Origin of the sequence: Holdemania filiformis DSM 12042, assembly GCF_000157995.1 — a bacterium.
GTDB classification, from domain to species: Bacteria; Bacillota_I; Bacilli_A; order Erysipelotrichales; family Erysipelotrichaceae; genus Holdemania; species Holdemania filiformis.
This window is the reverse complement of record NZ_GG657556.1, coordinates 133,776-175,789: the sequence shown is the minus strand read 5'-3', so window position 1 is coordinate 175,789 and position 42,014 is coordinate 133,776. Positions and strand designations below refer to the sequence as shown.

Here is a 42,014-nt window from a genome sequence, read left to right as displayed (position 1 = left end):
ATATCATTGGGCGTATAACCCTATTCATTCCTTCGCAATCCGCTTTCCTAATAGAAATAAAAAACAGCTGCCCGTCGTTCCACAATAGGAACGACCAGACAGCTGTTTTGTTAGGCTTTAATGTTAATCGTGTTGCCGTCAGGTCCCGGCGTTGTCGTCAAATATTCAACGATCTTTGTCCGAGCATCCGGTTTGCTTGGCTTACAAGCCGAAGCTGTAGCGACCTCGCCAGCCACCATGGCTTCCGCCATGCCGGAGCATCCGGCAAAACCGCAGCTTCCGCAGTTATAACCTGGAAGCATTGCCGTTACTTTCTCAACGCGTTCGTCGACTTCTACTTTGAACACGTTGGAGGCAATCCCCAGAATCAAACCGAGAACGGCGCCGACCACAAACATCATGATAATTGCTGTAATCATTCTTTATTCTCTCCTTTTGATTGTTTCAGTACGGGGTTATGAGCGCAGGAAGTAATCTTGCAGCCCTCACACTCCGCCGTCAGATCCTCGCATCCCTCAGGTACCGGTGTTTTACTATTCAGATAGTAGAACAAGCCGAACAAAGCTCCCAGTCCCAATAAGACCAAGATTGCGATGACCATGGATTAAACCAGTCCGGCAAAACCGCTGAACGCCAGCGCCATCAGCGCCGCGACGATCAGAGCGATCGGATTGCCCTTGAAAGAAACCGGGGTATCCGCCGCATCCAGACGTTCCCGGATCGTGGAGAAGATGTAGAGAACTAACGTGAAGCCGATTGGGATACCCAGGGAATACACCAGCATTTCAGGGAAGGTAAAGCCCTGCTTGATGTTATCCAGCGCAACGCCCAGAACGGCGCAGTTCGTTGTGATCAGCGGCAGATAGATCCCCAACGACTTATATAAAGCCGGAGAGAACTTCTTGATGAACATTTCAACAAACTGAACAAAAGAAGCGATGATCAGAATGAATGACAACAGATCCATATATTCCAGGGAATTCGGTTCCAAAACCAGCTTATACAGACCATAGGTCAGGATCGAAGCGCCGAAGATAACAAATGTAACCGCCGCGCCCATGCCGATCGCTGAACTTTTATTCTTAGAAACGCCTAAGAATGGGCAGACACCCAGAAACTGCGACAGAATGACGTTGTTGATCAATACTGCCGAAATAAACAAAGTAAATAAGTTAGCCATTGTTATTTAGCCTCCTTTTTCGCAGCCTTCGCCGCCTGTGCGTTTTTATACGCTGTCAATGCCGCCGCTAAGACCGCAAAGGTCAGGAATGCGCCGGTCGGCGAACCGAACATCGAAATCGTGAAGCTTTCCGGAATCAGACGAACTTCAAAAATCAACTGGTTCGTAAACGGGTTGGTAAAATTGATCAGACCCGTTGCGATAACCTGACGGATCAAAGACATAACAACCAACGCGCAGGTATAGCCTAAGCCCATGCCTAAGCCGTCCAATGCGGAATCCAGCACGCCGTTCTTGCTCGCAAAGGCTTCCGCCCGGCCTAAGATAATGCAGTTAACAACGATCAGCGGCAGGAACAGTCCTAATGCTGCGTCAATCGAAGACGCATACGCTTTGATCAACAGTTCAATACTCTTAACCAACGCCGCAATAACGACGATGTAGACCGGAATCCGGATCTCATCCGGAATGATCTTGCGCATCATCGAAATAATCACGTTGGATAAAATCAAGACGATAATAACGGAAACGCCCATGCCGATGGCATTGTTGAGCGATGTGGTGATGGCCAGCGTGGAGCAGCATCCCAGATACAGCCCGAATACTGGATTTTCGCGGATGAAGCCCGCTGTAAAATTCTCTTTACGATTCATTGTTCATCCACCTCATTTCTGGCTGGCCGCGAACGCTGCGCGGACCGCTTCAATCGCGGAATTGCTCGTGAAGGTGGCGCCTGACTTGACGTCGACCTTGGCAATTTCATCGTCAGACTTCAAACCGGCAAATCCCGCCAGATATTCGTCATTGACCGCGTCGCCAATTCCGGTTGTATCGTTAAAGCTTGTCATTTTAACGCTGACGACTTCCTGCTTGTCGGTATCGATAACGATTTCATATTCGTTATCGCCCTGGAAGCCTTTCGTCGTCGCGGTATAAGTCTTTAACGCGCCGTCTTCCGACTTCAAAACTGCGGTTTCATTGCTGTCATCGCCAGCGACCGGCTGATCCGCCGCATCCTGACCTGCTTCCGCAAAGACTGCGTTCCAGGCGGCTTTGACCGCGTCGATGGCCGAATTACTCGTATAGGTTGCGCCCGACTTCACGTCAACGCCATTCAACGCGTCTTCGCTGTTCAGTCCGGCAAAACCAGCCAGGTATTCGTCGTTGACGGCATCGCCGACGCCCGGCGTGTCGTTGAACGTCGTCATCGCAACGCTGACGATTTCCTGCTTTTCGGAATCAATAACTACGGTATAGGTGTTATTGCCCTGGAAGCCCTTGGCTTCAACGGTAACCGTAACCTGGCTGCCGTCAGCCTTCTGATCCAGAACTGTCGCTGTGGAGGCCGGTGTTTCCGGTTCCTTGGATGCTTCCGGCGTGGTCGGCGTGCTTGGCGCCGGCGCCGCGTTGCCGGTTAACGAAGCATAGACAGCCTTAGCGGCGTCTAAGCCTTTGACAACCGCCGTGGAGGAAATCGTCGCGCCGGACAGCGTGTCGACCTTATCGCCGGTAGTCTTGCCAATGACGGTATTTCTGAAATCGTCTTCCGCGACGCGGCTGCCGATACCGGAAGTTTCCGCAATCGCAATCACATCGTAGCCGACGATCTTGGAATCGTTGTCGATGCCCAGTACAAATTTAATCGTGTCTTTAAAGCCGGATGTTTCGACCTGGAACATATAGCCCTGGCCTTCCGCCTGATAAACACCGGTGACTAACCCGGAGTCATCCGTGTAATCCGTTATTTCCGCATAGGTTGTGCCCGGGAATACTTTTTCCAGGCTGCCCATCACTTCAGCCAAAGCATTGGCATTGATTTTCGCCGCGGTGACTTCGTTGACCGCCGCCAGCAGACCGCCGGCCAATGCGCTGACAATGGCTAAGAAACAGGCCAGATACAAAGTTTTTTTCATTTCTGACCCTCCTTAATTACCGGCGTTCAATGCCTGGATAATGGCATCTTTCGCCGATTTGCTGGTATAGCTCGCGCCGGAAACATTATCCACCGCGTTGACGTCGTCTTCGCTCTTCGCGCCGACAAACTGGCTCAGGTAATCGTCGTTGACGCCATCGCCGATACCCGGGGTATCGTTGAACTCCGTCATCTTGACGCTGACAACCTCGCCCTTGGCTGTATCAATGACAACCTCAAACTGATTGTCCCCCTGGAATCCATGCTGCGTGACGTTGTACGTTGTTTCCGTCCCGTTGGTCGCGCCCGCTTCCGCTGAACCTGCGGCAACCGGTTTGATCGTGCTGCCGACTAACAGCGTGATCGCCAAGCCGGCAACGAACAGGATCGCCAGGTTGCGGATGTTCTTGGATTTCATTTTGATCTGCTGGCCGTCAGTCAGACTTTCGATCAGCGGTGTCAGCATATTCATGATCAGGATCGAGTACATAACGCCTTCCGGCAGATTGGAACGCAGCCGCAGAACGATTGTGATCACCGCGCAGCCGACCGCAAACATAATCCGGCCCGCAGCGCTGGTCGGGTTGGTGACCGGATCGGTCATCATGAAGACCGCGCCGAACATAGCGCCGCCGGTTAACAGATGGAACAGAGCATAGCTGATCGGCGCACCGTGCATCAGGCCGACGCCGGCTGCCAGGACAAACAACGTGATCAGATACGTTGCCGGAACGCGCCAGTCAATGACCTTGCGGATCGCCAGGATCACGCCGACAACCAGGATCACCAGTGCGCTTGTTTCACCGATAGCGCCCGGATACAGGCCGACAAACATATTTCCTAAACCGCCAAACGGTTTCAGGAAGCTGCTCATGCCTTCTGCGGAATTGATAATCCAGTTCTGCGCCGCCATCGAAGACGTCGGCGTTGCGCCGGTCACAATATCGGCCGCCGCCGCGCCCGCAAAGGACGCAAAGATCGTCGCACGGCCCACAGCCGCCGGGTTGAAGATATTCTGTCCGAAGCCGCCGAAAACCAGCTTGCCGAAGAAGATCGCGATCACTGTCGCGACCGCTAAGGCATAGTATTCAATCGACAGCGGGCACATCATCGTCAGGATGATCGCCGTCACCCACGGATAAGAATTCTTTAAGCTGTTCAGGATGTCCTTCTTCGTAAAGACACACCACAGGATCTCCGTGCCACAGGCGCTGACAATCGCCGTGATCATCAACAGAATCGCCCGCAAGCCGTAAGACGCTGAAAAATTAGTGAAATAATAATACAGTGAAAATGCAAATACCGCCAACAGCCCCAAGGTCAGCTCGCCCATGATCCGGCCGGTGCTCTGACCATCACGATAGTTCGGGGACGGTTTAAAATTAAATTTCATACAAACTCCCCTCCTTATTTCTTAGCGCGCAGAGCCATGTAGCGCTTCGCTCTCCGGACGCCTTCAGTGACGTCGATTTTCGACGGGCACACAAAGCTGCACATGCCGCATTCGATGCAGTCCATGATGCTCAGCTTTTCCAGCATCGCAACGTTCTTGGACTTTTCCGCCTGGTTGATCCGGACCGGCTGCAATCCCGCCGGGCAGTGATCCGAGCAGCGTCCGCAGCGCAGACAGGCCACCTGATTGACCGGTTTGTTCTTCAGTACGGTTAACGCGTTGCTGTAAGGCGTGATGACAAACTGATCGGTTGTGATCGTTTTGCCCATCATCGGACCGCCCGCGATCAACAGCACGTCTTCCCCGCTGTAACCGCCGCAGGCCGCGATCACGTCCGCCGCCTTGACGCCGACCGGCACCAGGACGTTGGCTGGCGTATTGATGCCGTCGCCGCTGACCGTCACGTATTTATGCGTGATCGGCATTCCCTTGCTTAAGGCCTGGCCGAAAGCAATCGCCGTCGTCGCGTTGTTGACGATAACGCCGACTTCGCCCGGCAGCTTTTCATAACGTTTCTTGGTGATTTCATAGACCAGTGTGCGTTCCCAGCCCATCGGATAAACGTCCGGAACTTCCTTGACGTTGATGTTGCTGTAATCCTTGAACGCTTCGACAACCGTCGGGATAAAGTCCTTCTTCGTCGTCTTGATCGCGATCGCCGCTTCCTTGGCGCCCGACATTTTCAGCATCGCCGCCACGCCGGTGACCAGATCCTGCATGTTCAGGCTGGTATTCTTGTAATCCGCCGTAATGTACGGTTCGCATTCGACCGCATTGATGATCAACAGATCGATGCCCTTGCAGCCTCTGTACTTGACATAGCTTGGAAAACCCGCGCCGCCGCAGCCGACGATGCCGGCATTCATCATGAAGGAAACCAGTTCCTCCTGCGTTGCCGTTTGATAGTTCAATGTTCCGAATGGCTGTTCTGTTTCGTTTTTGCCATCGTTTTCAATGACAAGATGATCGACCGGGCGCAAGCCAGCATGCATCATTTTCTGGATGCCTTTGACTGTGCCGGATACAGATGAAAAGTAAGGAACTGTAAAATGATCATTCCGCTTGGCGATCATCGTTCCGACTTTTACTCTGTCACCTTCCTTAACCAACACTTCAACTGCCGTTGAATTACCGTTAATTAAAGGAATGTATACAAGGCTGCCCGCTTCAACCTTGACAAGCTCGGTATGACTTGTAAGCTCTTTGTGACCGTCCAGATGCTTGCGCATCGGTCCCGTTAATAGTGACATTCCGTCCACCTCTTCCTTTCCTCTAATACCGAAAGCCTCTGGCAAACACAAAAAATCGACGGTGTATCGATTTTTTCATTATCCGCCTTTCGCTTCGGAGCTATTATAGCATTATCACATTTAATTTTAAATGTTTTTTCCACATCTATTTAGGTAAAATTCAAGTTTTTTCACCGCAGATCGTTTTTGAAAATGTTTCCTTTGGGTAGTATCACCGGGCGATTTATGCTAGAATCTTCACGGGTGATTCAAATGAATAAAAAATGGATATCGCTGGCGCTGGCCGGCTTCCTGCTGGGCGGCTGTCAAAATAAGCCGAAGGAGCCGGAACTGACGCGCTATTCCAACATGGCGCTGGATGCCGGATTCGATACGGTGATGACCTTAACCGGATATACGGAAACGGAAGACAGGTTCAATCAGTATTTCGCTGAAATGAAACAGCTGTTTCTGCACTACAACGCGTTATTCGACGTCTATAACGATTACGCAGGATTAAACAACATCAAAACGATCAACGACAACGCCGGCATCGCGCCGGTCAGCGTCGATCCGGAAATCATCGAGCTGCTGAGCACCGCGAAGGAATTTTATGATTTATCGGACGGCGAATTCGACGTCACGATGGGCGCCGTGCTCAAAATCTGGCACACTTACCGTGAGGAAGGCATCGCGTTAAACAACGAAGGCCAGCTGGGCAAAGTGCCGCCGCTTGAGGAATTGACGGACGCGAAAGCCTGCACCGGCTGGGATAAGGTCGAAATTGACGAGAACGCCGGGACGGTCTATCTGAACCAGAGCTGTGCTTCCCTGGATGTCGGGGGAATCGCCAAGGGCTTTGCGGCCGGCAAGGTTCAGCAGCACCTAACCGAAGCCGGTCTGGTTCACGGTACCGTCGACGCCGGCGGCAACATCTGCACGATCAACGATAAACCCGGCGGTCAGCAGTGGCGCGTCGGCATCCGCAATCCGTCCGGCAACGGCTCGCTGGCGGTCGTTGCGCTGCCGGGATCCGCGGCGTTTGTTTCCAGCGGCGATTACGAACGGTTCTACGGCGCTGAGGACGGCAAGCTCTATCATCACATCATCGACCCGCAGACTCTGTTTCCGGCGACCTATTACCATCAGGTCACAATTGTCACGGAAAATTCCGGCTACGCCGACGCGCTGTCAACAGCGCTGTTCACGATGAGCTACGAAGACGGCCTGGCTTTGATCGAGCGGTTCCGCCAGACCTATCCCGATCAACCGATCGAAGTCATGTGGGTCATGGATCCCGATCAGGTTCCCGCCGGCGCCGACAGCGTCATGTCGGGTGAATATGCCGTGGTCATGACGGATTCGATGAAAGATTATCTCGCGCAATAAACGTTTTTATCCTTACGATAGGATCCGGTCTTCCTGAGGAAGCCGGATTTTTTATTTTCTTCCGCGCTGGAATTTTAGTCATTCCCGAAGCTTTGTCTGTTTTTTTCCCGGCTCTTTTTGTGTAAACTAAAGCTCTGGAAATTCTGAATGAAGGAAAGAGGGAACACCATGAAAATGAAGAAACCGAAGCCAACGGTTTCCCCGCTGGCCTACAAGCTGATTCTCAGCGCGGGAATCACCCTGCTTCTCATCAGCATTCATTATTCTTATTTTTCACCAGCCGGTTATGGCGACTGGATGCTGGGCGCGCTGGCGGCGCTGGTCAACAGTTTGATCTGGGGATTGCGGGCGCCCTGGGACAAGCTTGCCGGGGGCCTCTGCGCCTTGTTGTATTTTCTCTACATTGCCGGCCAGAGCTTATACTACCGCTTATTCGGCCAGTATATCTTTTTATCGACCGCTGTCGGCCTGCGCAGCGAAGCTACGCAAAACCTGGGCGCCGGGTTCAGCGCCGTACTGCCTCAGGACTGGCGGTTTCTGATCGCGCTGATCGTGATCTTTCTGCTTTTAACGCAGCTGCGGCCAAAGCAAAACACAGCCCGGCGGAACAAGCCTGTCCGCGGCGTTTTGGTCTGCCTGAGCTTGTGTCTGGTCTGCAGCTTCATTTTTTACGGCAAGCTCCGCGGCGCGGAAGCTGATCAATTCTACTACACCTATTCCGATCAATATTTATATGATCATGTCAGCTCCCCCCGCCAATTTGTTGAGCTGTTCGGCCCGGAAGCATTCTTCCTGCGGGATCTGAAGCTCAACCAACTCGAGCCGCTGCGCTTCCGTTCGCAAAAGCGTCAGGCACAGGAAGAAATTGCGGCTTATCTCCATTCCGCTCCGGCCCAGCCCAACGCGCAGACGGGCTTGTTCAAAGGCAAAAATCTGATTTTCTTTGAAGCGGAGTCGCTGACCCAGGCGGTCATCGATCCGGTGTTGACGCCGACGCTGTTTCGACTCCAGCAGGAAGGCTATGATTTTACGAATTACACCGCGCCGCTGTTGCAAGGCTCAACCAGCGACGCCGACTTCATGCTGAACCTCAGTCTGATGCCCAACAATGAAGGCGTGATCGCGATGCAGCAGTATGCGCGCAACACCTATCCGGTATCCCTGGCAAAAGGTTTTGCCGGTCAGGGTTATTCCGCCGTCGCCGCGCATAACGGAACGAAAGAGTTCTACAACCGTGATCAATTCTATGCCCAGATCGGTTATGAAGATTTCTGGGATCTGGGCGTTTTGGGGCCGGAATACGGAACCTCCGACGCGGTATGCATGGAGATTATTGAGTGGATGATCGACGATTCGCAGCCGTTCTTCCTTTACAATATCACTTACAGCGGCCATCAGGGCTATGAACAATCTGATTTGACAGATCATAATGAAGCAACTGCCCGGGAATACGCTGCCAGCTACGCGAAGGTGAACCAGCGCTATCCGCAGCTGGACGAACAAGTCAAGGTTTATCTCGCCAAGAGTATGAGTCTGGATCTGGCTGTCGCTTCTGTGATCGATCATTTCCAACAGAAAGGCACGCTGGATCAGCTCGTCATCGCCATCGCCGGCGATCACCGGGCTAAAGGCTTTTCCCAAGCGGTCATCGAGGAAACCTCGGAGCAGCTGGCAAGCCACAGCTCGCTGGAAGATGTGCCGTTCTTCCTCTGGTCGCCTTCCATCGAAGGTCAGACGATTGAGAAACCCGGCACCGATATCGATGTCCTGCCGACGTTGTTCAATCTGTTTGCGATCGACGTGGCTCCGGAATGGATCATGGGGCACGATCTCCTGGATCCCCGCTATCCGGGATACGCCGACGACGACCATCAGATCCTGACTGACAATTACCGCTATGACAAACAAACTCGGGAATTCAGCGAGCTGAACGTCCCGCTCGAACAGGCAATGGAAGAAAACGAACATTGGCTGCGGATTCACGAAATCGCCAACCTGATTTTAAAGTATGATTATTTTGCGGAATAACGTGTTTCAAAGGGGCATGATCCTGAACTTTTAAACTGATCGCTAACAAAACAACAATCGTTGCATAAAAAGGGCCTATCCCTGCTCAATTCGGATGTCGGTGCGTGCCGACGCTTTTTCTGAATACAAAAAAAGTGAACCGAGATTCACTTTTTTTATTTTTCTAAACAGAAGCCCTGTTCCAAACACCCTTGAAAATTAAGGACGCCCTTACCTCGTCTAGTTTTTACCCAGCAGGCGGAACATGTTTTTCTTATACACCTCAACACCCGGCTGATTGAACGGATTGACGTTCAGAAGATAAACACTGACGGCGCAGGCCTTAAAGAAGAAGTAGCACATATAACCAAAGGTTTCTTCCTTCATGTCCGGCATCGTGATAATCAGATTCGGCACATTGCCGGTGACTTCATGCGCTTCCAGCGTTCCCTGGCAAGCCATCTTGTTGACCCAGTCCAGGCTCTTGCCGGCCAGATAGTTCATGTTATCAAGATTTTCCCCGTCGCTTGGGAAGGTACCGTCCAGCGTCGGAATTTCCACTAGCAGCAGCGTTTCATAAAGCATTTTCTTGCCTTCCTGGATAAACTGGCCTAACGAATGCAGGTCGGTTGAGAACGTCGCGCTGCATGGCAGGATGCCCTTGCCTTCCTTGCCTTCCGATTCGCCGAACAGCTGTTTCCACCACTCGGCGATCATCGCCATCTGCGGTTCATAAGTCACTAACATTTCCGCATCTTTGCCCTGGTTTTCCAAAATCCGGCGGGCAACAGCGTACTGATACGCCGGATTGACGTGCAGATCCGGATTCTTCAAGTCTTCATACGCCTGGGCAAAGCCCTTCATGACCGCGTCGATATCAATCCCCGCCAGCGCCATCGGCAGTAAGCCGACCGCCGTCAGAACAGAATACCGGCCACCGATATCGTCAGGAATGACAAACGTTTCGTAGCCTTCCTTATCCGCCAGTTCTTTCAGAGTGCCGCGCGCCTTGTCGGTCGTCGCCAAAATTCGCTTCTGACATTCTTCCTTGGAATATTTCTTTTCCATCAACTGTTTCAGCATTCTGAACGCCATCGCCGTTTCCGTCGTCGTCCCGGATTTGGAAATGACGTTGAGCACGATTTCCTTATCCTGAATATACGCTTCCACCTGCTTGAAATACGTGCTGGAGAACGTATTGCCGATAAAGATGACTTCCGGTTTTGTCTGACAATACAGGCCGCGCATCATTTCGATCGCCGCCCGCGCGCCTAAATAGGAACCGCCGATGCCGCAGACCAGCAGCACGTCGCACTGACCTTCCAGCCGTTTGGCTGCCGCCTTGATTCTTTCAAATTCTTCATGGTCATAGCTGTTCGGCCATTCAACCCAGCCGACAAAATCGTTGCCCGCGCCGCTCTTTTCATGCAGCTGTGTGTGCGCCAGTGTTACCGCTTGTTGATAATCGAAAATGTTTTCCTGCAGATGCGCATGCGAAGTGTCAAATTTGATCATACCGTTTCTCCTTTATTTGCTTCCTCGATCCAGCGGTCCAGGTTTTCAGCCAGCGACCGGAATCCAATTTTCATGACTGGCAGACGACTGGCCTTCCCCCGTCCGCGTTCCTTGCGGAATGCCGTCGGATGCAGCGCTTTTAAGGACAGCCGTGCCTGATGCGTAGCCTTGTCAAAATCAATAATTTTAACCTTCACGCGGTCATGGACATGGACGAAATGATTGACGTCCTTAACGAATCCTTCCGAGATTTCCGAAATGTGAATCAGTCCTGACGTTTCCTCATCCAGACTGACAAATGCGCCGTAAGGCTGAATCCCGGTGATCGTTCCTTCCACTATTTGTCCGATTTGATACTGCATAGACGCCTCCAATCTTTTTTTATTATATCACCTCCTTGGGTTTTTGTGATATACTAATTCTCGAGGTGAGCACCATGCTTCAACAGATGTATCCGTTCTGGGCTGCGATCGTAGCCAATTTAACAGCGCAGCTGCTTAAGCCCGTTATCCGCTACATACGAACCCGGGATTGGGATTGGCATCTCGCTCTGGAAAGCGGCGGTTTCCCCAGCTCGCATACCTCGACGGTGGCGGCGCTGACACTGGCCGTCGGAATCACGGATAACTTCTCTTCGACGTTATTCGCGGTCACGCTGATGTTTTCGCTGATCGTCGCTTACGATGCGGCCAACGTCCGTTACTACGCCGGACAGAACATCCGCATCACGCAGCAGCTGATCAAAGATATTCAGATTCTGACGCAGACCCGCTTAGACGATCCGATTTATCTGACTAAGGTCAAGGAAGTGCTGGGCCACAAATGGATTGAAGTCTTCGGCGGGATTATCCTCGGCTTAATCATCGCCGGGCTGATGTATTTTATAAGATAAGGTGATAAATTATGGAAACCATGGAAACCCAAGTTAAAAACGTAATTGAAAAAATCCGCCCGTATATTCAGCGCGACGGCGGCGACGTGGAATTCGTCAGCCTGGAAGACGGCATTGTCACCGTCAAAATGCTGGGCGCCTGTTCCGAATGTCTGTCGTTAGACGCGACGCTGAAGGATGGGATCGAAGCCATTCTTCTTGATGAAGTTCCCGGCGTTACGGAAGTCCGCATGGCGCCTTCCGAACCGCTGTTCTTCTAATTGCAGAAAACAGGCAAAAAACCGCAGCCGCGGTTTTTTTATTGGCTTCTCCCTTTTAACGTATCCCTGACGTTTAACGAATCAGGCAAGCTGGCCGACCATCAGCTGCGGAATTTGACCCTGCACAATCTGCATGACCAGCGGAATCTTGACTTCGATCTGTTGGGGATCGAGCAGAAACGGACTGATTACCAACATCTCCACGCTGATTTTCAAGTCAATTTCCAACAGTGTACTGTTGATGCCATACGCCGTGGACACTGCGTCAATCTGACCGACCAGGCTGTTGACAGCGCGCATTCGGATGTCGATGGAAGGCCCGAGATTCGCTAACAGCACCGACCCGGTCAGCATCCCGACCGGCAGGGAATAAATGATCCCTTTGTCATAATAAACAAGGTGGGTATGCGGATCCGTTTCCCCTTCCGCCGCCGCATTCAGCGACTCCTGGGCGGCGTCCAGCGAGCGGCTCATCAGCTCGTTCATCTGTTGCGTATCATAAATGATATCGGTAATATTGCCCTGCGCATCCCGTTCAATCCGAATCAGATCTCCGGTTTCCAGCTGCAGGGAATCGACCGCCCGCTTGATCACCGCCGAAGCGGCGTTGCGGACCTCGCTGGCCGCGACTTTTTCAACGTGCGGCTTCAGCAGCGCGTTGATCTGACTGAGCGTCCGGTTGCCCAGCCATCCCAGCACTGCAATAATGACAAGGAGTACCAGCCAGCGCCGGTTCCTATCCCGTTTCCGTTTTTTCATGCATCACCTTCAGCAGCGCTTCCTTCCCGCTCATTCCTATATATATTCCCAAGCGGGCGGCGGTTGACGTCATCGCCGTAATTTTTCCGTTTAACAAGCCGTCTTTTCCCGGTTTCAGCACCTGAAACGCCGCAATCTGCTTCGTTTCCAGGACGCCCAGATCCCAGCTTTCATCAACTAACGCCGCTTTCGTACTGACGATCATCCGGCAGGTCCAGCGCGGCAGAAATAACGTGATGTCGATAAACCGGAACGTTTCGATTTCCAATGTTTTTAACTCGATCATAGCCCAGCCTCCTCCCCTATCAGTATAGAGAAAGATTCCGATTTGGTGCGTCCTTTCCTACCGTATGCGAATGAAAAAACCGCTCTTCCACCTTGACAATTCCCGGTGGAATTTCAATAATGAACGTAAGGAAACGGGGGATATGAATGGAGATTTCTGAACTTCTGCCGCTGCTTCACACGATTGAGCAGCTAAAAAACACGACGCGCCATTCCTGGACTTCAGCCGGCCGGCATGAAAGCGTAGCCGAACACAGCTGGCGGCTGGCGCTGATGACGTATTTTGTCCGCGATGAGTTTCCCCAGGCAAACGGCGAGCGCCTGCTTTTGCTGAGTCTGACGCATGATCTGGGGGAAATCTTTACCGGCGATATCCCGGCGTTCGTCAAAACCGACACGGACCGGGATCAGGAACAGCTCCGTTTGGAAACCTGGCTGATTTCGCTGCCGGAATCAATCCGGTATCCGCTGCGTTCTTTGTTTGACGAAATGGAAAAACAAGAAACGCTGGAAGCGCGGATCGTCAAGGCGTTAGACCGGATCGAAGCGTTGCTTCAACATAATGAAGCGGATCTGTCGACCTGGCTGTCACTGGAATATGAGCTGAATTTAACCTATGGGCAAAAAGAGGCTGCCTGTTCCTCCTATTTACTGCGGCTGCGTGAAGCGGTACGTCAGGAAACGCTGGAAAAAATCAAAGCCGGAACCAGATCCCAGCCGAATTTAAAAGAGTGAACCTGTTACCGGAGGATTCCGATTTCAAGTTCACTTTTTTCGTGCCTGCGCTCTGATTCCCGCTGGAAAATCTTTTTCAGAGGCAAAGCGATTTAATAGTTCTTGATTTCCTGTTCAAAGTAGGCTTGCGGATGGAAGCAAACCGGGCATACTTTCGGCGCCTGCTGAGCCGTCACGGTATATCCGCAGTTGCGGCATTTCCAGACAATCTGTTCGGCTTTTTCGAAGACTGTTTTGTTTTCTACATTGGCCAATAACGCAAGATAGCGTTCCTCATGTCCTTTTTCGATCTTCGCAACCTCGCTCATCAGCCGGGCAATTTCGGTAAAGCCTTCCTGTTTCGCGGTTTCGGCAAATTCTTTGTACATTTCTGTCCATTCGTAGTTTTCACCGTTAGCCGCGTCTTTCAAATTGACCTGCGTATCCTGAACCTTACCGCCATGTAAAAATTTATACCAAAGTTTGGCATGCGCGTTTTCATTCGCCGAGGTTTCCTCAAAAATCCCCGCGATCTGACCGTAGCCATCCTTGCGCGCCTGATCGGCGTAATACGCGTATTTTACCCGCGCCTGACTTTCTCCGGCAAACGCCGTCCATAAATTCTGTTCCGTTTTTGATCCTTTTAATTCCATGTTACCATTTCTCCTTTCCGGTATGGATTGCAATTTCCGCACGAATCATCTGCCGCAGCAGCACCGCTTGTCTTAACGCCAGCTCAAACGTCTGAATACAGCCGGGATCCAGCTGATCGGCAATGCCTTTTTCCGCTAAACGCACCTGGTGTTCGGCAGCGGCCGCTAATTCTGTAAGCAAGCTGTTGGTCAGATGGCTGCGGGTAACCTTCTCCGTTTCCTCACGGCTCAGCGTGCGGAAGCGCGAAGCGTCCGCCTGACATTTCGGGCAGCGGTCCTGAATCAGCTCTGAATCCAGAATCAAGCCGCAGACCTCACATTTTTTCAGCATAAGCTTCCTCCTTATCCTTTTTCTAAAGTACAGTATGCCCGCGCTCGGTACGATCAATCAAAGCATCGTTCTAAAATTCGCATTTTTTACGAACACCCGCGTTTTTTTCTTCATTTTTCTTCATATTTTTCGATTCTTATCGACTTTCTTCAGTTTTTTTCTTCATTTTCCTGATTTTTTTAACATTTTTATTGACTCCAATCGAATTTGGAATAAAATTAAACCATGTTTTCAGGAGGATGAGTTATGAAAATCACAGATCCGTTTGACGAATTTGGCTGCTTATTGTTTGATGAAACACTGATGCAGGAGCGGCTTCCCTATCCGATCTATAAGCGCTGGAAAGAAACCGTCGCCAAAGAGGATTCACTCGACCGCAACACAGCCGATGCCATCGCGCACGCGATGAAGCGCTGGGCACAGGAAAACGGTGCGACGCACTTCACGCATTGGTTCCAGCCGATGACCGGTTCCACCGCGGAAAAGCATGATTCCTTTATCGAACCGGATGAAAATGGTCAGCCGTTAGTGCGGTTTTCCGGCAAATCGCTGATCAAGGGCGAACCCGACGCCTCCAGTTTTCCCAGCGGCGGCCTGCGCGCAACTTTTGAAGCCCGCGGCTATACCTATTGGGACTGCACCTCGCCAGCCTTCATTCGTGACAACGTGCTGTGCATTCCGACCATCTTCGTTTCCTACAACGGCGAGTCGCTCGATAAAAAAGCGCCGCTTCTGAAATCCATTGAAGCGATCAGCGCCGCGGCGACTCGGATTGTCAACATCTTCGGGGATAAAGATGTAAAACGCGTCATTCCGATGGTCGGTCTGGAACAAGAATACTTTCTGGTGGATAAGCGTTATTTTGAGCAGCGCCAGGATCTGGTTCTGACCGGACGGACATTGTTCGGCGCGATGCCGGCTAAAGGGCAGGAGCTGGAAGATCATTACTTCGGAAGCATTCCTTCCCGCGTCGCGGCGTTCATGAAAGAAGTCAATCAAGAATTGTGGAAATTAGGGATTTACGCCAAAACCGAACACAATGAGGCTGCGCCGTGCCAATTTGAAATCGCCCCGATTTTCAACAGCGTCAACATCGCTGTCGATCAGAACCAGCTGATCATGGACGTGCTGCGCAAGACTGCGGATAAGCACGGCTTTGCCTGCCTGCTTCATGAAAAACCTTTTGCGGGCATTAACGGTTCAGGCAAGCATAACAACTGGTCGTTAGTTACCGATGATCATCAGAATTTATTTGAACCGGGCGACAAACCGGCCGAAAACATCCGTTTTCTGGTGTTTGTCTGCGCGTTTATCCAAGCTGTCGACCAACACGCTGAGCTGCTTCGGATGTCCTCCTCCGGCGCTGGCAACGATCACCGTCTGGGCGCAAATGAAGCCCCGCCGGCAATCATTTCGATCTACCTGGGCAGTTACATCGAAAAAGTTCTAAACTCCTTAAAAGGCGCCGTTCAGACCGTCGAGGATCAACAGGACAGTCCGTTTACACCGATCAGCGGTCTTTCCTATATTCCCAAGGATAATACCGACCGCAACCGGACTTCGCCGCTGGCTTTTACCGGCAATAAATTCGAGTTTCGGATGCTTGGTTCATCCCTGTCGGCTTCCTTTGCCAACGTCGTGCTCAACACGATCACCGCGGACGTGCTCAATGAAATCGCCGAGCAGCTCTCCGATTTGAAATACAAGCAGGATATCCGGGCCCGCGCGTTGGAAATCTGTACGCAGATATTAAAGGATCATGAGCGGATTCTGTTCTCCGGCGACGGTTATTCTCAAGAATGGGTCGCGGAAGCCAAGCGCCGGGGACTGCCGAATATTCCGTCGTTTATCGAATCCGTCAGCGCCCTGACCTCGCCGAAAACGATCGAGCTGTTCACCCGGAATCACGTCTATACGGAAAAAGAACTGATCGCCCGCAGCGAAATTATGAACGAACAGTATGTCAAAGTTTCGGAAATCGAAGCCAAGGTTCTGATCGACATGACACGCACGGAAATTCTTCCGTTAGTAGCCCGGGAAATCCAGCCGTTGGCAACGACGATGCAAGCCCTGGATCAGCCATCTTCCTACTTCCAGAAACAGCTGTCGCACTTAAATGAACTGATGGATCGGATGGACAAAAGCGCCGATCGGCTGGAAGGCAAGCTGAAAGAAATTGACAGCGTCGCTGATTATCATGAGCGCGGCATCCGTTTCTATTATGAGGCGGCTCCGCTGATGCAGCAGCTGCGCAGTGCGATTGACGAGCATGAAACGATCTTTGATAAAAAGCATTACACATTGCCAACCTATGAGCAAATGTTGTTTCACAGCAACTAATCCCCAGGGATCCGCACCGGATCCCTTTTCTTTATGCCGCATCCTCTTTATGCAAACCCAAAAGTCCGATCCTTTTCCTCGATAAGACAGCTCGATCGGCCAGCGATTTGAACATAACATAAAAAAACGAGCAGATCGCCCGTTTATAACATATCGTCAGACCGGATATTCTTTTCTTTCAGCCGTCCGCTGACAAATCCGCGGACGACAACATAGAGAACCGCAAACACCGGCACGCCCAGAAACATCCCCAGGATGCCGAACATTCCGCCCCCGACAATGATCGAGAACATAACCCATAAGCTTGGCAAGCCCAGCTGATCACCCAGGATCATCGGGCCGAGGATGTTGCCGTCAAACTGCTGCAGCAGTAAAACGAAAACCGCGAAGATCAGCGAATAAATCGGATCGACGATAAACAGGATAAAGATGCCCGGCACCGCGCCGATAAACGGGCCGAAAACTGGAATCATATTCGTCAACCCGACGATGAAACTGATCAGCACCGCAAACGGCAGCCGCATGATCAGCATCCCGATGAAGCAGATCACGCCGATGATCAGCGAATCGATCATTTTGCCAATGATGAAGCTGTTAAACATCCGCGAGGTCAGCCGGCTCAGCTGAATCAGCGCTTCCACCTTAGGTTTCGGCAGCAGCGCGTAAGCGAGTTTTTTAAACTGTTCTGTAAACCGTTCTTTTTCCAGCAGGATGTAAACGGCGATGATCACGGCAATGAAGAAATTGAACGTCTGCCGGACAAAACTCCACGAATAATTCAGGATCTTCGGCACATAATCTTTCGCCATCCCCAGCATGGATTCCAGCAGCGCTTCACTGGAACTGAATACCATTTCCAGCCAGCCGGTCTTAAAGCCCAGGCCTTCGGTTATTTCATTTAATAACGTATTGGCTTTCCCCAGATAATCACTGAGCTGCGTTGACAGCGTCATGACGCTTTCCAAGAGCTGCGGAATTAAAATCGCCATAAAGCTGATTAAAACGACGAACAGGAAGACAATCGCCGCGGCTACGCCCACCTTGCGTTTCGCTGACGGCTTCATTTTTGACTTCGCCAGCCACTTCTTTTCGACCCGGGCCGTGACCGGCGCTAACAAAAAGGCCAGTGAAAAGCCCAGGATAAACGGAAGCAGAATCCCGATGATGTTGCCCAGGAACAGCTTAAGCTGCGGAAAATTCGTGATCAGAAAATAAAAGCATAAAAGTAAAATACCCGAACAAGTCAGGCTCAGGATATTCTCTTTGGTTTGTTCTTTGAATTTAAATTTCATGGTGTGCTCTCCCTTACTGTTATTTTAACATACTCGACCCTTTTCTATATTTAAAATTCTATTAAATTAATGCAGTTTATGATAGAATAAAACTGTAACTTAAGGAGGAAATCATTCATGAGAGGTATTTTATTAATTAGCCATGGTCAGTATGCAGAAGCTTTCAAAGGTTCTCTGAAAATGATCGCGGGCGAAGTTACAAATCTGTATTCCTGCTGCCTGCTGCCAACAGACGGCCCAGAGCAGTTCAAGGAAAAGCTGAACGCGCTGAAGCCGGAGCTGGACAAGTATGATGAAGTTCTGGTCTTTGCGGATCTGTTCGGCGGTTCCCCATGCAACACAACGTTTGTTGAATTCGCGACGAATCCGAAATTCCATTTCATCGCCGGCATGAACTTCCCGATGGTTCTGACAGCGATCCTGTCGGAAGGCGAAGCGGTTGACAGCCTGATCGCCCAGGGACGCGAAGGCATCGTAGACGTCAAAGCGTTCATGGCCAGCATGAGCTCGGACGAAGACTAATCTATCTTTTATCCGAAAACAAAGAAGGCGGAACTTTTCCGCCTTTTCTTATGTTTCAGCTTTCTGTCATCCTCCTGAAATGAGCGTCAGGAAGCAGTCATTTCCTCATGATAGAGCTGTTGCGCGAGGTTGTGATAATGGTCGTGAATTCGTTCCAGGTCCGTCAGCACTTCACTGAATACAACACACAGCGAACCGTCGATCTGTTGGCTGCGCAGCCTTTTGATCTGATCCTGACGGCTTTTTTCACAACACTGATCCATCTGTTCCTCCAGCTGATCGATATGCTGCAGGGTCGCCGATTGATGATATTCCTCAATCGCCGGCAGCAGCGACGCCGTCTGATCTAAAATTGTCCGCAAATCAGCCAGCTCCTGATGCGCTTCCGGGGTAATTTTCTGTTTCTCTTTCAGAATCTGAGAAGCATGTTCTGATAAATTCAAGACATGATCCCCCATCCGTTCCAAGTCGTTATTGATTTTAAACAAAATGTTTAACCGCCGGGAATCCTCAACGTTCATCCGGGCCGTCGCGACATAAGGAATCGCGTCGATGATCTTACGATGCATGGCGTCGATCTCGCTTTCCTGTTCCAGAATCTTTTCTTTATCCCACTCCAGCGTCGTCAGACCGCGGAAGGCTTCATCCAGACTGGACTGCACTAAGTTGTACATCCGGTTCAGCAGCTCGCTGATCTCGTGTAATGAGATCGTTACATTACCCAAGCGCTGTTCCGGAATCCGCGTAATTTCAATTGCCGGCACCGAGGCTTCTTTTTCCTGCGGCAAAAGCTTCATCGACAGCGCAGCCAATCCATTCCCCAGCGGAAGCAGAACCAGGGTAGTGACAACATTAAACAGCGTGTGAAAGTTTGCGATCTGCGCTGCTGGATTCGCCGGCGTAAACTGGGCTATCCATGCGGTCAGCGGCAGCGCCAGCACCGCAACGGAGAACAATAACGCCCCGCCGATATTGAATAACAGATGAACTAAGGCAACCCGCTTCGCGTTCCGGCTGGAGCTTAACGATGAGAGCACCGCCGTGATGCACGTTCCGATGTTCATTCCGAACAGAATGAAGACGGAGTGCTGCAGCGTAATTAAACCGTTATTGGCCAAGGTTTGTAAAATCCCGATCGACGCGCTGGAGCTTTGAATAATCGCAGTAAAGACCGCTCCGGTCAGCACCGCAATGATCGGGTTATTGAACGCGGTAATTAACGACAGGAATGTCGGATCGTTCCGCAGCGGCGCCATGGCGTCGCTCATCATTCCCATCCCGATAAATAAGATACCCAATCCTCCGACAATCATCCCGACCGCATTGGTCTTTTCTTTTTTCAGGAAAACGACCATGACGACGCCGACTAAGGCAATGGCCGGGGCAGCCGCTCCGATGTCCAAAGCGATCAGCTGACCGGTGATCGTTGTACCGATATTCGCCCCCATAATCACGCCTACCGCCTGCGGAAGCGTCATTAACCCCGCGTTGACAAAACCAACGGTCATCACCGTCGTCGCACTGGAGCTTTGAATCAAAGCCGTGATTAACGCCCCGACAATGACGCCCATCAGCCGGTTGGAAGTTAACCGTTCTAAAATTGACTGCAGCCGATCCCCGGCGCACAGCTCCAATCCATCGCTCATCATCTTCATTCCATAAAGAAATAACGCTAAACCGCCCATTAACGCGATAATAAAACTGAGTTCCATCATTGTTCAATAACCCTTTCCTCATCTAAGCAAGCCTATTATAATGGAAAAAAAGAAGTCCTGCTCAACAGAATTGTTAAGATTCCGTTAACAGGACTTCTTCATTATTTTTATGGGGAACTGATTAAATTCTTCTGTAGCTGTCAAAAATAAAAGTGATGCCCGAAGACACCACTTTTGAGAGTTTTGATATTAAGCCAGAACTCCGAAGAAAGCCAGAACGATAGCGAATACAACAACAACCAGGATCAGCTTGTTGGAGTTCATCCACTTTTTGCCCAGCATCCAGTAGCACAGAGCTGCGAATAATGCAGGGAACAGTGCAGGCATGATGCTGTCAGCATATTTCTGCAGGTTGAATTCGTTAAACATTTCTTCGCCCGTTTCAGGGTCAATGCCTAAGCTCATTTTCAGAGTAGCCAGAGGGAACTTAACATTCAGCGCGATCATGCCGCCGACAACCGTCAGACCTAAGACAGAAGCAGCTTCTGTCAGAGCATTCATTGTGCCAGACAGGGAAGTAACCAGCTTAACGCCTTGTTCATAGCCCATGTCAAACATTTTCATACGTGCGAACAGAACGACAACCATCCAAACTTCCCAAATCATGATACCTAATGCGTTGCCTTCCAGAGCCATCGTTGCAGCGATAGATCCGAAAACCGCACCAGCGATCATGCCGAAGATTGTATCGCCGATACCAGCGAATGGTCCCATCAACGCTGTCTTAATAGAAGCGGCGACATCCAGACCAGAACCAGTTTCAGCTGTCTGTTCTTCGATAGCGATATTCATACCAACAATGATATCACCCATTGCAGGCTGTGTGTTGAAGAATACAGAATGTGTTCTCAACGCCTTCTGCTTCAGCTCAGGACGATCGCCATACAGCTTGTCGATAACCGGCAGCATGGTGGTCAGGTAGCCTAAGCCCTGCATACGTTCATAGTTCCAACCGATCTGAGAGTTCCAGATCCAGCGCAGATTCAGACTTCTTAATTCTTTCTTAGTGAACTTCTTACTATTCGTCATAATCGTCGTCGCCTCCCTGTGCAGTGCCAGCAGCTAACTTAGCAGTAGCATTCTGGTAAGTAACTAACGCTGCGGCTGTACCGATTAAGGCGATACCCAGAATCGGCATATTGATATAAGCGGCTAATACGAAGCCTAAGATAATGAACTGCGGCTTCTTCAGAACTGGCAGGTAACGCATCAAGATTGCGAAACCAACAACTGGCAGCAATCCACCAGCGAACTTGAAGCCGTTCATGATGAATGTCGGAATGATCTTGATCAGAGTGTCAACGACGCCCTGGCCAGCAACCAGCAGTAACAGAACCGGCAATCCACGGGACAGGCCCCAAGGAATGATGCCTAATGTGTTCATCAGCGCGATACCCTTAGTGTTGTCTTCTTCAACATACTTGTCAGCGATGTGCTGGAATGCAGTGTTGGAGAAACGAGCCAGGATGTCCAACTGTGTGAATAATGCAGCTAATGCGATACCGATTGAAGAAGCCATTGCAATCGGGTCAGCGCCGGATGCAGCGCCTAACGCTGTAGCGATCATACCAGAAGAAGTGATATTCGGAATCGAAGCACCTCCGTATGTGCCAGCGCCTAACTGAGTCATCTGTAACGTACCACCAACGATCAGGCCATATTTCATATCGCCTACAACAACGCCGGTGAATAAGCATGCAAGAATACAGTTGTTGAAACCGATGTTCCAAGACAAACTATCGACGATGCTCCAAAATGCCCATGCTGTGATCAGCAGGATTTGGATAATACTCAACCCTCCAGACATAAATAGTCCTCCCTTTCTAACCTTTTGTGTCTTTGGTTTTTTCCGGTTGCCCGGATCCTCGAAAACCATTTCAGCCGGGCTGGGATCCGCGTGGCTTCTTACGCGATATCGCAGACTGGATGTAACCGTTTTCTCGATGATTAAATGATACACTAGAAAAGGAGATTTGTAAACCCTCAACACATATTTTTCACATAATTCAAAGAAATTTTCACAAAATTTGAAGGTTCAATTTCCGTATTAAGCGACCGTTAAAAATCACGCAAACGCCCTGTATACAAGCTTTATTAACAATTAAGACTGCTTATTTTACGAACGGTTTAACCCGCTTTTTTTATTCGCAAACTTTCACATTTTCCCCTGTTGTTTCATAAAATGATTTGTTTTCCAAAGAAAGTTAAGCATTCTCTTAGTCTATTCCGCAGCACTTCGTCATAGAACTGGGTAGGAATAAAAACAAGAATTATGTTTTTCCGAACCCTGCCCACTTTCCGAGAATGCCCATCATTTCCATGGAGTTAATCGTGCAATTCATTTGTTTTCATTCCAACGCATTTGAGTTTGCTTCGTTCTTTTCATTTCCTCAACCAAGGCATCGGTCATTTCCAGTTTATTCTTCATCATCTTCCTTCTTTTCAGGATGTACCTGAACAATGAATCCCATCACTGATTAAAACTCTTTAACGGGATTCAAAGCTGAAGAGTTTTTATTTATCCCTTCTTTTGAGAAACACTTTCCTAATATAAAAAAAAACAGGATTACTCCTGTTTAAGAAATCTGTTTAGCCAGCTCCGTCAGATCGTTGGCCAGCGCTTCAATTTTCTCCCGTTCGATCTCATCGTCATGGTTGGTCGCGGTATTCTCGACGATCAGCGAACCGTTCAGATTTTTGCCGCGGCAGACGATCATCCCCTTTTCATAGAAGGACAACGAGGTATACTTCACGTGATCCTCATCGACCAGGCTGGTATGCAGCTTGGCCTCCGGATCCTTCGCCTTGACGATCGCTTCGAGCTTTTCCGCATTCGCCTTGCTGGCATCAAAATAACCGATGCCTAAGCGCGGTCCCTTGCCGACGCAGTCCAGAATGATCACGTTGCGGTCCTTAATCGTGTTGGGCAGCGCGTCGCGCAGCATATAGTCGCCCACATGCGTGCCGTTGCCGCCGTCAGTCAGTACAAACGCTACTTTATCCCGCAGTTTTTCCGGCAGCTGCTGGGCGATCAGATACGCCGTAACGACGCCTGAGGTATTCCGGTTCAGGTTGACTTTATTGCCGATCCGGAACGTCATCATAAACGAAACGACGACCAGCGCGATCAAAATACCGAGGATCAGCACTGACATTGCCAGATTATCCTGAAAGTTGATCTTCCGGCCTAATCCCAGAAGCAGAATCAGCCCCAGCACCATGCTCAGGATCACCGGCGTGTTCATCGGCAGAAACGAAGACGAAAAGCTGGCGTTGCCATCCAGCGGAAAATAGCGGATCGGATTGCCGAAATCGTGATTGAGCGTGTCGTAATGTGCGACGAAGATCGTCTTGGCCTTGCCGACGTTGCCGATCATCAGATTCATCCCCTTGGTTCTCTTTTTCTTTCCAATCGCCCCGCGGACAGAATAACCCAGCGCCTGGAAATCCTTGCCGATCTCGTTGCAGAAAAAATTCTTTTCCTTGCGGGTAAAGCGGCGGCCGATCGTCAGGCCGTATTTTATAATCAAATCATCAATATTCATAATAACCTCCAGCGAACGCTCTGCGCGAACATCCGTTTATTTCTTTCTGCCCCACTTCTCCGGCCACTTAAACGGCGAATTCTTCATCTTTGCCTGCTGCTGCCGGTGCGCTTCCTTATCCGGAATAAACTTATTGAAGCAATGCACCAGCTTCGTGCTGCTGTACGCATTGATGAAAACAAATTCTTCCTCGCTGACACGGATCACAATCATGTCCATCCCGGCCTTGCCTTGACGGAACACCCATTCCTGAACCTCATCCCAGCGCACCATCTGACAAAATTCCTCATCGCCCCGCGTATACACCACAAAATAATCAGGATAAGCTTCCAGCAGGGTGTAATTCGGCGTTTTCCATAACACCAGCAGCGCCACGACGATCAGAATCGCGCCGACGATCCACACAAACTGCGTGGCGATCATCAGAATGCCGACCAGAATGCAGACGATAATCGAGACATACGGCTTGATATTTATCGAAACGACCGGCTTCCCCGACTGCGGCAGATCGGCGATCCGGCACAGCTTCGCTCTCATCTCTTCCATTTTCTTCACCTCTTGCGTTTCATTATAACAAAATTCCCTCTGTTCGTCATTCAAAATTCGACGCGAATCCGAAAGCGCTGTCATCATCCCCTGCGTCATTTCTGCATTTTCGCTCGTTTTTTCCTGGAATTTTGTTATAATGGAAAGGAAAAACAGAAAACAATGAATTGAGGAGTGAGAAAAGCATGTGGATTGTAGCGTTTATCACCGTGGTGGCGGTGTTGATCTTCGCCTCGCGGATGAAAGAATTAAAGGACGCGCGCGAAGCGATCGCCGCGGCCGGGGGAATCAGTTCCAAGTATCAGTGCATGGATTTTTCCAAAGGACCGAAAATCGCCTATATCGTCTTGTCGATCCTGGGCATTATATCCGGCATTTACGGCTATACGATTCAGGATTATACGACCGTTGCGCTGGGCGTTCTGATCTTCTTCCTGTTTTTGGCGGAATTCTTTATGGCCAACATCCAGTACAAGTTCTATTACAGCAGCACTGCGTTCATCAACCGCGGCAAGGTCGTGCGGTACAAAAGCATTAAGGACTTTGAAAAGAAAAAAATGCCGATGGCGTTTGTCGCCGTCATCACTTACAGCGGCGATAAGCATTTAGTTCCGCCAAAGGCGCTGAATCTTATCAAGGAACAAATGCAGAAAAAAGAGAAGTAAACAAAAAATCCGCGAATCTGCGGATTTTTCTTTTCCTGACAACCTGTTTTTATCAAGCCTTCCTTGATCCTGATCCTGGATCAGCGTTTTTCCTCGGGCATCCGCATCATAAACGCAACCGCCTCCGCCAGTGAATCGACCAAAAACTGCGCTTCCTGTTTTACCGCATCCGGCGAGGAATGAAACGTAAAGCTCGGCGACGTTGTCCTCAACAAAGGAATATCATTATACGAATCACCGATGCCGGCAATCGTCTTGAACGACAGCTGCTGTTTCAGCAATTCAATACCTTTTCCCTTGGAACAGCCGCGCCGGGCAACGTCAATCCATTCTTCATTCTGGAACGCTTCCAGCGTCGGAAACTGCGCGTTGATCTGCACCGCAATCTCCTGGGCATGAGCGTCGGTTTCAGCATATAAGGACAAGCCGTAAATATCCGCCGGCAGCTCGTCCAGCCGGGTAAACGGGCGGTAAGGAATCGCGGTTAAAATCGACGCCGACGCCGGAATTTGACCATCCAGCCGACGTTGACAATACGTGCCTTCCCCGGTCTGATAATAAAAATCCAATTCCCCGCTGAACCGGCAGCCGACCTGCGCGGCCGTTTCCAGGTCGATGCAGGCTTTATAAAGCGTTCTTCCTTCTCCATCCAGAATCTGCGCCCCGCTGCTCAGTATCATGAAATCGCAGCGCACGCTCTCCCGGATCGCTCCGGTGACGCCCGCCAGCGGCCGGCCTGTGCACAACCCGAATTGATGCCCCTGTGCCTGAAACGCCCGGATCTGTTTGAGATCCTCTTCTCTGAACTTCCCCTTGAAAAACAACGTGCCGTCAAAATCGCTGGCCAATACTTTCATTCGTCCCCGCTCCTTTATCCGCCGGAGCCATTCTCCAGCACTCTCTGCCTACCATTATACTGATCTGAATCCGGCTGTCAAAGTCCGCAAATCTCATCCCCACTGGAAAAGAAAAAACAGCCGCATGGTGATCACTCACCCAAACGCGGCTGTTTTTAAACCTTTTACTTTACAGTTTAACCTGATTAAAGGTCTTTGATCAGCGGCATGAAGTCGATTTTTTCTTCTGTCGGAACCATCTGCGCTGTAAACTTAACGCCTCTGTCATTCAGCTCTCTGAACGCAGCGACATCTTCCGGCGTAACGCTGACCGAACGCTTGATCTGCGTCGATCCGTGCTTGTTGGACATGTTGCCGACGTTGACAACCGGGAACATATAACCGGCGTCCGCAACCTGCTTAATCGTTTTCGGGCCTTTCAGAACGACAAAGATCCGATCCGTCGGGTAAGCTTCGCTCTTCAGTCTGTCCGCTGCTTTTTCAGCCGGCAGAATCGACAGTTTAACCGTTGATGGGCAAGCCATCTTCAGGGCGATTTTCTGAATTTCATCCTTCGCTGCCATATCATCGATAACCATGATACGCGTAGCGTTTAACGTATTCGTCCAGACAGCTGCAACCTGACCGTGGATCAATCTTTCGTCAATACGAACATTTACAATTTCCATAAGTGTAATTCCTCCCTTTGTAAGCGTTTAATTTGACTATTCACATTTTAGCGTAATTCCAGGGTCGTGTCAATATTTCCATTTGGACACTCCCAACGCTTTGTCTAAATGTTATTTCGGCCAAACCATGAAAAACACGCTCAACCGAGGTGATTGAAGGCTTTTTCGCACAAATTAAGCGCTTACATCAAGCCGAGAAATTTTCTTTGTCTATAAATTTTTTTGGTTAGCGCCTGTGAACTTTCTGTGAAACTCTTTCAGAAACAATCTTTCATCCCTTTTGCTTTGTAAATCCCGGTAAACTTGAGTATAATGAAAAACGGCGGTGATGAAATGACCTGTTTAAAGGTAATGACCTTCAATTTAAAAAATGATATGTTTTTTACACGGAAGAATCTGCGCTGGGACACGCGCCGGCAATACGTCCGCAATCTGATCGCTTCCACCTCGCCCGATATCATCGGCGTCCAGGAATTAAGCGACAGTATGCGCGAACAGCTGCAGGCGCTTTTGCCGCAGTATCAGTTCGTCGGCCAGGCCCGCAACCGCCGGCGGCAGTTCATGCACGAACATTCCGATATTTTATTTCTGAAAGATCGTTTTGAATTGTTGGAGGAAAAAACGTTCTGGCTTTCCAAACAGCCGGAAGAAGCCGGCAGCCGGACCTGGACGAGCATCTTTCCGCGGATCTGCACAATGGCGCAGCTGAAAGATCGGGAAACCGAACAGGTTTTCCGCGTTTTCAACACGCATCTGGATCATCTGTTAGCCTATACCCGGACTGTTGAAATCCGCACGATCATCCGTGAAATGCAGCGGCTTCAGCAGGAAAAAGCTTGTCCGTTGATCCTGATGGGCGATCTGAATACGACGATGTCCAGTCCTTCGCTGCAGCTTTTGATAAAACCGGAAAACCGGCTGAACCTCAAACCGGTCTACGATTCCTCTGCGGCGTTCAATACGCTGCACTACGGCAAGGGCCGGCTAAAAGAAGACCGGCTGCCGATCGACTACATTTATGTCAGTGAGGATTACGACGTGCGCTCGACGCGGATCATTACCACATGCTTCAACGGATTGTATCCATCCGATCACTATCCGGTCATCTGTCACCTGGTTAAGAAAGGAATTACAGAATCATGAGGGATTATTTAGAATTATTCGCCACCTTCAGCAAGCTGGGGCTGTTCACCTTCGGCGGCGGCTACGCAATGCTTCCGCTTCTGGAATCGGAAATCGTCGAGAAGAAAAAATGGGCGACCTACGATGAAATCACCAATTATTACGCGGTGGGACAGTGTACGCCAGGAATCATCGCGGTCAACGTTTCCACGTTTATCGGCTATTATCAAAAAGGCGTGCTGGGCGCGTTGGTCTCGACTTTCGGCTTCGTCTTCCCGTCGCTGATCATCATCATCGTGATCGCGGCGTTCATTCAGAACTTCGCCAGTCTGGCGATTGTCCAGCATGCTTTGGCGGGCTTGCGCGTCGGCGTCTGCGTCCTGGTGCTGACTTCCGTCTACAAGCTGATCAAAAACGGCGTCAAGGACGGCTTCGGCGTTGCGATGTTTATCTTCGCGTTCGTGCTGTCGCTGTTTACCAACATTTCGGTCGTCTTCATCACGCTGGGAGCCGGCTTATTGGGATTCTTAAAATATAAGCTGGGAGGGAAAAAGGCATGAGTTTACTGATTCAGCTATTCCTTGAATTTTTCAAGATCGGTCTGTTCGCTGTCGGCGGCGGTTTGGCCACCATCCCGTTTTTACATCAGCTGGCGGAAAAGTATACATGGTTCACGGTCGAAACGTTAGTCGATATGATCGCGATCTCGGAATCAACGCCCGGTGCGATGGGCGTCAACATGGCGACCTACACCGGCTTTACCACCGCCGGCATTCCCGGTTCGCTGGTTGCGACGCTGGGACTGGTGCTGCCGAGCATCGTCATTATCATCATCATCGCGCATTTCTTAAAGCAGTTCAGCGACAGTCCGGTCGTCAAGGCGATCTTCACAGGGCTGAAACCAGCGGTCGCCGCGCTGATTCTGTGCGCCGCGCTGAATCTGGTCAATGTTTCCGTTATCAATCTGAGCGCCTTCCAGGCCTCCGGCAGCCTGATGGATTTGTTTCCGTTAAAAAATATTATTCTGTTCGCTGTATTATTATTCTTAACGACGAAAATCAAAAAGCATCCGATCGTCTGGATCGCCCTGTCGGCGGCGGTCGGCGTCCTGCTTCAGTTCTGATTTATCCGCTCCCCGCTTTGGGGAGTTTTTTATTGGCCGCAGCGACGCCTGGAAAACAAACTTCATGTTCATTTTTCCCGCGCAATTTCAGATCCTTTTGCGATGCGCAAATGCGCGCAATCAAAAACCCGCAGTCTAACCGCGGGCAATTTTAGCCGGATACGCTTTTTCAAACCAGAGTGTAAACAAGCCCAGAAGTAGCGGGCAGAGCGTGTTGATCAGCGCCGCCAGCTCAGGAACCGCACTGCGCAGGATCGCGTAAGTTCCTCCCGCGCTCACGGCGTAAAGCAAGCCCCAGGCCCGCGTCAGGATCAGATTGGTCCGCATGAATACAGGATTCTGATACGCCGCATCGCCATGATATTTTTCCTTGGAATAATGCGCGCTTAACGGTATCGGCGTCAGGCAGGAAAGCAGCCATAACAAACCGAACGCCAGATAAGAAAGCGGGATAAGCCAGCGCAGATCAGCGCCCTGCAGCGCCGCCAGAGCGAAGGCCGCGACCAACAGGCCGGTAAATCCGTCATAGATCGTCAGCGTCCATTTTTTGCCAGCCAGCGCCAGTCCCGCCGCCGTCACAATCGCGGCGCTGGCGCCCAGCGAAGCGGAAAATGGCAGAAGCATCCACAAGCAGCACCAGGGCAGGATCAACAGAAGCATATTGGTCCTTTTCTTCCCTTTTTCCAAATCTGAGGGAATGGAATTCCCCGGGCCGCTGAAATAGCGGTCCCAGTCCATCAACAGAGCCAGCTCGCCCCGCGTTTTGTAACGGCCTTCCATCATCGCCTGCTCGCCCCGCAGTTCGCCGCGGGCAATCGCCTGCCAGACCTCTAACGGCGTTTCCACGCGCGTCGTATAGGGCTTCGTTCCCAATGGACAGAGTTCGCAGGTCTTGCCCAGCGTCAGCTGATAGCCGGCCTGCACGTCCGTATAGAAAATCTCAAATACCCGTTCTTTTCCATCAAACGCCGCCGGATTATACAGCGCCGCCATCTGGCGGGTAAACTGCTCGGCCTGGCGGACTTTTGTCTTCTGCGGATCGTTCTGTTCCTTTGGATTCTGGATATTCCAGCTGGCATTCGCCAGTCTGATAAACGTTTCTTCCTGCAGCAGCGGCTCACTTAAGCGCCGCAGCGTGCTGTCGGACAGTGTTTTGGTCCGGGCGTATTCCTGCCCGGCCTGCGTAACCTGAGCCAGATACGCCGAGGTCTGCCGGCGCAGCTCGGGATGAGCGAACAGCTCGCCTTGGGGACATAGTATTTTAAGACTGGTGCCGAAGGCCAGATCAAACTGCCGGATCAGCGCTTCGTAATTGTTCTCAATCGTCGTAAAACCGCAGGTAGAGATCAGGATTGATTTCATCGGGGCATTCTGATCACGCCGGGGATGAACCGGGCGTCCGTCCGCATCCCTTTCCATCCAGGGCAGATTCAGCGGCAGACAGCGGTCAAGCAGCGTTTTCACCGGTCCCGGCATGCCGAAATAGTATAATGGGAAACTCCACAGGATCAGATCGGACGACCGCATTTCGTCCAGCACCTCCGCCATCGCATCCGGGATAACGCATACGCCCGGCGTCGCGGTCCAGCAGCGGAAGCATCCCCGGCACGGGCTTAAGTTCAGCTCATTGATCATCCTTGTTTTAACGATCAGCGGACTTTCCAGCTCCTGCCGCAAACCTCCAAGAAACGCCTGTGTCAGCTGAAACGTATTGCTGGCAGCGCCGCGGGGACTGCCGTTAAGCGTCAGAATTTTCATTTTCAATCTCCTTCAGCCGCGTGATGCAGCGGTCAATCCAGTCTTGGCACATCTGCGTATAGGCCCGGCCGAAATCAGCGGTCACTTCCCAAACCACCGCATCCGAAGGCGACTGGGTCAGCGCCTGATACTGTTCGATCAAACCGGCGACAGATTCCATCTCTCTCTGGCGGACTTCGTAGACCTGCGCTAACCGCTCAAGCATTTCCCGGTTTTCGTGGGGCGAACGGCGGCCGGAAAAGAAGATCTGCAGCAGTACCTCGCTGCGCGTCGGCATCATTTCCGTATCCAGATCGCTCGCTAACCAGCGGTCCAGTTCAGCTTTGCCCTGAGCCGTGATCGCATACACCCGTTTGTCCGGTTTGCCCGTCTGGACTTCAATCCGGGAATGAAGCAGTCCTTCCGCTTCAAGCTGGTTCAGCTCACGGTAGATCTGACTGGTCTGCGCCTGCCAGAAAAACGACAGGGAATCGTTGAACGCTTTCGCCAGCTCATAACCGGTCATCTCGCCATAATTCAATAATCCAAGCAAGCCTTGTTTCAGCGCCATCCTGTAATCCTCCCTCATCCATATTCCACAAGTAGAATATCATCCTTGGCCTGAAATGTAAAGGAGGAGAACGCCGATCGTTGTGCAGTCAGAATTCTCAAGGCTTGGAAAGGGCAGGCACTCGCGGAATCACCCGGCTTTCAAGCCGATGTCCGACCTCTGAACCCTTCTTATCAGTCGCTCCTGCTCTGGCCGGACTCCCCCATCAGCACGCAAAAAAAGCCTTCGTCGGAAGGCTTTCTTTGTGACCTAAAGGGTTGATATGATTCCCGGTTATAAGCCAGGTGGGTACCCTGTCCAGATTTTTAGGATCCCCTGATAAATCAGAGTTTTCGACACCAAACTGAAACGTCCGGATTCCCATATATCAAGTGTTGGAAATATATGTGTTCCCTTTAGGCATTAGTATTATAGCACGCATTTTTTTAATTATGAATGCTTGACATTTGGAAACTTATAGAAAGTTTTATTTTTCGAGCGCGATGTGCAGTTCTTTCAGCTGTTTTTCATCCACGGTGTTCGGCGCCTCGCTCATCAGATCCGACGCGCTGGCTGTTTTCGGGAACGCTACGACGTCGCGGATGTTGTCCGTGCCGGCCAGAATCATGACCAGACGTTCCAGGCCGATGCCTACGCCGCCGTGCGGCGGCGTGCCGTAACGGAAGGCGTCAATGAAGAAACCGAATTTTTCGCGGGCTTCCTCCATCGACATGCCGATCGCCTCGAAGACCTTCTCCTGGACATGCTGATCATGAATCCGGATCGAACCGCTCAGCAGCTCGTAGCCGTTGAGCACCAGGTCATACGCCCGGGAATAACAGTTTTCCGGATCGCTCATCAGCTTGTCGACATCTTCCAGATTCGGGCTGGTAAACGGATGATGCGCGGCAACATAGCGTTGTTCTTCCTCACTGTATTCAAACATCGGGAAGTTGGTGACCCACAGGAAATTGTAACGGCTCTCGTCGATCAGATTCAGCTGCCGTCCCAGTTTCACACGCAGCGCGCCCAGCGCCGTCTGAGCCACCTTCGCTTTATCCGCGATCATGAAGATCAGATCGTTGTCCTTTAAGCCCAGCGTTTCGATCAGGGCGTTCTTTTCTTCCGGCTTGAGCACCTTGGCGACAGATCCGCTCAATTCGCCCTGGCTCATTTTCAGCCAGGCCAGCGCCTTCGCCCCATAAATTTTGACAAATTCCTGAAGCTTGTCGATATCCTTGCGGGAGAACTGATCCGCAGCCTGAGCGGCGACGATCGCGCCGACCATTCCCTTCGGCTGTTCCAGGACATTTTTAAAGACTGTGAACTCCGTATCCTTAAACACCGCATTTAAGTTCTGAATTTCCATGTCAAAGCGGGTATCCGGTTTATCCGAACCATACCGCGCCATGCATTCGTTATACGTTAAGCGTGGAAATGCGTCCAGTTCGACGTTTTTCAGATTGCGGAAGATTTCCTTCATCAAACCTTCGACAACCGTCCAGACCTGTTCCTCATCGACAAAACTCATCTCGATATCGATCTGCGTGAATTCCGGCTGGCGGTCGGCGCGCAGATCCTCATCGCGGAAGCAGCGGGCAATCTGGAAATATTTTTCGATTCCTCCGACCATCAGCAGCTGCTTATAAATCTGCGGCGACTGCGGCAGGGCGAAAAACTTGCCCTTAAAAATCCGCGACGGTACGAGATAATCGCGGGCGCCTTCCGGCGTCGATTTGCACAGGATCGGCGTTTCGACTTCAATAAAACCGTGATCCGACAAATAATTACGCGTCAACATCGTGACCTTGTGACGCAGGATCAGATTGTTCTGGATCGGCGCGCGGCGCAGGTCGAGATAACGGTATTTCAGCCGAGTGTCTTCCAGCGCGTCAGTTTCTTCGGCAATGATCATCGGGGTGGTTTCCGCCGTGTTGACGATGTTCACGTTTTCAGCGTAGATTTCGATCTCCCCGGTCGCCATCTTCGGATTTTTATCCTGGCGTTCGACAACCTTGCCCTCGACCTGCAGGATATATTCGTTGCGGACGTCCTTGACCTGTTCAGCCAGTTTTTCATCCACAGTAATCTGAACGATGCCGCTGCGGTCGCGCAGGTCGATAAAGACCAGCGCGCCCAGATTGCGCCGGCGGGCAACCCAGCCGACGACCGTAACGTGTTCTCCGGCGTTGGCTAAGCGCAGTTCGCCGTTATTGTGAGTCCGTTTCATGCTTCTTCTTCTCCTTCTGCCTGAAAATAAGCGTCCAGCGTCGCGATCAGCTCATCCTGATCAATCGTAATCTGACGCTGTTGTTCAATAAACTTAACATTGATCTGATGATTGGCGGCTTCGCTTTCACCGGCGATGACCGCAACCCGGGCTTTGCGCCGGTCCACCGATTTAAACTGGGCTTTCAGCGACCGGGGCTGGATGTTGAATTCTGTGTGATAGCCCGCGGCGCGGCATTCGGTCGCCAGCGCCAGCGGCAGCGTTCCGACATTGCCCAGCGCCATGACATAGACGTCCAGACTGGCTTCTTCGCCCAGCTCAACCTGTTCCGCCTCCGCCAGGATCATTAAGCGTTCCAGACCCATCGCAAAGCCGACGCCCGACATTTCCGGACCGCCGAAATATTCGACCAGGCCGTCATAGCGGCCGCCCGCGAAAACAGTTGCCTGCGAACCGGATTCCGGATGCGTGGAAACGACCTCAAACACCGTATGGGTGTAGTAGTCCAGGCCGCGCACCAGCTTGTCGTCAATTTCATAAGGGATTTCCAACGCGTCCAGGGCGGCGAGCACCTGATCGAAGTATGTCTTCGACTCCGGCGTCAGATACTGCTGCAGCGACGGCACGTTCTGCATGCTTGGATGTTCGTTGTCAACCTTGCAGTCCAGAAGCCGCAGCGGATTTTGTTCATAGCGGCGCTGGCAGTCCGCGCACAGCTCGCCGACGCTGTCCTTGAAGTGCTCGCGCAGCGCACCCCGGTAGGCTGCCCGGCTTTCATCGTCGCCCAGCGTGTTGATCAACACCTTGACCTGACTTAAGCCCAGCGCTTTGACGATGCTGTAACCCAGTGCGATCACCTCGGCGTCAATCAGCGGACTTTTCATGCCGATGTTTTCGATGCCGAACTGGTTGAACTGGCGGTAACGGCCCTTCTGCGGCCGTTCATAACGGAACATTTCGCCCATGTAGTAGAGCTTGGCCGGCATTTCCAGCCGTCCGTACATCTTGTGCTGCACGAAGCTGCGGACAACCCCGGCCGTGCCTTCCGGTCTGAGCGTCAGCGAATCCTCGCCATGCACAGAGAACGTATACATTTCCTTATTGACCATGTCGGAGCTGTCGTTTTCCCGTTTGAAAACCCGCGTGTCCTCGAAGACCGGCGTGCGGATTTCCTCATACCCGTAAACGTCGCAGAGGTTGCGGATCAAATCTTCAACTTTCTGCCACTTGCGCGTCGCTTCCGGAAGTAAATCCTGCGTGCCGCGCGGAGTCTGGTAATTCTCCATCATCAATTCCTCCTTTTTCTATTTTCAAGTTCCTTGCCTGGTGATCGCGATCCACAAAAAAAGCGCCCTGTCTAAGGACGCTTTGACTGCGTGGTACCACCTTAGTTCACGGATTGCTCCATGCCCTCTTTCCGATAACGCCGGAAATTCGTCGGCAGCTACTGTTCGTTCCCTGCCACTTCTTGCAAGTGTCGGTCGCCGGGGGTGATAAAGGAAGCTTTCAGCCGTTGTCTTCCCTCTCTGACTTATCCCGTTCCAGGTTCCTCTTGGTCCTTGAATTTATCCCTAGTTTAGCACGATTTCACGCTTTGCACAAGGGTAAAATCCGCTTTCCCGCGGCTTTGTGGAATCGTGTTCTTTTCATTCTAATGCGGCGTTTGGCGGTCAGTCCTGATGTGCTGATTCGCTGTTCTCCTGATTCGATTCAATTGTTTGATTCGGATCTTCCGCCGGTTTTCTCCGCCCCGCTTTCTTACAGCTCAGGCGGCAGGCTAAAATATTCAGGATCATAAAAAGAAGATACGACGCAAGCAGATCGACTGGAATCGAATATATCCAATGAACCATCAAGATAAGAATGCATAAGCTGAGGATTGACCCAATTCCGGCGCTTAAGCTGCACTCCCGCAAATCGGCCTGTCCTAAATATTTGGCAGTGTAAATCAATTCAGCGCTAAAGCAGACGGCATACATCGGGACAGAAAACGTCAGCGCATACAACAGCACGCGGATCGGATCCAAAAGCAGAAACATCTCTCTTTCATTGATGCACAGTTGAAGCAGCCCCGGCAGAAACAAGCTTAAAACCAAAACGATCAAACACAAAAGATTTCGTTCCGGATCTTTCGAGATCATTTTTTTAAGCTTCTGAATAATTTCAAACAATACGATCACCCCTTTGTTTTATTGTATCCTATTCCTTATTTAAAACGCAATCGGGAATGCATAAACCTGTTCTCCCTGCCGCTTACTTCTTTCCTTTTTCTTACAATCACTTTCGATCGCTGGCGTTTTATTTTGTCCTTGTGTATCATAAGCTTACGAATTGAAGGAGGATCAGTTCATGCGTTTATTTATTCGCCAGCGGTTCTTTTCATGGACCGACAGCTTTGATATCACCGATGAAGAAGGGTATGCCGTTTACAGCGTGCGCGCGGATTTGTTAGCGTTGTCGCACGTCCTGCGGGTGTTTGACGTTGAAGAACAGGAAATCGGTTTAGTCCGTGAAAAGTTATTCCACTTCCTGCCGACCTTTGAAGTCGAGCTGGACGGCGATTTGGTCGCGGTCATCCGCAAGGAATTCTCCTTTCTGCATCCGAGCTACCGCATCGACTGCGAAGGCTGGAGCGTAGAAGGCGATTTGTTCGGCTGGGATTATCAGATCTTCCGCGACGGCGAGCTGTGCGGAACGATCAGTAAAGAAGTTATCTCGCTGACCGATACCTACGTCATTGATTTCGATGATCCGCGGGATGAGCTCATGATCGTCATGCTTGTCTTGGCGATCGACGCCGCAAATTGCAGCGAGCATTAAGGAATCCGGCTATGAAAATTGTACTGGGCGCGGGAACAACGCAGTTTGACGGCTGGATCAGCACTCAGCAGGATCAGCTGGATTTATTGAAGCCCGAAACGTTTGAAGCCTTTTTCCAGGACGAACAGGCGGAAGCGATGCTGGCGGAACATTTGTTTGAACATTTGACGCTGGCCGAGGCCATGATCGCGGCGCAGACGCTTAAACAATATCTCAAACCCGGCGGTTGGATCCGCGCGGCAGTGCCGGACCGGAATTTCCGCAACGAGGAATATCAGAAACTGGTTCAGGTCGGGGGACCGGGACCGCAGGATCATCCGGCGGCCACGCATAAAATCGTCTATGATTACAAGCAGTTCTGCGCCGTCTTCGTGCAGGCGGGCTTTGAGGTTTCGCTTTTGGAGTATTGCGACGAGCGCGGCGATTTCCACTATCGCTACGCCAACGACGCCGATGGTCATATCGGCCGGTCTTATCGTCATGACTCGCGCAATGATCATTACCGTCTGGGAATGGTTTCAATCATCCTGGACGCCTACAAGCCGATCATCATTCCCCGCGAGTTGCAGCGCCTGGACTAGGTGCGAATTGAGAAGACAAGCCCGGCCTAGCGCAGTCCCTAATGTAAAGAAAAATTAAAAAAACCGGTGAGAATCGTTCGGGGATACTCCCTCTCCAAACCTCGCCGGTCGTTTTTTTATTCTTCCGCCAGACTGTCCTGCAGCCGACTGATCAGTTCATCGAGCACTCCGATGCGCTCCGGCTGACCACTGGCGTCCACCACTGTCGGCAGCGAAGGCAAAATTCTTTCATAGAATCGTTTTTCCCACAAAGATCCCAGTCCCAGCGTCTGCGCGTAAGCATAGCTTTTAAACGCATAGTCCGGATCACGGTCCAGCCAGTCGTCCAGTTTGGTATCCGGCATTTGTTTTAAGTCCTTGCCCCATTGCACTGCCTGCTGCCTTAACCGCAGCCCTTCCGGATTCAGCGGTGTCAGCGGCCATAAGATCAGCTGCGTGATCAACAGACAGACATAACCGACACCCAACGGAAATTCCCGCGGCACAAAGCAGGCCAGGACGCTCCCCAGTAGAATCAGCCAGGCAAACCCAAGAATCAGCAGCGGCCAGCGGGACTTCTTCCATCCCTGAGCCACCGCCGCGGTCATGCTGCCCAGCGCTATCGTCACCGCGGTTAAACCCAGGCTCAACAGAATCACGATGCCTTCTAACGAGGTTTGCCGAAGCAGAACACCGGTGATCATCACAGGCGGCAGTACGCTCAGTCCGATCAGCAGCCAGCGCAGTCCAGTCAGGCCTTTGTGCTGCCATTGGGTCTTTTCCACCCGGGCTTGGCGGCAGGCCTGTCGGACACAGGAAGCGGAATCGCGGCGGATTTCATCCAGCGTCACGGTATTTCCATCACCCAGCGCCAACAGCGAACGCAGGAATTGTTTTTCCCACTCCGGCTGGTGAATCAGCGAACGCTTGCGCGTCAGCCGGATTGTTTGGCCCTCCCTTTGTATCTCGATATAATCGCGGGCCGCCCAGTTGACAATCACGGAAGCCAGCGTTTTTGCGCTGACCGGTTTACCGGTTAACAAGGCCGCCTGCAGCGGATTGATCCCGTTCGGCAGTTCGCCTACCGTGCGCCGTTTGGAATGACGGTTCATGAGCCAAAACAACCCGGCTGCCAGCAGCGTTCCGATGCCAAACATTGTCCAGAAGCCGGTTTGACCGCCGGCCATTCGCTGCTGAGCGCCACGCGGAATGTCAATCCCAACGCTCACCCGGTCGTCTCCGCTTAATCCCGCCGTCGAATAAAGATGCAGCAGGCGGCCGTCCTCGCTGACGTCCAGCATCACCTTATCCAGATCGTCGTACGTCCGGGAATTATAAAAATCGGTTCTGAATTCCAGCTCTTGCGGCAGCCGGATCACAACATCCAGGTCGTCGATCTGCGCGTCGTTCATCGCATCGTCGAAATTCAGATGCCATTGATCCGCATGCGAGGCCAATTCAATCCGGTAATCCAGCGTCAAATTCGCCGGCTTATCCTGCGGCAGCCGGATAAAGCCATATTCCGAGGCTTCCAGCGAAGGATCGCTGATCACGACGTCTTTCAAAACCGCGTCGGGATAACTCGGCCAGCCTAAAAACAAATCAAGCACCGGATCCAGTTCGGAACTCTGGCTCGTCCATTCCAGTTCCTGATGCACCTTCAGATCCATCTGCGGCAGTACTTCGACCTCCACATGCCAGCGCGAATACCGCGAAGGCCAGCGATAGGACTGCGCCTGAGCGAAGGTTCCTTCGTCAAAATGAACGATCAGATCCAACGTCGGATAATCCAGGACTTCCGTGGAATCAAAAACAAACGTCTGATCCTGCCACTTGCCTGTTCCATAGCGGCACTGACTGCCGCTTTGGCCGCAGTCGAGAAGCCAGTTGTCGCGGACAAGCCCGGAATCAAATTGGATTTCGGCATGCATCTGCTCGACAGGCAAATCCAGCGGCGAACGTCCTAAATCCAGTGAAAACGTATCCCGCTGTGCATCATCATCCTGAAAACAGCGCAGCGTATACTTCAGCTGCAGCTGAACATCTTGATCGCGGTTGAATTTAATCTGATTCCATTGCGGATCCAGCACGGCCTGACTGCTGAGGATGGCGACGTCCCCGGCCTGGGCCTCGGCATCGTCCGGCAGATCCAGAAAAAGCTCATAAGCCTCGTGCTCCGGCAATCGTAAGCGAAGGGTTTCCATCACCGTAATCGTCTTATCCGCATGGACGGCCGCTTCCACAATCCGGGATGTGATCGCGGCGGATTCTTCCGCATGAACGGGCAGAAATGAAAGGCACAAGCCCAGCGCAATCAGAATTACAAGGCTTTTTCTCATCGCTGCGGATCCTCCAGCACCTGCGGTCCCTTCCGCAGATCGAGAATCCGGCTTCTCAATTCGACGCAGGCGGGATCCTGAAGCAGACGGTCGATCACGTCGTTTTCTCCAAAGGTGTGCATCGGGGCGATCCAGCCTAACTGACAGGCTTTCGCCCATCCTAACAGACCACGGTTATAGCCTTCGTTTAACCGCGGATCGGTCGGGATCATCGCCAAGTCGAAGGTTCTTCCGGCAACCCGCTCCAATTCACGGTCAAAGCGTCGTTTCAGCACTTCGTTTTCCTGCCGGTCCTGATCGTTTTCTTCCTCCCAATGCCAGTCGTTTAAATCACCCGCGTGCAGGATCCGCCAGCCGTCGACTTCAATCATAAACGCCACACCCTCGTCGTTGGATTTGAGCGTTTCAATGATCATCCCGTTCAGCTCATAGCGCTGATGCGGCTTCACCTTGATGTGATGCTCGTCCTGCGGTCCAAAAATATCGCGGCTCAGCACATACCAGATCTGATCCGTGCCGTGTTCCAGAATTGCTTTATCATAATGATCGGCGTGATGATGGCTGGCCAGAAACGTAACTGGTTTGTTCGCCGGCAGCGGCAGCCGGGTCTTCCCGAAATAATCCAGCACGAGCACGCGCTGGGGCAGCTCCAGCAGGAAACTGCTGTGTTCAATCCATGTAATTTTCATGCAAGTACCCCCTACTGTTCTTTATTTTACAGGAAATCGAAGAAAAAAAACAGAATCCGCAGGACTCTGTTTCCAAATCTGTCTAACGCACGACTAAATTTTTATCAATCCGCTTTAAAGCCTGGGTCGCGACGATCCCGGTAAAGATTCCAGTCGGAATTGAGGTCACCAGAAGCAGCGGTACGATCGTCATCATCGCCGCGGTTTTATACAGCACCATGACGATCACAACCTGGCCGACGCTGTGGCCGATCGCGCACAGCATCGACGTCGAAATCATCGACATCTTCAGCCCTTTTTTGATAATGATCAGTACGATCGAGCTGAGGATAACGCCGCCGGCAGAGATCCAGAACGTCGAGCCGAAGATCGTTCCCCGCAGCAGATTGCCGATCACGACGCGCATCGTATTGACGATGATCATTTCCTTGACGCCGAGAATTTCAATCGTGATCAAAGCGATGATGTTGGCCAGTCCCAGACGCATACCAAACGGCAGCGACACCGTCAGCATCGTTTCCAACAGATTGATCGCGATCGCCATCGCCGCCAGCATCGTAACATACACGAAATGCTTTGTCTTACTCAGCTTCATGTCAGTTATCCTTTAAGGTGACAATCACTTCATTCGGGATACAGACAATCGGGAAATAGTCCTTGACACTGACCCAGCCGATCGAGGAACAGATATGATTCGGACATTCTTCTTCCGTAATCCGCCATTTGCCGTCCTTGACTTCCAGCTTCATCTTGCCGTAAGATCCGTTAAAATAGTAGTCTTCGTCTTTGTTGACGTTAAACGTATGGATCACCTGATTTTTATACGTGACGATCCCATAGGTTTTGACATTCAGCCGGTTATAGACCTGAACGCCGACATAAATGCCAAGCGCTACAAATAAAATAGCGACTATCAGTTTAATTTCTTTTTTGCTCATCGTTTCACATCCTAATTCAGCTTTTCTATTATAACATGGTTGTTTCTGATTGCAAGTGAAGGTTAGCTGAACATCGTTCTGCCTCAGCCTGCCTCAGCCTGGAAACTTATGCCGCTTTCCCTGCGTGCATTTTCTTTGACTTTCGCCTATAATAGAAACTGGTATCTTACTAGGGAGAAAACTGATGATAATTTTGGACAGCGTGTTAACACAGGCGCAGAAACGCCGCACGATCCGGCACTTTGACAGCACGCCGGTCGATATGAACGATATCCGGACCGCCTTGAACATCGCGGCGACCGCCCCCAGCGGCGCGGACATGCAGCCGTGGCATTTCTGCGTCATTACCCAGGACGCAAAGAAGCGCGAGCTGCGCGAAGCGTGCGAGCAGGTGGAACGGGAATTTTATGAGAATCGGATCAGCGAGGTCTGGCGGCAGGATCTGGAAAAACTGAATCTGCAGGTTGAAAAACCTTTTCTGAGCGAAGCGCCCTGTCTGATCGTGATCTTTAAGCAGATGAAGCATGAGGACAGCGCAGGACACTGGGTTCCCAATTATTACGTGAACGAGTCCGTCGGGATCGCGACCGGGTTTCTGATCCAGGCGCTGCACCAGGCTGGCTATGCGATGCTGACGTACACGCCGGCGCCGATTCATTTTCTCACAAAGCTTTGCGGCCGCCCGGAAAATGAAATCGCCGAAATGATTCTCGTGGTCGGCCACGCGCGCAAAGACGCGCCGCTGCCGCAGCTGAAAAAGAAGACCTTGGAGGAAATCGCCAGTTTTATCGACTGATCAGACAGCTATGACGGAAACTGCCTTGACCTTTCTCTAACAAGTAAAATCAGCGCTTTAACATCGAATTCATGCCTTGTCCAATTGAAAATAAGAAAAAAGCTGGAAGTTGCATTTCCAGCTTCAGTGCATTGCTTTCAAACACTTAGAATCAGATTCAGTCCGGCGGTTTAACGACCGTCTTTTTTGCGGATCGGATGCCGGATCACCGTCTTCTGTTTCGCCGGATCGCATTTCCGCGGATCCGACAAATAGATTTCATGGTGCTTCCGGACTTCGTTGATCTCATTTTCATACCCCTGCGCTTCGATATACGCGTCCATCCTCGCGACGCTGGCGGGTTCGTCGTCATAAGCACCGATGTGCATCATCTGCACGCAC

Annotated in this window: 45 protein-coding genes; 14 read left to right on the top strand and 31 right to left on the bottom strand. The window is 51.3% G+C overall.

The window, feature by feature from the left end:
• Positions 1-110 precede the first annotated feature (110 nt).
• Genes HOLDEFILI_RS06695 through HOLDEFILI_RS06670 form a run of 7 tightly spaced genes read right to left on the bottom strand, consistent with a single transcriptional unit; the run spans position 111 to position 5,795 of the window.
• Entirely contained in the window at positions 111-419 is a 309-nt protein-coding gene (locus HOLDEFILI_RS06695; protein WP_006058779.1) for an RnfABCDGE type electron transport complex subunit B, read from the bottom strand.
• The gene (locus tag HOLDEFILI_RS18825) at positions 416-601 is read right to left on the bottom strand and encodes a hypothetical protein (RefSeq protein WP_006058778.1); all 186 of its coding nucleotides are present in this window, start codon (positions 599-601) and stop codon (positions 416-418) included. The genes HOLDEFILI_RS06695 and HOLDEFILI_RS18825 overlap by 4 nt, the downstream gene beginning before the upstream one ends.
• A gap of 3 nt (positions 602-604) precedes the next feature.
• The gene (locus tag HOLDEFILI_RS06690) at positions 605-1,186 is read right to left on the bottom strand and encodes an electron transport complex protein RnfA (protein WP_139248583.1); all 582 of its coding nucleotides are present in this window, start codon (positions 1,184-1,186) and stop codon (positions 605-607) included.
• Positions 1,183-1,833, bottom strand: a complete 651-nt coding sequence (gene rsxE / locus HOLDEFILI_RS06685; protein ID WP_006058776.1) for an electron transport complex subunit RsxE — start codon at positions 1,831-1,833, stop codon at positions 1,183-1,185. Before rsxE ends, HOLDEFILI_RS06690 begins: the two co-directional genes overlap by 4 nt.
• Before the next feature lie 12 nt (positions 1,834-1,845).
• A complete protein-coding gene (locus HOLDEFILI_RS18270; RefSeq protein WP_006058775.1) occupies positions 1,846-3,093 on the bottom strand; it encodes an FMN-binding protein in 1,248 nt (415 codons plus the stop codon).
• Between the two features lie 12 nt (positions 3,094-3,105).
• Positions 3,106-4,485, bottom strand: coding sequence for an RnfABCDGE type electron transport complex subunit D (locus HOLDEFILI_RS06675; protein WP_006058774.1), 1,380 nt, complete (start codon positions 4,483-4,485; stop codon positions 3,106-3,108).
• A gap of 14 nt (positions 4,486-4,499) precedes the next feature.
• On the bottom strand, positions 4,500-5,795 hold the full coding sequence (locus tag HOLDEFILI_RS06670; RefSeq protein ID WP_039864219.1) for an RnfABCDGE type electron transport complex subunit C: 1,296 nt from the start codon (positions 5,793-5,795) through the stop codon (positions 4,500-4,502).
• A 252-nt stretch (positions 5,796-6,047) separates the two neighbouring features.
• On the opposite strand from HOLDEFILI_RS06670, the gene HOLDEFILI_RS06665 reads away from it, so the two are divergent.
• Both HOLDEFILI_RS06665 and HOLDEFILI_RS06660 read left to right on the top strand, forming a co-directional pair.
• A complete protein-coding gene (locus HOLDEFILI_RS06665; protein WP_039864218.1) occupies positions 6,048-7,163 on the top strand; it encodes an FAD:protein FMN transferase in 1,116 nt (371 codons plus the stop codon).
• Between the two features lie 168 nt (positions 7,164-7,331).
• On the top strand, positions 7,332-9,191 hold the full coding sequence (locus tag HOLDEFILI_RS06660) for an LTA synthase family protein (RefSeq protein ID WP_039864216.1): 1,860 nt from the start codon (positions 7,332-7,334) through the stop codon (positions 9,189-9,191).
• A gap of 219 nt (positions 9,192-9,410) precedes the next feature.
• On the opposite strand, the gene HOLDEFILI_RS06655 is transcribed toward HOLDEFILI_RS06660, so the two are convergent.
• Positions 9,411-10,685 carry a glucose-6-phosphate isomerase gene (locus HOLDEFILI_RS06655; RefSeq protein WP_006058770.1) on the bottom strand — a complete coding sequence of 425 codons (1,275 nt, stop codon included), beginning with the start codon at positions 10,683-10,685 and terminating at the stop codon, positions 9,411-9,413.
• Complete coding sequence (locus HOLDEFILI_RS06650) at positions 10,682-11,047, bottom strand: CvfD/Ygs/GSP13 family RNA-binding post-transcriptional regulator (protein ID WP_006058769.1); 366 nt, start codon at positions 11,045-11,047, stop codon at positions 10,682-10,684. The genes HOLDEFILI_RS06655 and HOLDEFILI_RS06650 overlap by 4 nt, the downstream gene beginning before the upstream one ends.
• A 74-nt stretch (positions 11,048-11,121) precedes the next feature.
• Between HOLDEFILI_RS06650 and HOLDEFILI_RS06645 the strand changes: the two genes are divergently transcribed.
• Positions 11,122-11,577, top strand: coding sequence for a divergent PAP2 family protein (locus HOLDEFILI_RS06645; RefSeq protein WP_006058768.1), 456 nt, complete (start codon positions 11,122-11,124; stop codon positions 11,575-11,577).
• Between the two features lie 11 nt (positions 11,578-11,588).
• Complete coding sequence (locus tag HOLDEFILI_RS06640; RefSeq protein WP_006058767.1) at positions 11,589-11,837, top strand: NifU family protein; 249 nt, start codon at positions 11,589-11,591, stop codon at positions 11,835-11,837.
• 81 nt (positions 11,838-11,918) lie between these two features.
• On the opposite strand, the gene yunB is transcribed toward HOLDEFILI_RS06640, so the two are convergent.
• Positions 11,919-12,596 carry a sporulation protein YunB gene (gene yunB / locus HOLDEFILI_RS06635; RefSeq protein ID WP_006058766.1) on the bottom strand — a complete coding sequence of 226 codons (678 nt, stop codon included), beginning with the start codon at positions 12,594-12,596 and terminating at the stop codon, positions 11,919-11,921.
• Complete coding sequence (locus tag HOLDEFILI_RS06630) at positions 12,574-12,882, bottom strand: DUF1805 domain-containing protein (RefSeq protein WP_006058765.1); 309 nt, start codon at positions 12,880-12,882, stop codon at positions 12,574-12,576. The genes yunB and HOLDEFILI_RS06630 overlap by 23 nt, the downstream gene beginning before the upstream one ends.
• Positions 12,883-13,028: 146 nt before the next feature.
• Between HOLDEFILI_RS06630 and HOLDEFILI_RS06625 the strand changes: the two genes are divergently transcribed.
• Positions 13,029-13,616: an HD domain-containing protein gene (locus HOLDEFILI_RS06625; protein WP_006058764.1), complete on the top strand. Its 588-nt coding sequence runs from the start codon at positions 13,029-13,031 to the stop codon at positions 13,614-13,616.
• Positions 13,617-13,708: 92 nt separating this feature from the next.
• Here the strand turns inward: HOLDEFILI_RS06625 and rbr are convergent, their stop codons facing one another.
• A complete protein-coding gene (rbr, locus tag HOLDEFILI_RS06620) occupies positions 13,709-14,248 on the bottom strand; it encodes a rubrerythrin (RefSeq protein ID WP_006058763.1) in 540 nt (179 codons plus the stop codon).
• A gap of 1 nt (position 14,249) precedes the next feature.
• Positions 14,250-14,579, bottom strand: a complete 330-nt coding sequence (locus HOLDEFILI_RS06615) for a rubredoxin-like domain-containing protein (protein ID WP_006058762.1) — start codon at positions 14,577-14,579, stop codon at positions 14,250-14,252.
• Between the two features lie 246 nt (positions 14,580-14,825).
• Here HOLDEFILI_RS06615 and HOLDEFILI_RS06610 point away from each other — a divergent pair, with 246 nt between their 5' ends.
• Entirely contained in the window at positions 14,826-16,919 is a 2,094-nt protein-coding gene (locus HOLDEFILI_RS06610) for a glutamine synthetase III family protein (RefSeq protein ID WP_006058760.1), read from the top strand.
• Positions 16,920-17,062: 143 nt separating this feature from the next.
• Here the strand turns inward: HOLDEFILI_RS06610 and HOLDEFILI_RS06605 are convergent, their stop codons facing one another.
• Positions 17,063-18,211 (bottom strand): AI-2E family transporter, encoded by a 1,149-nt coding sequence (locus tag HOLDEFILI_RS06605; protein WP_006058759.1) that lies wholly within the window; start codon positions 18,209-18,211, stop codon positions 17,063-17,065.
• Between the two features lie 117 nt (positions 18,212-18,328).
• On the opposite strand from HOLDEFILI_RS06605, the gene HOLDEFILI_RS06600 reads away from it, so the two are divergent.
• Positions 18,329-18,733: a PTS sugar transporter subunit IIA gene (locus HOLDEFILI_RS06600; RefSeq protein WP_006058758.1), complete on the top strand. Its 405-nt coding sequence runs from the start codon at positions 18,329-18,331 to the stop codon at positions 18,731-18,733.
• A gap of 86 nt (positions 18,734-18,819) precedes the next feature.
• On the opposite strand, the gene HOLDEFILI_RS06595 is transcribed toward HOLDEFILI_RS06600, so the two are convergent.
• The 5 genes from HOLDEFILI_RS06595 to HOLDEFILI_RS06575 all read right to left on the bottom strand — a co-directional run bounded on the left by HOLDEFILI_RS06595 (position 18,820) and on the right by HOLDEFILI_RS06575 (position 24,539).
• Entirely contained in the window at positions 18,820-20,448 is a 1,629-nt protein-coding gene (locus HOLDEFILI_RS06595) for a Na/Pi cotransporter family protein (protein WP_006058757.1), read from the bottom strand.
• Between the two features lie 189 nt (positions 20,449-20,637).
• Positions 20,638-21,477, bottom strand: a complete 840-nt coding sequence (locus tag HOLDEFILI_RS06590; protein WP_006058756.1) for a PTS system mannose/fructose/sorbose family transporter subunit IID — start codon at positions 21,475-21,477, stop codon at positions 20,638-20,640.
• Positions 21,467-22,255, bottom strand: a complete 789-nt coding sequence (locus HOLDEFILI_RS06585) for a PTS mannose/fructose/sorbose/N-acetylgalactosamine transporter subunit IIC (protein WP_039864213.1) — start codon at positions 22,253-22,255, stop codon at positions 21,467-21,469. The genes HOLDEFILI_RS06590 and HOLDEFILI_RS06585 overlap by 11 nt, the downstream gene beginning before the upstream one ends.
• A 769-nt stretch (positions 22,256-23,024) precedes the next feature.
• Positions 23,025-23,993 carry a hypothetical protein gene (locus tag HOLDEFILI_RS06580; protein WP_006058753.1) on the bottom strand — a complete coding sequence of 323 codons (969 nt, stop codon included), beginning with the start codon at positions 23,991-23,993 and terminating at the stop codon, positions 23,025-23,027.
• A gap of 36 nt (positions 23,994-24,029) precedes the next feature.
• Complete coding sequence (locus HOLDEFILI_RS06575; protein ID WP_156788860.1) at positions 24,030-24,539, bottom strand: hypothetical protein; 510 nt, start codon at positions 24,537-24,539, stop codon at positions 24,030-24,032.
• Between the two features lie 185 nt (positions 24,540-24,724).
• Between HOLDEFILI_RS06575 and HOLDEFILI_RS06570 the strand changes: the two genes are divergently transcribed.
• The gene (locus HOLDEFILI_RS06570) at positions 24,725-25,204 is read left to right on the top strand and encodes a hypothetical protein (RefSeq protein WP_006058750.1); all 480 of its coding nucleotides are present in this window, start codon (positions 24,725-24,727) and stop codon (positions 25,202-25,204) included.
• A gap of 80 nt (positions 25,205-25,284) precedes the next feature.
• Here HOLDEFILI_RS06570 and HOLDEFILI_RS06565 read toward each other — a convergent pair whose 3' ends face one another.
• On the bottom strand, positions 25,285-26,061 hold the full coding sequence (locus tag HOLDEFILI_RS06565) for an HAD hydrolase family protein (protein ID WP_006058749.1): 777 nt from the start codon (positions 26,059-26,061) through the stop codon (positions 25,285-25,287).
• A gap of 185 nt (positions 26,062-26,246) precedes the next feature.
• Positions 26,247-26,729 (bottom strand): PTS sugar transporter subunit IIB, encoded by a 483-nt coding sequence (locus HOLDEFILI_RS06560; RefSeq protein WP_006058748.1) that lies wholly within the window; start codon positions 26,727-26,729, stop codon positions 26,247-26,249.
• Positions 26,730-27,062: 333 nt separating this feature from the next.
• Here HOLDEFILI_RS06560 and HOLDEFILI_RS06555 point away from each other — a divergent pair, with 333 nt between their 5' ends.
• Genes HOLDEFILI_RS06555 through HOLDEFILI_RS06545 form a run of 3 tightly spaced genes read left to right on the top strand, consistent with a single transcriptional unit; the run spans position 27,063 to position 28,974 of the window.
• On the top strand, positions 27,063-27,872 hold the full coding sequence (locus tag HOLDEFILI_RS06555; protein ID WP_167317122.1) for an endonuclease/exonuclease/phosphatase family protein: 810 nt from the start codon (positions 27,063-27,065) through the stop codon (positions 27,870-27,872).
• Positions 27,869-28,411 carry a chromate transporter gene (locus HOLDEFILI_RS06550; RefSeq protein WP_006058746.1) on the top strand — a complete coding sequence of 181 codons (543 nt, stop codon included), beginning with the start codon at positions 27,869-27,871 and terminating at the stop codon, positions 28,409-28,411. Before HOLDEFILI_RS06555 ends, HOLDEFILI_RS06550 begins: the two co-directional genes overlap by 4 nt.
• Positions 28,408-28,974 (top strand): chromate transporter, encoded by a 567-nt coding sequence (locus tag HOLDEFILI_RS06545; RefSeq protein WP_006058745.1) that lies wholly within the window; start codon positions 28,408-28,410, stop codon positions 28,972-28,974. Before HOLDEFILI_RS06550 ends, HOLDEFILI_RS06545 begins: the two co-directional genes overlap by 4 nt.
• A gap of 135 nt (positions 28,975-29,109) precedes the next feature.
• Here the strand turns inward: HOLDEFILI_RS06545 and HOLDEFILI_RS06540 are convergent, their stop codons facing one another.
• The 5 genes from HOLDEFILI_RS06540 to HOLDEFILI_RS06520 form a co-directional block, all read right to left on the bottom strand.
• Entirely contained in the window at positions 29,110-30,732 is a 1,623-nt protein-coding gene (locus tag HOLDEFILI_RS06540) for a flavodoxin family protein (protein WP_006058743.1), read from the bottom strand.
• Positions 30,713-31,282 carry a PadR family transcriptional regulator gene (locus tag HOLDEFILI_RS06535; RefSeq protein WP_039864210.1) on the bottom strand — a complete coding sequence of 190 codons (570 nt, stop codon included), beginning with the start codon at positions 31,280-31,282 and terminating at the stop codon, positions 30,713-30,715. Before HOLDEFILI_RS06535 ends, HOLDEFILI_RS06540 begins: the two co-directional genes overlap by 20 nt.
• Positions 31,283-31,748: 466 nt before the next feature.
• Positions 31,749-33,491, bottom strand: coding sequence for an aspartate--tRNA ligase (gene aspS / locus HOLDEFILI_RS06530; RefSeq protein ID WP_006058741.1), 1,743 nt, complete (start codon positions 33,489-33,491; stop codon positions 31,749-31,751).
• The gene (hisS, locus tag HOLDEFILI_RS06525) at positions 33,488-34,780 is read right to left on the bottom strand and encodes a histidine--tRNA ligase (protein WP_006058740.1); all 1,293 of its coding nucleotides are present in this window, start codon (positions 34,778-34,780) and stop codon (positions 33,488-33,490) included. The genes aspS and hisS overlap by 4 nt, the downstream gene beginning before the upstream one ends.
• A 381-nt stretch (positions 34,781-35,161) precedes the next feature.
• Positions 35,162-35,662 carry a hypothetical protein gene (locus HOLDEFILI_RS06520; protein WP_039864209.1) on the bottom strand — a complete coding sequence of 167 codons (501 nt, stop codon included), beginning with the start codon at positions 35,660-35,662 and terminating at the stop codon, positions 35,162-35,164.
• 178 nt (positions 35,663-35,840) lie between these two features.
• On the opposite strand from HOLDEFILI_RS06520, the gene HOLDEFILI_RS06515 reads away from it, so the two are divergent.
• Together HOLDEFILI_RS06515 and HOLDEFILI_RS06510 are read left to right on the top strand one after the other, a co-directional pair.
• Positions 35,841-36,311 carry an LURP-one-related/scramblase family protein gene (locus tag HOLDEFILI_RS06515; RefSeq protein ID WP_039864207.1) on the top strand — a complete coding sequence of 157 codons (471 nt, stop codon included), beginning with the start codon at positions 35,841-35,843 and terminating at the stop codon, positions 36,309-36,311.
• An 11-nt stretch (positions 36,312-36,322) separates the two neighbouring features.
• A complete protein-coding gene (locus HOLDEFILI_RS06510; protein ID WP_006058737.1) occupies positions 36,323-36,892 on the top strand; it encodes a class I SAM-dependent methyltransferase in 570 nt (189 codons plus the stop codon).
• Positions 36,893-37,008: 116 nt separating this feature from the next.
• On the opposite strand, the gene HOLDEFILI_RS06505 is transcribed toward HOLDEFILI_RS06510, so the two are convergent.
• The 4 genes from HOLDEFILI_RS06505 to HOLDEFILI_RS06490 form a co-directional block, all read right to left on the bottom strand.
• On the bottom strand, positions 37,009-39,210 hold the full coding sequence (locus HOLDEFILI_RS06505) for a DUF2207 domain-containing protein (protein WP_006058736.1): 2,202 nt from the start codon (positions 39,208-39,210) through the stop codon (positions 37,009-37,011).
• On the bottom strand, positions 39,207-39,899 hold the full coding sequence (locus HOLDEFILI_RS06500) for an MBL fold metallo-hydrolase (RefSeq protein ID WP_006058735.1): 693 nt from the start codon (positions 39,897-39,899) through the stop codon (positions 39,207-39,209). The genes HOLDEFILI_RS06505 and HOLDEFILI_RS06500 overlap by 4 nt, the downstream gene beginning before the upstream one ends.
• A gap of 82 nt (positions 39,900-39,981) precedes the next feature.
• On the bottom strand, positions 39,982-40,494 hold the full coding sequence (locus HOLDEFILI_RS06495) for a Gx transporter family protein (protein WP_006058734.1): 513 nt from the start codon (positions 40,492-40,494) through the stop codon (positions 39,982-39,984).
• 1 nt (position 40,495) lies between these two features.
• On the bottom strand, positions 40,496-40,837 hold the full coding sequence (locus HOLDEFILI_RS06490; RefSeq protein WP_006058733.1) for a NusG domain II-containing protein: 342 nt from the start codon (positions 40,835-40,837) through the stop codon (positions 40,496-40,498).
• 184 nt (positions 40,838-41,021) lie between these two features.
• Here HOLDEFILI_RS06490 and HOLDEFILI_RS06485 point away from each other — a divergent pair, with 184 nt between their 5' ends.
• Positions 41,022-41,633, top strand: a complete 612-nt coding sequence (locus HOLDEFILI_RS06485) for a nitroreductase family protein (protein WP_006058732.1) — start codon at positions 41,022-41,024, stop codon at positions 41,631-41,633.
• A 170-nt stretch (positions 41,634-41,803) separates the two neighbouring features.
• Here the strand turns inward: HOLDEFILI_RS06485 and HOLDEFILI_RS06480 are convergent.
• Positions 41,804-42,014 (bottom strand): GyrI-like domain-containing protein (locus tag HOLDEFILI_RS06480; RefSeq protein ID WP_006058731.1); only part of this gene is annotated, 211 nt, incomplete at its 5' end.

What these genes read in the sequence shown, in the direction of transcription:
- HOLDEFILI_RS06695 (WP_006058779.1), bottom strand. Translation starts at nt 419, where the DNA reads ATGATTACAGCAATTATCATGATGTTTGTGGTCGGCGCCGTTCTCGGT.
- HOLDEFILI_RS18825 (WP_006058778.1), bottom strand. Translation starts at nt 601, where the DNA reads ATGGTCATCGCAATCTTGGTCTTATTGGGACTGGGAGCTTTGTTCGGC.
- rsxE (WP_006058776.1), bottom strand. Translation starts at nt 1,833, where the DNA reads ATGAATCGTAAAGAGAATTTTACAGCGGGCTTCATCCGCGAAAATCCA.
- HOLDEFILI_RS18270 (WP_006058775.1), bottom strand. Translation starts at nt 3,093, where the DNA reads ATGAAAAAAACTTTGTATCTGGCCTGTTTCTTAGCCATTGTCAGCGCA.
- HOLDEFILI_RS06675 (WP_006058774.1), bottom strand. Translation starts at nt 4,485, where the DNA reads ATGAAATTTAATTTTAAACCGTCCCCGAACTATCGTGATGGTCAGAGC.
- HOLDEFILI_RS06670 (WP_039864219.1), bottom strand. Translation starts at nt 5,795, where the DNA reads ATGTCACTATTAACGGGACCGATGCGCAAGCATCTGGACGGTCACAAA.
- HOLDEFILI_RS06665 (WP_039864218.1), top strand. Translation starts at nt 6,048, where the DNA reads ATGAATAAAAAATGGATATCGCTGGCGCTGGCCGGCTTCCTGCTGGGC.
- HOLDEFILI_RS06660 (WP_039864216.1), top strand. Translation starts at nt 7,332, where the DNA reads ATGAAAATGAAGAAACCGAAGCCAACGGTTTCCCCGCTGGCCTACAAG.
- HOLDEFILI_RS06655 (WP_006058770.1), bottom strand. Translation starts at nt 10,685, where the DNA reads ATGATCAAATTTGACACTTCGCATGCGCATCTGCAGGAAAACATTTTC.
- HOLDEFILI_RS06650 (WP_006058769.1), bottom strand. Translation starts at nt 11,047, where the DNA reads ATGCAGTATCAAATCGGACAAATAGTGGAAGGAACGATCACCGGGATT.
- HOLDEFILI_RS06645 (WP_006058768.1), top strand. Translation starts at nt 11,122, where the DNA reads ATGCTTCAACAGATGTATCCGTTCTGGGCTGCGATCGTAGCCAATTTA.
- HOLDEFILI_RS06640 (WP_006058767.1), top strand. Translation starts at nt 11,589, where the DNA reads ATGGAAACCATGGAAACCCAAGTTAAAAACGTAATTGAAAAAATCCGC.
- yunB (WP_006058766.1), bottom strand. Translation starts at nt 12,596, where the DNA reads ATGAAAAAACGGAAACGGGATAGGAACCGGCGCTGGCTGGTACTCCTT.
- HOLDEFILI_RS06630 (WP_006058765.1), bottom strand. Translation starts at nt 12,882, where the DNA reads ATGATCGAGTTAAAAACATTGGAAATCGAAACGTTCCGGTTTATCGAC.
- HOLDEFILI_RS06625 (WP_006058764.1), top strand. Translation starts at nt 13,029, where the DNA reads ATGGAGATTTCTGAACTTCTGCCGCTGCTTCACACGATTGAGCAGCTA.
- rbr (WP_006058763.1), bottom strand. Translation starts at nt 14,248, where the DNA reads ATGGAATTAAAAGGATCAAAAACGGAACAGAATTTATGGACGGCGTTT.
- HOLDEFILI_RS06615 (WP_006058762.1), bottom strand. Translation starts at nt 14,579, where the DNA reads ATGCTGAAAAAATGTGAGGTCTGCGGCTTGATTCTGGATTCAGAGCTG.
- HOLDEFILI_RS06610 (WP_006058760.1), top strand. Translation starts at nt 14,826, where the DNA reads ATGAAAATCACAGATCCGTTTGACGAATTTGGCTGCTTATTGTTTGAT.
- HOLDEFILI_RS06605 (WP_006058759.1), bottom strand. Translation starts at nt 18,211, where the DNA reads ATGAAATTTAAATTCAAAGAACAAACCAAAGAGAATATCCTGAGCCTG.
- HOLDEFILI_RS06600 (WP_006058758.1), top strand. Translation starts at nt 18,329, where the DNA reads ATGAGAGGTATTTTATTAATTAGCCATGGTCAGTATGCAGAAGCTTTC.
- HOLDEFILI_RS06595 (WP_006058757.1), bottom strand. Translation starts at nt 20,448, where the DNA reads ATGATGGAACTCAGTTTTATTATCGCGTTAATGGGCGGTTTAGCGTTA.
- HOLDEFILI_RS06590 (WP_006058756.1), bottom strand. Translation starts at nt 21,477, where the DNA reads ATGACGAATAGTAAGAAGTTCACTAAGAAAGAATTAAGAAGTCTGAAT.
- HOLDEFILI_RS06585 (WP_039864213.1), bottom strand. Translation starts at nt 22,255, where the DNA reads ATGTCTGGAGGGTTGAGTATTATCCAAATCCTGCTGATCACAGCATGG.
- HOLDEFILI_RS06580 (WP_006058753.1), bottom strand. Translation starts at nt 23,993, where the DNA reads ATGAATATTGATGATTTGATTATAAAATACGGCCTGACGATCGGCCGC.
- HOLDEFILI_RS06575 (WP_156788860.1), bottom strand. Translation starts at nt 24,539, where the DNA reads ATGGAAGAGATGAGAGCGAAGCTGTGCCGGATCGCCGATCTGCCGCAG.
- HOLDEFILI_RS06570 (WP_006058750.1), top strand. Translation starts at nt 24,725, where the DNA reads ATGTGGATTGTAGCGTTTATCACCGTGGTGGCGGTGTTGATCTTCGCC.
- HOLDEFILI_RS06565 (WP_006058749.1), bottom strand. Translation starts at nt 26,061, where the DNA reads ATGAAAGTATTGGCCAGCGATTTTGACGGCACGTTGTTTTTCAAGGGG.
- HOLDEFILI_RS06560 (WP_006058748.1), bottom strand. Translation starts at nt 26,729, where the DNA reads ATGGAAATTGTAAATGTTCGTATTGACGAAAGATTGATCCACGGTCAG.
- HOLDEFILI_RS06555 (WP_167317122.1), top strand. Translation starts at nt 27,063, where the DNA reads ATGACCTGTTTAAAGGTAATGACCTTCAATTTAAAAAATGATATGTTT.
- HOLDEFILI_RS06550 (WP_006058746.1), top strand. Translation starts at nt 27,869, where the DNA reads ATGAGGGATTATTTAGAATTATTCGCCACCTTCAGCAAGCTGGGGCTG.
- HOLDEFILI_RS06545 (WP_006058745.1), top strand. Translation starts at nt 28,408, where the DNA reads ATGAGTTTACTGATTCAGCTATTCCTTGAATTTTTCAAGATCGGTCTG.
- HOLDEFILI_RS06540 (WP_006058743.1), bottom strand. Translation starts at nt 30,732, where the DNA reads ATGAAAATTCTGACGCTTAACGGCAGTCCCCGCGGCGCTGCCAGCAAT.
- HOLDEFILI_RS06535 (WP_039864210.1), bottom strand. Translation starts at nt 31,282, where the DNA reads ATGGCGCTGAAACAAGGCTTGCTTGGATTATTGAATTATGGCGAGATG.
- aspS (WP_006058741.1), bottom strand. Translation starts at nt 33,491, where the DNA reads ATGAAACGGACTCACAATAACGGCGAACTGCGCTTAGCCAACGCCGGA.
- hisS (WP_006058740.1), bottom strand. Translation starts at nt 34,780, where the DNA reads ATGATGGAGAATTACCAGACTCCGCGCGGCACGCAGGATTTACTTCCG.
- HOLDEFILI_RS06515 (WP_039864207.1), top strand. Translation starts at nt 35,841, where the DNA reads ATGCGTTTATTTATTCGCCAGCGGTTCTTTTCATGGACCGACAGCTTT.
- HOLDEFILI_RS06510 (WP_006058737.1), top strand. Translation starts at nt 36,323, where the DNA reads ATGAAAATTGTACTGGGCGCGGGAACAACGCAGTTTGACGGCTGGATC.
- HOLDEFILI_RS06505 (WP_006058736.1), bottom strand. Translation starts at nt 39,210, where the DNA reads ATGAGAAAAAGCCTTGTAATTCTGATTGCGCTGGGCTTGTGCCTTTCA.
- HOLDEFILI_RS06500 (WP_006058735.1), bottom strand. Translation starts at nt 39,899, where the DNA reads ATGAAAATTACATGGATTGAACACAGCAGTTTCCTGCTGGAGCTGCCC.
- HOLDEFILI_RS06495 (WP_006058734.1), bottom strand. Translation starts at nt 40,494, where the DNA reads ATGAAGCTGAGTAAGACAAAGCATTTCGTGTATGTTACGATGCTGGCG.
- HOLDEFILI_RS06490 (WP_006058733.1), bottom strand. Translation starts at nt 40,837, where the DNA reads ATGAGCAAAAAAGAAATTAAACTGATAGTCGCTATTTTATTTGTAGCG.
- HOLDEFILI_RS06485 (WP_006058732.1), top strand. Translation starts at nt 41,022, where the DNA reads ATGATAATTTTGGACAGCGTGTTAACACAGGCGCAGAAACGCCGCACG.